Origin of the sequence: Guptibacillus spartinae (assembly GCF_028610625.1) — a bacterium.
Taxonomy (GTDB): domain Bacteria; phylum Bacillota; class Bacilli; order Bacillales; family Guptibacillaceae; genus Guptibacillus; species Guptibacillus spartinae.
This window is the reverse complement of the sequence record NZ_JAQQWU010000013.1, coordinates 57672-113316: the sequence shown is the minus strand read 5'-3', so window position 1 is coordinate 113316 and position 55645 is coordinate 57672. Positions and strand designations below refer to the sequence as shown.

Below are 55645 nucleotides of genomic sequence, written 5' to 3'. Positions count from 1 at the left end.
TTAAGAAGATGAGCTCTCTATTTCTAGTAATCTCACATTAAAAGAGTATTTTAAAAAATAGGGTAGGTATTCTATTGTTAAATTTTTCTGTTTCTCCCTTTACGTATACTTGGAGCTACAATGAAGAATCCACATAAAAAGCCTCCAATGGAAGAGCCAGTTAAAACACTCCATTTTGGAAGGTCACCACCTAATAATAAAATCATTAAAATCCATACAATCGGATAGATTAATAAACCTACCAATCCCCATAGCATCCGGTTTTTCACATTCAACACTCCAGTTTTTCTTTTTACATACTAGTAGCCTTCTTGATAACAGATTAAACAAAGCGTAGAGTTAATCTTTTCTATACAAGGATGATTTTTAAAGAAAGGTGGAATTTTATTGACGTACAAAGAGGATTGTCCATTTTGTAACCCGGGAAGAGACGAGAAACAAAAGATTCTATTTGAAAATGAATTTTGCTATTTCTTACAACATGATGATCATCAAGACGTCTTAGAAGGCTGTGGCGTCATTGTTCCAAAAAAGCATCACGCAAACGCATTTGAATTATCGAAAGAAGAGTGGAACGATACATATGAACTTTTACAGCGTGCAAAGACATACCTTGATGAAGAGTTTACTCCAGATGGCTATACCCTTGGATGGAATGTGGGAGAAGTCTCCAATCAATTCATTTTTCATAGTCATTTGCATGTTGTACCAAGATATGATGACGAACCTTTGGCTGGAAAGGGATTGCGTTACTGGTTGAAGCAGGCTGAAAATAAAAGAGAAAAGCACATCTAATCAAAGAGCGGTGATGAAATATAAAGGAAATCCCATTCGAACGGGATTTCCTTTTTTGCTGGTAACCTTTTTATAAAAAACTGAAACTTTTTGCCTTCACGTTCACTCTAATGGCAAAAGGAGGTTAATCATGAATGAAGTTAAGCTTGTAAAGAAAGCGAAAAGGGGAAACAAAGAGTCGTTTGAACAACTTCTTGTTTTACATAAAGATCAATTATATCGGACGGCATTTCTGTATATGCGAAATCGCGAGGATGCATTGGATGTTGTTCAAGAAACGGCGTTTCGAAGCTATTTAGCCATCAGGACGTTACAAGAAGAAAAGTTCTTTGTGACATGGCTAACCAAGATCCTCATTCGCTGTGCTTATGATGCCTTAAGGAAAAGAAAAAATGATGTTCCATTAGAAAAAGTAACGACAATTTTATCGAAGTTGGATAAACGTTCAGACGTTGTAATGGATTTGGCCGATGCTACAAATAAGCTAGATCAAAAATACCGTGATGTGATTGTCCTGTTTCATTATCATGATCTGTCGATAAAAGAAGTGGCTCACGTTCTGGAGCTACCTGAAAATACGGTGAAGACCTATCTACAAAGAGGGCGAAAGCAGTTAAGGACAATTTTAGAGGGGGGTCATTTTTATGAAGGAAAATTTATATAAGGATCAGTATGAAAAAATCGATGTGCCTGAGAATGAATTATTACGTTCGATTCAATCTGGTATTGATCAAGCGGACGGGAAACGGTCATTTAAACGTCAGCGAAACATAAAACGCTCCCTTGTTTCAACGGCAGCAGCGGTCGTTCTGTCAGCAACATTCCTTTCATCCAACGTCTCGAATGCGCTAGCAGAGGTTCCGGTTATTGGCGAAGCTTATCATGTCTTTAATGATATGGTCGGCCGGAACTTAACATCTCAACAATTAGTGACCGAACTTGATGAGAAATCGAGTAGTAAAGGGCTTGATGTGATGATGACGAGTGCGTATTACGATGGAGCCGTTATCGGTGTATCGTTTAAAGTGGTAGGTGATGTGAAAGAAGATGAGCTAGATGAAGTGAGTGGCTTCTATGAAATTTATGGAGGCAATGAAGCCATTAGCGATAGTAAAGAAATCGTTGCATTGGAGAAAAGTGGTGATGGCTACATTGGACAAATTCAGTTAGCATATCCAGGCGAAGAACTACCGGCCAACACCTCCTTCCCACTAGAATTTAAACGAATTGGAGAAAAAGAAGGCTCATGGAAATTCGATGTGCCGGTTGAGCAACTTCCATATGAGGAAATGAGCGTAGATCAAGAGAGTAAGAATGAGCAAGCAGAAGTTGCTGTTCAATTTGACTCCATCATAGAAGGTCAGGCGTCAACGGCTATCAATTATACTGGTACATTTCCGCTTGAAGGAAAGCATGATCAAGTTCGTCTTGATGTAGTGGATGAAAACGGCGAACCGGTAAACGTATCAGTGGATGGGATTGATCTAGAAACGAGTCAAGAAAATGATCAAATCGTTGTCAAAGGAAGAAGTATTATCCCTGAGAATCTAAAGGAGAGAACGGATTATATAGAGATCTATCCAAAAGTAGCACTTAGTGGAGGAGAAGATCAATTCATTCATCTTTCTGATAAACTCCCTATAAGCGTTCAATCAACTAGACAGGATCACGTGATTTCAGTCAACAATATGAAGGTTAACGGGGGGGAAGTAACACTTGACTTCCAAATTAATAATGGGAAAAACGATAAATATTTTGAGTTCTATAAAGATATGGCTCGAAATGAAGTTTTGCTAGTTAAAGAAAGCCGGAAAGACATTTATGAAGAACCACTTAAACATTCGGTGAAAGTGCTCGATAAAGAGAAGCTTTCTTTTAGAAGTACGTTTGATGTTAGCAACTTGAAAGATTTCAATGAAAAAAACTACGTCGTTAGAGTGAGTTTAGGGATGCTAAGTGGCAATTTGCCTGTCGAACTGGACCCGATTAAAGTGGAATTAAATTAAACTTTCTAATAGGATTGCTTTTTTTCAGGCAATCCTTTTTTTATGTGATCATCACAAGTTTTTGTCACTCAATTTCTACTTGAGTTCATAACACCAGTCTCTTCAAGAAAGAATTGATAGGATAAAGGCGAAGGGCAAGTTACACTTAAAACAACATGACGAAAGAGGTGGTAAGGTTGTTTGATATGCATAAGGTCGGGAAAAGAATAGCGCAATTGAGGAAGGAAAAAAACATCACACAGATGGCACTCGCAGATCTTTTAGGCGTCAGTTTTCAAGCAGTTAGCAACTGGGAACGCGGTCAAACGATGCCGGATATCTCCAAACTCCCTGATCTCGCTCAACAGTTTGATGTAAGCATTGATGACATTTTAGATGAAAGTAAAGGAACAAGAGTGGTGACTCAATTAGTAGAAAAAGGGTCATTAGAAAGTACAGAATTGATAGAGAAGGAAGAACTGATTCAAGCGGCACCCATTATTACAACAGAGCAGGTCGAAATGGCATACCAAAAGATCGATGGTGAATTAACTTCTGAAGAGATCCCCATTCTTTTACCCTACCTTCATCAAGAAACTATCGATGGATTGGCAAAAAAAGAATTTACGAAGAGAGGAATAAGCGGACTCTCTACATTTGCTTCTTTTGTTAGTCAGGAAGTGATGGACGCATGTGCAAAAGAAGAGTTCACGCGAAGTAGACTGCAACACTTTTCAATGGTGGCACCCTTTATTAGCCAAAACCTCATCGATGCTTGTGCGCTAGAAGAATGTCAATTGAATGGTGTGGAAGGATTATTACCGATCGCGCCATTTATAAGCGAAGAGGCTCTTAACGACTGCATTGAGGTTGAATATGAGATAAACGGATTAAAAGGCTTATCTTCGATTGCTCCATTTATAGAGGAAGAGACGTTAAATTATTTTGTTAAAGATAGCTCCCATGTAAATGGCATTTCCTCTATCGTTTCACTAGCTCCGTTTGTAGAGGAAGAGATTTTAAATGAACTCGCATTAGAAGCCATTTCGAAAGAAGGCATAAGTGGAATAACCTCGATCTTGCCTTATATTGATGATAATCTTTTATCAAAAAAGTAGCTACTTCATTATCTCCTTTATTCGAAAGATTTCTTTTCTTCGGCTATTCTCTTTTGGTCAGGATTACGATTGCTTTTGGTTATGAGATTGTTTTGACAGTAATTGATAACAGAACCATTAAAAAGAAAATGTGAGAAAAAGGCTTGCTAATGGATATTGTTATTAGCACTCCTTTTATTTATAGGATGAATCAGGAGAACCGTCCCGCCGATTCTGTAGTATCGACCATCATCTGGATAACGGTATCGCGAGAATTAGGAAAAACGTCAGACCGGACGAATGTACCTAAACTCGTTACGTTAATGTCAGCCGGTACGTTGTCAACTATCGTACTGACCATTTCGCTTTTTCAAGATATTCGGTTATAGAAAATGCTAAACAGCATTTCAAATGACGCAACTAGCAAGAGAAAGGAAGAGGGCAATGGCTAACTGTACAAATTGCCATCATAAATGGGGAGTTAAGGATCTGTGGTCACTAGGTTTCTCTAAAAGTGGAAAGAATTGTCCCAATTGCGGTGAGAAACAGTACCTATCAGCTGAAACGAAAAACACGTTTACGTTAGGCTATTTAAGTGTGTTATTTATATTTATTTTTCCTTTTTATATTAAGTTAAGCGACAAAGATGAACCATTATGGTGATGCTAATTTTAAATGAACCATTCGTCTGGAGGAATTCATTTGCGGCTATTTAAATCGATGAGCACTAGACAGTTAACGAATTGGAAAAGTGGAGCTATTGTTGGCTTTTATACTTATTTGATTTTATTGTTTGCGAACTATACTCATCATCTCCTTTATTCGGATGACTTCTTTTCTTCCGCTGTACTCTTTTGGTCGGGGTTATTGGCTGCAGTTGGTTATGAGCTTGTTTTAAATTTAAAGGATAAAAGAACCATTAAAAAGAAAATGTGAGAAAAAGGAGTGCTAATGGATATTGTTATTAGCACCCTTATTATTTATAGGATGAATCAGGAGAACCGTCCCGCCGATTCCGCCGATTCCAAAATCTGCCCATCACTCATCGTCACAATACGATCCGCATAAACCAACATTTCTTCATCATGAGTAACCGTAAGGGTGGTCATACCTAGCGATTTTGTGACGCCCTGAAGCAACGCCATCGTGTCTTTTGATCTTTTGGAATCAAGGCTTGCGGTTGGCTCATCCGCAAATAGAACTTTTGGATTGTGAATGATAGCTCGTGCGACGGCGACTCGCTGTTTCTCCCCACCTGATAAGGAGGGGGGGTAAGCTTTTAGTCGGTGGGTCATGCCAACCTGTTCTAAAATATTCTTAATCTGCGTTTCTTTCTCATGCTTACTGACCTTCATTCCCGCAATGTCCATCATCATTGCAAGTTGTTCTTCAACTGTTAAAAATGGGACGAGATGGGAGGATTGAAATACAAAGCCGAAATGGCGGGCGCGAATCTTTCGTACTTGTTCAGGACGGAGCTCAGCTAAGTTCTGATTTTCAAAGAGCACTTTTCCGCTCGTGAGCGGCTGAAGGCCGGCAGCGATTGTAAGCAACGTGCTTTTTCCTGAACCGGAAGCACCGATTAGCGCGGTTACTTCGCCTTTCTCCAGTGATAGATTGACTCCTTTTAATACTTCTTCTTCGCTTTCTCCATTTAGGAACGATTTTCTTATTTGTTCTAATTGTAGCTGTGCCATATTAAGCCTCTCCTTGCTGAATCGCCTGCAAAGGGTCGATTTTTTTAATTTGAAAGCCTGATAGCGTCGATCCGATGAATCCAACCACTGCAAAGACGAGGGAAAGCTGCAGGGTGGTGGTCAGGGTTAAATGGTATGGCATGCTTTCTGGAGCGACATATTGAAATACCTGACTAATCGCTGTCGAGATCAAAAGAGCAATAATCGTTATCAGAGCCATCTGGCTCCACATCATCTTGAACAAGACACTTGTCTTTATTCCGAGTGCTTTCAGAATGCCGTACATCCCGACTTTCTGGACATTCATCATATAAAAGAAAATGCCAAACAGCATGCCGCTAATCACAACGAGAAACCATACAATCATATTCAGCGTCATTTGCTCTGCCTGGTAACTTGGGATGGTAGAGAGAAATTCTTTTTTAGAATAGGATTGCAGGCCGCTGATGGTTTCCGTTGTATCTGGAAGATAGAGCAGCTGCCATTCATCCGTTCGGAACATCTCTTCAAATGTTTCCTGACTAATCAATGCAGCAGGTGAATGGTTGAACGTTTGGTTATCAACAAAATCGATCACCTTAAACGTTCCATCAAAGAGAGGGCTCGATAGTTCGTCACCAACCTCGATACCTTCTGCTTTTAAGCCTGAATCGAGAATCACTTCCCCTTCGTTTACTTGTTTCAGTAACGGTGTATCGGTAGAAGTGAGGAAGGCGACGCTTTGCTGGTTGTCTGCTTCGTTTTTGAGTGAACCCATTTGAATTGAAAATGCAAAGGCGTCATGCTTGCTGTTAAGAATTTGTTGTTTACTAGCGTTTATATGGGACTGGGAAAACGATTCATTTGCATCTTCACTCATGTAAAAGGTGCCATCGGGCATGTTCTTGATTAATGAGACGTTATCCTGAGATAATCCATTAGCTAGACCTGAAATGATAAACGTGACCAGGCTAATGAGTAGTACGATGGAGCCAACAATAAGATACCTTGATTTATTCTTCTTCATTTCTTTCCAGGCGATTTTCATTGATCCTCATTCCTTTCTAAAAAAACCTTTTATTCCTTACACCGATTACTTTAAATCAGCTAAGTGAACAAAAGGTTAATATACGATTACAAATGAGGAAGAATGACGGTAAAGGTGGTGCCTTTTCCTAATTGACTTTCAACGACAATTTCCCCGTGATGGAGTTCAATGATTTCTTTCACAATGGATAAGCCGAGTCCGGTACCCTGATTTGTTTTTGTACGCGCGAGGTCAGCGCGATAAAAGCGATCGAAAATTTGATCTATTTCGTTCGGCGCCAGGCCGATGCCTGTATCAGAGACAGTGATGTTAATAGCATCATCAACCTGATCTAGTGCGACCTCAATCGAACCGCCTGGCTTATTGTACTTGATGGCGTTTGTTAAAAGGTTTTCCCAGACGGTATACAATAGCTCTGGATTTCCTTTATAGGTAACTTCATCAACAGAATACGTTAACGAAAGGTCCTTTTCATCGATAAGCCAATAATAGCGATGCAAAAGGCTTTTTAATTGAGCGGATAAGTCGAATGTTTGCCTTGAGTAATCTTCCTTTTTTGATTCAAGAGAGGATAGGGTTAACAGCTGTTTGGATAAAATAGACATTCGTTCTGCTTCCTCTTGAATCACTCGTAAGTAAGTCTTCCGGTCTTCCTCAGAAAGGGCATCGTTTTCTAATAAACGACTGTACCCCTGAATGTTTAATAAAGGCGTCTGTATATCGTGGGAAACATTCGAGACAAAGGATTTTCGAAGCTTATCTAATTTCCCGAGTCTTGCGATCATCTCCTTGAAATTCTGTGCTAGCTGGCCAATCTCATCTTTTCGATGAATGGCTAAGTGAACATCAAAGCCTTCTTCTCGCACTTTGTTCGTTGCGTGAGAGAGCTTTCGAATCGGACGAATCAGCATCGCAGACCAAACGAGTTCAGCAAGTAAGCTTAAGATAAAAATCACCAACACCATCCACCCTAAAAGAAGATGGATTTCATTAAATAAGAGCTTAATATCTGGCCGCAAAAATAGGGCATACTGCTTACCATCATAAGTTAACGGCACACCGACTGAATTTTTAAGCTCGTTGGCAAAGAACCCCGTCACAAATGTTTTCTTCGGAAATGCCTTCATGCCATGATACGGCTCTCCATCTAAGACATCATCGATGACTTGTTGCGAGAGGTTTGTTTCTTTAAATGCCCCTCCATAAAAACGTTGTTCCTCTTTCCTTACTAAAAAAAGCTGGTAGCCTGTTGCCGCTGTATGGCTGAGGTACTCGTCTAGATTTGTCTGGTTTTCGGCGAACTCCGCTATGTTTGTCGCGATCTCCATGTTTTTCGCGTCGTTTTCTCGTTTTAAGTTGTTTTGATAGTAAGCATTCGCAAATAAAAAGCCAATAATGGAGCTGACGAGCATAATGACTAAAGTTGTTAAGATGAATTTTGAATAGAGGGATTTCATGACAATACCTCTAGCTTATAGCCTACGCCGCGAACGGTCACAATTTTCATGGTAGAGGTAAAGGCTCCGAGTCGTTCACGAATCCTCTTAATGTGAACATTGACTGTTCTTTCATCTCCTTCGAAATCGTAGCCCCAGATCTTTTCGATCAGATCATCTCGCTGAAAAACCTGGTTTGGTCGAGAAGCCAATAGCGCTAGTAACTCAAACTCTTTCAATGGCATTAGTAGGTGCTGTTTTCCAATGTGCACCTCATAATTTTTTCGATCGATTTTAACGTCCTTCAGCTGAATCACATGTTGACTCGGCTGATCATAACGCCTTAATACAGCCTGGACACGAAAAATCAGTTCCTTCGGTTCAAATGGTTTGACGATATAATCATCTGTTCCTGCGGTGAAGCCCTGTTCTTTGTCATGCAGCTCGCCCTTGGCCGTTAATAAAATAACGGGTATATCGTACAACTCTCTTATTCTCCGAGTCAGGGTGTACCCATCCATGCCTGGCATCATGACATCCACAATCGCAAGGTCAATTGTTTTATCTTCTAGTAAAGCTAACGCTTCAGCCCCATTCGTTGATTTGTATGTATGATAACCTGCCTCTTTTAGCGTTACTTCAACAAGGTTTAAAATGTGCGGATCATCATCAATCGTTAAGATGGAAATCACTTGTTTCATCCTTTCCTATGAATTCTCTCCTACTATCTTACAACGTAAAGGTGAACAGGAGATGAACGGAGAGAATATTATGGTTCATTTTTCCTGCCAATTGATCCCACACGATTCGTGTACTGTCCTTTTTCATTCTTTCTCAACTTCGCTTCTTTCAAGCGACCATTAAGAGCTTTTTTTATAACATGAAAAATAAAAGCGTCTAAATGACAAATATATATTGCAAAAAGACGTCAATATTATATAATGGAAAAAGAAGGATAAGTTGATTGAGAAAATGAGGGGGATGAAGATGAGTATCGAAATGCACCAGCTTTCAAAAATGTTTAATAAGCATGAATTTGCGCTTTCTGACGTTGATTTTATGCTACGAAAAGGAGAGGTTGTTGGGCTCGTTGGACCAAATGGAGCTGGGAAAACAACGTTAATGAAAATCATTTCTGGGATTATCGTACAGTATGATGGAGAGCTTACGTTTCAAGGAGAAGGTCGTTCCGTTGGAAGTTTAATTGAAAAGCCGAAGTTCTTTCCAAATAAGAGCGGACGCTACAATATCAATTATTTCCATTCGTTGTTCGGTGGAGACGATCAGCATTTCGATGAAATCATTGAGTCTTTAGGGATAGAGACCTACTTAAAGAAAAAGGTGAAGAACTATTCGCTTGGAATGAAGCAGCGTCTTGGCATAGCACTTGCGCTCATTTCAAATCCTGATTATCTTGTGTTAGACGAACCAACAAATGGCATGGATCCGGATGGGATCCGTCACATTTTAGGATACTTGAAGAGACTGGCAAAAGAAAAAGGCATTGGCATTCTCATTTCTAGTCACATTTTAGAAGATATCGAGAGTATGAGTGATCGCGTTTATGTGATTAAAGAAGGACGGATGATCAATGAATATGCTGGGAACCAGCACGATCGAGAAGTGTTAGAGCTTACATTTTCAGAAGGCGATCTTCATCAGGCTTTGCATGTGTTAGAAGCATACGAGGGAGTAACCCGAAATGGTCAAATTCTATCCGTTCCGTTTGCGGGGAATATGAAACAGGTCTTGAAGCACTTAAGTCAAAACGATCTTTTCCCGGTTGATGTAAACCGGAAAAAGGACACGCTTGAAGATTTCTATTTTCAAAATATGGAGAGTGAAGCGAAGTGAATATAAGCCAATTTTTTAAGCTTGAGATCAAACGAAACCTTAACCTGGCACTGTTTCTTTCCATTGGATTTGCTTTTTTATTTGGAGGTGGAATCGTGTATGCGATTTACCAGATGGACGGTCCATTTCAGCCTCAAAATGTTTCTGGATTATATTCCGGGGTTGCAACGGTAGCGCTTGGCGTTTTTTGTGCAAAAGTGGTGATCGCCGATCTGCATCATGGAACGATTTACCTTTTATTCACGGCAGCTCGTAATCGGATCATCTTTTTGATTTCGCGTGTATTGGTGATCTCCGTTGTCTCGTTCCTGTTCGGGCTTGGATGCGCAGCGCTTCTTTATGTCAATCATGCCTTAAACGGGCAGGCTTTTTCAGCAGGGGATGTTGGGCAGGCTGTGCTGCAGTATGTGTTGTTCGGAGTCTTTTTCACCTTACTGTTTCAAGTGATTTCGATGTTCTATCAAAAGGTGATGCAGCTGCTAATTCTTTCCCTTGTGACAATCTTGGTGCTTCCTGGGCTACTTGGCATCGTGTTTCAAGTAGAGGCCATTCCTGAATTTGTGAAGGATCTCGTCGCGTATGCGCCCGTATACAGCCTGCCAAATCAGTTACCATTTCTTGCGCTAGATGGAGTAGAAATGGGTGTTGCAGCGATTGTTAGTTTACTATTGTTTGTGTTTGCATATGAGCGGTTACCAAAGGTTGATTACTAAGTTTTAGGAGGAAGAGGAACAATGAGATTTGGTTTTAAGAAAAGACAACACGATGAACGGGTGACCAATCTGCAAAATAAGATTTACCGGGAAGTGTATATTTTAGTTTTAATCATTTGTGGGTTATCGATTGTATACAAACAATTTTTCGTTGATGGGGGAACACAACAAATATGGACGGAAGTGATTATTGTGGTTGTGAGTTCCGTGTTCTATGTTGGGAGATCAGCGATGCTTGGGATCTTTTCAGATGAAGTTGAGATGCGTGAGTCGAGTAAGTTGAGTTTTAATAAACGGAATTTCTTTATCAGTCTTTTCTTTGGAGTGGGGTTTTCCCTGCTTCTTGCGATTAGAAACTCTCTAAAGTATGCAGAAGGCACTCAGGAAACGGTTTATTTTTTCCTCAGTATTTTATTCGGGTGCTTGATGATTTACATTCCTGTATTATTTGCCATAATGGTGTTACCCTTAGCGATAGCGAAGCGTAAAAGTGATCAAGTGAATGAGCAAGAGTTAGAAGAGATGGATGATGAAGATGTGCGGTGATCAATGGTGAAGAATGTACGACTAAAAATGGCGCGAGTCGAGCACGACCTCTCGCAGCAGGAGCTAGCCAAAAAGGTGGGGGTGTCCAGACAAACGATTGGATTGATTGAGCTCGGAAAATATAACCCAACGCTCCAGCTTTGTTTGTCGATTTGTTGGGCATTGGATAAGTCACTGGATGAATTGTTTTGGATGGATCCGGAATAGAAGAGAAAGCTGCGACACTTGATTATGGAGTGACGCAGCTTTTTTAGTTCGCTTTTTTTCCGAAGTTATGGGCAATTGATAGGATGCCTACGATGAAACATGGAAAGCTGACGAGGATGGTTTCAAACCACGTATTTCCGATTGCCCGATATAATAATATGACTAAAATTGTAGCGATAAAGTAGGTCGGTATAAATTTTTTTGATAGTAGTAAGGTGTTCATGTGTTTGCAACTCCCGTTGGTTTCTAAGTAACGATTTAGCTGTTTATGTAAACTAATTCTATCATAATCCAATGAACCATCATCGTGAAGGTCATGTTGGAAGCTGTTTTTGGGAAAGATGAGGCTATTGGAATGAAAGAGGTGCTCATCATGGAAATCACAATGGATGCCTTAAAGGTCATTTTTCGGGTTCTCACCATTCTCCCCTTTATGCTGGCGATCGGAATTTATATGGGAAAGCGTTCAATGGGGGAACTTCCTGTTTTTGATTTTTTGGTCGTGCTTGTCTTTGGTTCGGTTGTAGGGGCGGATATTGCGGATCCGAAAATTGAACACATACATACGGTTGTGGCGATGATTGCAATTGCACTTTTACAAAAAGTGATTGTTAAAATCAAGCTGAAGAATCAGAAGGTAGGAAAGCTTTTGTCCATTGAACCGACGGTGGTGATTTATCAGGGGAATTTTCTCAGAAAAAATATGGAGCGAATTCAGTACTCTCTTGATAATATTCTCCAAATGCTCCGGGAAAAAGATGTGTTTTATACGAAAGATGTGGAGCTTGCCATTGTCGAAGCGAATGGAAGGCTTAGTGTAAAGTTGTATGCAGGTAAGGAAGGTGTCGTGCGAGAAGATATTGGGGTTTACAAGAAAAGCGATCCATTTGAAATTCCTGTTATTCTGGATGGACGCGTGCAGTACGAATTGTTAAAGCATATTAGACGAACAGAAGCTTGGTTAATGGCTGAGCTTGAGAAAGCAGGTGAGCCCAAGATTGAGGGGATTTTTTATTGTGGAGTGGATCAAGAAGGCTCACTTGTAATATCAAGGAAGGAACAAACTTTAGCGGATGTTCCCCCTATCATACATTGAGGTAAAGTAGTCAGAGTAAACCTGACTACTTTTTCTTGTTGAAAATTTATTTCAACATATGATAGGCTATACGTTGTGTTGATTTGAACATAAAACCAATTATTTCTATCGGGTTTCGAAATGAATAGGAAGAGGATGTAAAATAGAAAATGTTCCATTTGCAAAGTATACGTAAGGAATACACTTTTTATGAAAGCCTTATCAGTATCTGGATAAAATATTTCTATCATTCATTTATTTGAATAAATATTTTTTCTTGAAAACCATTGTATTAAAAATAAATTCATGTATAATCAAATTTACAGAATAATTATTTCATAACGATATTCCAAATAAGGGGGAATGAATAGGGAACCTGTTCCAGCAAAGCGTTGAAATTGCTGTTTTTTTTACAGGTCATGTGAAAGCGGTTACTGTATTTTTATGAATTTAAATGACACTGGGGTCTAGTGAAAATGGTCTACCATGAATTGGCGACCGAGGGGTTAACAAAAATAAACTACATAAAGGGGAATGAGTATTTTGAAAAAATTAGCAATGGTACTATCTACTATTCTATTAATTGCAATGCTTGCAGCTTGTGGGAATAGTAACGAAAAAGCAAGTAGTAATGGTGGAAATGAAAGCGCTTCAGGCGATGCGAAAGTGATTAAAGCTGGTATTGGTTTAAATGAAGATCACCCACAGTATAAAGGATTGTTAAAATTTAAAGAAATCGTTGAAGAGAAAACAGACGGTGCGATTAAGGTTGAAACTTACCATAGTGGTCAACTAGGCGATGACCGTTCGATGACGGAAGCACTTCAGCTTGGTACGCAAGAAGTAACGATTCCATCAACAGCTCCACTTGCAAACTTTGTTCCAGATTTCAGCGTATACGATATTCCGTTCCTATTCCCGAATGAAGAAGTGGCAGATACTGTTCTTGATAGTGACGTTGGACAAGACCTACTTAAAAAGCTAGAAAGCCAAAACCTTGTTGGTCTATCGTATTGGGAGAACGGTTTCCGTGATCTAACAAATAGTGAACATCCTGTAGCGACAATGGATGATTTCGATGGTCTTAAAATACGTACAATGGAAAATGATCTTCACCTTGATGCCTTTAGCGCACTAGGAGCAAACCCGACACCGATGGCATTTACTGAGCTTTTCACTGCCTTGCAACAGGGGACAGTGGACGGCCAGGAGAATCCTTACGCAACTATCTATCTTCAAAAGTTCTATGAAGTTCAAGATTATGTATCAAACACGCATCACATCTATAGTCCGTTTGTATTCTTGATGAGCAAATCATTCTATGATGGTTTATCAGAAGATCAGCAGAAAATTGTCAAAGACGCGGCTGTTGAAGCAGGTAAATACGAGCGTAAATTGAATCGTGAAGCGAATGAAAAATATCTTCAATCTCTTCAAGATGAAGGCATGGAATATACAGAAATTACTCCTGAAGCCCGTGAAGAAATGGTGAAAGCGGTTGCTCCAGTCATTGATGAGTATAAGAGCCAAATTGGCGAAGAAACCGTTGATAAAGTCTACAAAGCGATTGAAGACGCGCAAAAATAATCCAATCGTGATGGGATGTACGCTGTGGAAACGATCTGCAGCGTATATTCTTTCTATCTTATTTACTTACTAATACGAGAATCAGTTGAGGTGAAGGCATGAAGATCATTCGAGCGATAGATCGTAGACTGGAAGAATTCCTGCTCGTAGTCTTTTCAACGTTGATGGTGAGTGTTATTTTCCTGCAGGTTGTGATGCGGGTGACGGGAAACTCCCTATCATGGTCAGAAGAGCTCGGGCGATACAGTTTCATCTGGTTAGTGTACATAGGCATTAGCTACGGAGTAAAGAAGCAGCGGCATATTAAAGTAGAAGTCATGCTTCTCTTGCTGAAGGAAAAAGGAAAGTTAATTGTTGCAATGATTGCGAACTTATTATTCTTGCTCTTTTGTCTTTATGTCATTGTTTACGGTTATGACATTGCAAGCCAATTATTAAGCTTTGGTCAAAAGTCGCCAGCCTTACATATTCCGATGGGGGCCGTTTATATGGCAACGCCAATTGGATTTGGGTTGTCAGCGATTCGCTTGCTACAAAATCTCTATAGTCAGTTCAAGATGCTGACAGGGAAACAGGAAGTTAACGTCGAGGACGAACGTGATCGTATTATGAAACAGGAAGGAGACGATGAGTCATGACAACATTGATACTATTTGGTTCATTTGCACTTCTCCTGTTTTTAAGTGTACCCATTGGAATTGCGCTTGGCCTTTCGACACTCGCAACTATTTTGTATACAGGAGCGATCCCGATCCCTTTTCTAATGAAGGAACTGGTTACTTCTGTTGATTCGTTTCCATTAATGGCTGTTCCGTTTTTCATCCTAGCTGGTGAAATTATGGGGAAAGGCGGCATTTCGGAAAGACTCTTTAACTTTGCGAATGCGCTTGTTGGAAACAAAACAGGTGGCTTTGCGATGGCGACCATCGTCACGTGTATGTTCTTCGCCGCTATCTCTGGATCAGGTCCAGCAACAGTTGCTGCGATCGGTGGGATCATGATTCCAGCCATGGTGAAGCAAGGGTATGATAAAAAGTTTGCGACAGCTACTGTTGCAGCAGCAGGTTCGATTGGCGTTATCATTCCCCCAAGTATTCCAATGGTGATCTATGGTGTCGTTGGTGGGGCTTCTATTGGTGACATGTTTATCGCAGGAATCATTCCAGGACTTCTAGTGGGGCTATCCCTTATGGTTTGGGCCTACATGTATTCAAAGAAAAACAATTACCGCGGGTCAGATCAAAAGACAACGCTCGCAAACATTTGGAAAACGTTTTGGGAAGCAAAATGGGCGCTTGTTATTCCAGTGATCATTCTAGGTGGGATTTACGGTGGTATTTTCACACCAACCGAGGCAGCTGTTATTGCCGTCGTTTACGGAATTATTGCTGGACTGTTCCTATACGGCGAATTGGCGTTGAAAGACTTGCCGAAGCTATTAGCAGATGCGGCTTTAACAACCGCAACCGTTTTAATTATCGTTGGCTCTGCGACAGCATTCGGACGTTTGCTAACCATTGAACAAATTCCAACGCAAGTTGCGAACTTCTTACTATCGATCTCTGATAGCGAGATCGTGATTATTCTATTAATTACGGTTCTCCTTCTTTTAGTAGGTTGTTTCATGGATACGCTGGCAGCGATCATCATTTTAACTCCTATTCTACTACCAATTGCCGTGAACATTGGGTTTGATCCGATTCATTTCGGTATCATTATGGTCGTTAACTTAGCGATTGGCTTTATTACTCCGCCACTAGGCGTGAATCTCTTTGTTGGGTCGGGAATCTCGGGATTATCGATCGAGCAGTTATCAAAAGCCATTATTCCATATTTCTTTGCAATGGTGTTCTCGCTCTTAATGATTACATTCATACCAGAATTATCACTCTGGTTAATCAGTTTTGGAAAATAGGGAGGCAGCGTTCTCCTGGTTTCATAGATCCCTTGCTTTTCGGCAAGGGGTTTTTATTACATAGTAACGTTTTAAATTCATGAAGAGAGTGGGGATTGATGTGAACTCACCCGATGTTGTGACCTTAGGTGAAACAATGGTGTTATTTAGTACAGCTGATCAAATCTCGCTTGAATATGCCCATCATGTGGAAAAACAATTCGCAGGAGCGGAATCTAACGTAGCGATCGCCCTGTCTCGTTTAGGCGTACAATCAGGTTGGATGAGCAAACTGGGAGATGATCCTTTTGGTCGTTATCTTCATAAGTCCATTCGCGGAGAAGGGGTAGACACAAGTGAGGTAACCTTTACCGACGAGGCTCCGACTTCTATCTTTTTTAAAGAAAAGGTTTCGGCTCAGAATGTGAATGTCTATTATTATCGGAAAAATTCAGCGGCAAGTCTACTCAGACCGTCTGATGTAAGCGAAGCGTATGTCACGTCCGCCCGTTTCTTACACGTAACGGGGATTACTCCAGCACTTAGTGAATCGTGTAAAGAAACGGTTTTTCATGCCATTCGTCTGGCGAGGTCAAATGGGGTGAAAGTGGTGTTTGATCCAAATATTCGCTTTAAGCTTTGGAAGAATCATGAGGAAGCTAGAGAAGTTTTATTGAAAATTGCTTCTTTATCGGACTACCTTTTGCCTGGAGTTGACGAGGCAGCCTTTCTAACGGGTGAGTCCGACTACGAGAAGGCGGCTAACGCTCTTCTTACAAGAGACGATCAAACGGTTATTATGAAACTTGGAGCAGAGGGGGCTTACTATTCTGCCAAAAACGAATCAGGTAAAGTTTCGGGTTATCCGGTTAAACAAGTCGTGGATCCAATAGGAGCCGGCGATGGTTTTGCAGCGGGGGTTATTAGTAGTTTAGTAGAAGGTTGTTCGATTCCAGAAGCAGTTGAAAGAGGAAACGCCGTGGGATCATTTGTCGTTCAAATGAATGGTGATGTGGAGGGACTTCCAACGAGGAAGCAGCTTGAACAATTGATGAATTCTGAGAAACGTTCTACCGATGTGGAACGATAGGAAAGGTGGCATGAATGTTGGAAAAAGCTAAGAAACTGATGCAGATCCACTCTTCTGGCGTAGTTGCGGTCATCAGAAGACAGCGTCCGGAAGATGTTGTGCCTTTAGCTGAAGCACTTGTTAAGGGCGGGGTAACCACATTAGAAATAACAGTGGATAGTGAGCAATCTTATCATTTAATTGGAGAAGTGAAGAAACGCCTTGGATCAAGTGCTCTCGTTGGAGCGGGAACAGTTCTAGATGCTGAAACAGCGCGTACTGCGATTCATTCAGGGGCAGATTTCATTTTCTCTCCAACCTATAGCAAAAGCTTGATTGAAATGGCAAAGCGATATGGTGTGATTTCGATGCCGGGCGTGTTAACCCCAAGTGAAATGGTTGAAGCTTATCAAGCGGGTGCTGATATTGTTAAGGTTTTTCCGGCCTCAGCTTTTGGGCCTTCTTATATTAAGGATCTACAGGGACCTCTTGGGCACATATCGATGATTCCGACGGGCGGGGTCACTGTTGAAAATATAGGAACTTATATTGCAAATGGGGCCGTAGCTGCTGGCGTAGGCGGCTCATTAGTGAAACAAAAGTACATTGATAGTCAGGATTTTGAAAGCATCACAACGCTTGCTGAACAATTTACCGAAGCTGTTAAACAAGCGAGAACGGGGAGTGTATCATGAAAATTAATTCTATCGAAACCTTTGTCGTGCCACCAAGATGGTTGTTCCTAAAGATTACAACAGACGAAGGTATTGTCGGATGGGGAGAGCCAGTGATTGAGGGACGCGCGGCAACGGTTGAAGCAGCAGTGCATGAGTTGAAAGATTATTTGATCGGCAAAGATCCCCTTCCGATTGAAGATCATTGGAATGTGATGTATCGTGCAGGCTTCTACCGAGGTGGACCAATACATATGAGCGCTATTGCTGGGATTGACCAGGCGCTCTGGGACATAAAAGGTAAATTCTACAATGCGCCGGTTTCAGAGTTGATGGGTGGAAAGTGTCGAGATGCAATTGATGTGTATTCTTGGATTGGTGGAGATCGACCTTCAGACGTAGGCCAAGCGGCGCAAGAGGCAGCTGAGAAAGGGTTTCGTGCAATTAAGATGAATGGTACGGAAGAGCTTCAATACATCGATTCTTATAAAAAGGTTGATGAAACGCTTGAGCGGGTGGATGCGGTAAGAAAAGCTGTTGGGAAAGATTTTGGAATTGGTATCGATTTTCATGGTCGTGTTCATAAGCCGATGGCGAAAATTCTTGCGAAGGAGCTTGAAGCGTATCGTCCAATGTTTATCGAAGAACCCGTTTTACCAGAAAATAATGAAGCGTTGAAGGAAATTGCTTCCCACACGTCAATTCCGATTGCGACGGGAGAGCGGATGTATTCACGCTGGGATTTCAAGAAGGTGCTTGCTGATGGGTATGTTGACATTATTCAACCGGATTTGTCCCACGCTGGCGGAATTACGGAGTGTAAAAAGATCGCTACAATGGCAGAGGCTTATGATGTAGGCCTGGCACCGCATTGTCCGCTTGGACCGATTGCCTTAGCCGCTTGCTTGCAAGTCGATGCCACGTGTCATAACGCATTTATTCAGGAGCAAAGCCTAGGGATTCATTACAATCAAGGGAGTGACCTTCTGGATTACATCACAGATTCGTCTGTTTTTTCTTATGAGAATGGTATGGTTTCCATGCTGACTGGACCAGGTCTTGGCATTGAAATTAATGAAGAGAAAGTCATTGAGATGGCTCGAGAAGGTCATCGCTGGCGCAATCCTGTCTGGAGACATTCAGATGGCAGCGTTGCCGAGTGGTAAACGGCAATGACAGTATTCATTCAGGTCGTTTTGCCTGTTCTTCTTGTATTTGGTGCAGGCTATTTACTTCAAAAATTAGCTAAGTTAGATCTGAAATCAGTATCAACGGTTGCGCTGTACATCATGCTTCCTTGTCTCGTATTTAAAACGTTTTATAACGCCGATTTAAACGGCGAGTATGTGATGATGCTTTTGTTTTCGGCTCTTCTACTCGTAAGTATTTTAGTGATTAATAAAGTTGTAGCGAAAGTAAAGGGCTATGATCCTTCAATGGAAAGTGGCTTGATTTTATCAACGGCATTTATGAATTCTGGTAATTATGGCGCCCCAATCATTCTTTTTGCTTTTGGGGAAGCCGGATTTGTCTACTCTGTATCCTTTCTCGTTCTGCAAGCGATCATCATGAATTTCTTTGGGGTGTATTATGCGGCAAGAGGAAAAGCAGGGCTCCGTATGGCGATTGTATCCGTCTTGAAGATGCCGCCAACTTATGCGGTACTTGCTGCTTTGATTATGAACCTGGGTTCCATAAAAATGCCCGGAAATCTCATGTCGAGCGTAGAATTGCTTGCCAATGCATCGATTCCAATGGTGATGGTTGTCCTCGGTATGCAGTTAGCGGGAATTTCAATTAAAAACATGGACTGGTCGAAGGTTTCTTATGCTTCAATCGTTCGGTTAATTGCATCACCGGCCATCGCTTTCGTGTTAACGCTCTTCTTGCCGATGAGTGATCTTATGGCAAGTGTGTTAGTCGTCTCTGCTGCTATGCCTTCTGCTGCAACGACAACGATTTATGCCGTTCAGTTTGACTCAAAGCCAGAGCTTGTCTCGAGTATTACCTTGATGACGACGTTGTTAAGTGTCATCACAATTCCGATTCTTTTAATGATGTATATGTAGGAAAGCGTATGAGTTACTGACAAAAACATATATGAAAGGGTGACGTAACATGGTGAACAAAGTAGAAAGAAAGATTCCTGTCTACATGAAAGAATCACAAACCATTATTGAATTGAACCAAATAATTCAAAAATACGATGCAGAAATTTTGCTGAAGAAAAATGTGAATGGAAGCTTAATCGAAGCGAACTTAAAAAGCTTTCTTGGTTTAATCAACCTTCGTCTGCATGACGGGGATGAGATCCTGGTGGAGTGTATTGGAGAAGACGCAGCGGAAGCGTTGAATGAAGTGGAATTGTTTCTGAGTAAGGGATGAAGAGCAGTTGGGGTGGGGGGTCAGGCTCGAACCTGACCCCCGGCGGTTTTGACCCCCGGCAGTTTAACGCTTTACTTCATGTGCGAACTAATTTAAAAGGGAAGTAGGGGATGGAAAATGAATTTATTTGACTTAAGCGGCAAGGTGGCAGCCATTTCTGGAGCTACAAGAGGAATAGGAAAGTCGATGGCTCTTGCTTTAGCGGAGGCAGGAGCTAATATCGCACTGCTTCAACGAAATACAGAACAAACAGATGTAAAAGAAGAAATCGAGAAATTGGGAAGAACGTGTGCGATTATTCCATGTGATCTCGAACAGACCGATCAGGTAAAGGCAGCTATTCCGAATGTGGTTTCTCGATTTGGAACGATCGATATTCTTGTGAATAATGCAGGTATCCAAAGAAGATCGCCATCCGTCGATTTTCCAGAATCGGATTGGGATGATGTCCTTGATCTCAATTTGAAAACAGTATGGTTACTATGCCAGGAAGCTGGTCGCCACATGGTGCCAAAAGGTGAGGGCAAAATCATAAATGTGGCTTCGTTACTTTCCTTCCAGGGAGGCATTAACGTACCTGCCTATGCAGCTGCCAAAGGTGGCGTTGCCCAATTAACCAAAGCCTTATCGAATGAATGGGCGAAGCATCATGTGAATGTGAATGCGATCGTACCAGGTTATATTGCGACAGATATGAACACAGCCATACTTGAGGATGATGAGCGGAACGCACAAATTCTTGACCGTATTCCAGCAGATCGATGGGGGAACCCTGATGATTTCAAAGGAACAGCCGTCTATTTAGCTTCATCTGCTTCTAATTATGTTCATGGCCATCTTGTTGCAGTTGATGGTGGTTGGTTGGGTCGATAGGCAACAGGCAGTTGATGCAAGACTGGATATTCGATTTGGTAGTACTTGAACAAGAAAGAGGCTGACAGTCGTTGTCAGCCTCTTTCTTGTTCAAGTACGATGACATGAGATTCACGACAAATCATGACAAAAACCGGGTGGTGCCAGGCACTCGAAATAAAGAAACCGGTTTACGAATTTTAAGAATATTGTTGCTTTTTAAATGATATAATCTTATAATCAGTAATTGAAAGCGCTTTATTTTATGTTGAGTCGTCTATTTTTTTGTTCTGTTAGGAAACCGGTTTCCAAAAGCTTTTAAAAATGCATGAGGGGGAAGTAATGGTGAAAAACAAAAGCAAAACGAAGTGGCTGGGGTTAGGACTTGCGTCGATGCTTGTATTTTCTTTAGGAGCTTGTAGTGGAGATGATGAAGCCTCTGGCGGCAGTGATGGAGAAGTAACATTGGATTTCTGGGCATTTGGGGCAACGAATTATGAAGAGCTTGCGAAGGAATACGAAAAAGAACATCCTAACGTGACGATTAAAGTGAGGTCTGCGGAAACAGCAGAACATCATGATGCGCTATTTACTGCTTTATCTGCAGGTAGCGGGGCACCTGATATTGCGGCTTTGGAAGTGGATCAATTGGACCGATTTAAAGAAGCACAGGGACGATTTGAGAATTTATATGATCTCGGGGCAAAGGAGGTACAAGATCAGTACTTAGACTGGAAATGGGAAGCTGGCGCGAATCAAGAAGGAGATTTTCTAATAGGTCTTCCGACAGACATCGGACCGAAAGCATTATATTACCGCACGGATCTTTTTGAAGAAGCTGGACTTCCAACCGAGCCAGATAAAGTCGAAGCACTGATTGACTCTCCTGAAGCATTTAAAGAAGCGGGCATGAAAGTGAAAGAAGAAACAGGGAAACCGTTCGTTGATAGTATTGAAATGGCGTATCGTGCCTATTTAGATGCTTCTGAGAAAACCTATTTGAATCCTGACGGTGAACTCTTGTTAGGTAAAGAAGGAAATGACGTGAAGAAGGCCTATGATTATGCGGTTGAATTAAATAAGGCTGGCATTGTTGGTAAGCTTGAAATGTGGTCACCTGAATGGGCAAACGCCGTGAACAAAGGTGAATTCGCAGCTGAACTTGGAGCTGGTTGGTTGAAAGGATGGATGGAAGGGAATGCCCCTGACGCAGTAGGGAAATGGCGCGTGGCAACACTTCCAACCGAATTCGCAGCGAACTGGGGTGGCTCGTACATTTCCATTCCAAGTGAAACCGAACATCCACAGGAAGCTTATGACTTTGTCGAGTGGCTCGTTTCGCCTGATAATCAGTTAAAATCATTTGAAAGCAAAGGATTGTTCCCATCAGCAACTTCTGTCTATGACATGGAGGAGTTTAAGACGAACGAAGATAAGTTCTTTGGTGGTCAGGTAACTTCAACTGTTTTTGCTGAAGCAGCGCAAGATATTGATGGTGCGGTGTTCAAAGGTGTCAAGTATTTCCCTGTTCATCAAGAAGTCTTAAATGCGCTCCACAATGTGCAGGAGGGTGGCGATCCGGAGAAAGAATGGAAAGCTGCGATTAAACGAGCTGAAGATTTAATCGACCGATAATAACAGCCTTGACAGTTGTGATGGGATACGGTGGGCGTTCTCGCCGTATCCTACTTAATCACCGGAAGTGAGGATATAACGTGGTTTCTATGAGTGGAGAGGAAAGAGGGGTTAAGAAGAAACGCTACCGATCTGAGAAGAAAAAAGATATGATTTCAGGGTATTTGTACGTCGCGCCTTTTTTCATTATCTTTGGCGTCATTGGTCTTTATCCGGCAGCTTTTAGTATCTATCTTGCGTTTCAGAAGTGGAATGGATTAAGTCCGATGAGCTTCGTAGGACTTGATAATTTTCGAATCGTCTTAGAGGATCCTCTTTTTTGGAAGTCGGTTTACAATACGATCATTATGGGGTTAATGGGAACGGCGCCACAGATCATCGTCGGTATTGTCCTGGCGTTTCTATTAAACCTGACATTTCTTCGATTTAAAAATTTCTTTCGAATTACGATATTTATGCCGTATATCACCTCGATGGTTGCGGTTGCCCTTATATTCAGTGTGTTATTTAGCAATCACGAGTCATCACTTGCAAACTATCTGTTAGGTGTCTTTGGATTTGATCCGGTGAACTGGTCAACATCTGAATGGGGTACGAAAATCGCCATTTCGATTATGGTGTTCTGGCGATGGGTGGGATACAATACGATCATTTATCTAGCAGGTATCCAAAGCATCTCAAATGATTTATATGAGGCCGCCACGATTGATGGTGCGAATAAGTTTCAGCAGCTCCTTTTTATTACGATGCCTTTGCTGAAGCCGTTTATCATTTTAACGGTATTCTTCTCAACCGTAGGGGCACTTCAGCTCTTCTCTGAGCCGACGATTTTCTTAGGGGCTGGGGCATTTACGCGAGATGAAGCACTTACAGTCGTCATGTACCTATACAGAGATGCCTTTAAACTTCAATCCTTTGGTACGGCTTCTGCGACAGCGATTATCCTGCTTGTGATTATTCTTTTCTTTGCGACAATCAATACGCTGATCACTTCAGGCACTGGCCGTAAGAAAAAGGGGGTAAGGTAATGGCGAAACGGAAGGAACGTAAGAAAGTATCTTTAAGTAAAGTGCTGATTTATGTATTTCTAGGAATTGCTTCCCTATTATCTTTATTTCCGTTCTACTGGATGTTTGTGATGGCGACACGTCCAAGTGCAGCTTATAACTCCATCCCGCCTACCATGACACCTGGTGGAATGCTTGTCGAGAACTTCCAGAAGGTCTTGAATCAAATTGAATTTTTTCAAGCGATGTGGAACTCCTTTCTCGTTTGTTCGATCGTGACACTCGTGGTGCTTTTTATAAGTTCTTTGGCGGGCTTTGCGTTCGCAAAATTTCAATTTCCGGGCAAGAACGGATTGTTTATTGCCATTTTATTAACAATGATCATTCCACCTCAGCTAGGCTTAATCCCACAATATTTTCTCGTATCAAAAGCGGGACTTCTTGATTCACTTGCTGGAGTGATGGTGGTGTTCTTTCTAAATCCCCTGGGGATCTTTCTCATGAGGCAATACGTTAGTGAATCTGTGCCTGATGAGCTGATTGAGGCAGCGAAGCTTGATGGCTGTTCAAATTTTAAAATTTATCGAAGCATTGTTGTCCCGATTATTCTTCCAGCTTTCGCAACGCTCGGAATTATCGTGTTTACAGCAGTTTGGGGAGAATTCTTATGGCAGTTCACTGTCCTAAGAGATCCCGAGAATTATACCATTCAGGTTGCGTTAGCCTCGCTAAGTAACACATTTAATGTTGATTTCGGAATGATTCTCTCAGGTGTGTTCTGGGCTACGGTTCCATTGCTTATTATTTTCTTACTGTTTAACCGCCTATTTATTTCGAGTATTACAGAAGGATCTGTGAAATAGAGGCTCAGCTTATATAGAAATTGCTTCACTTAGTATTTCTTAGTAAGCTATCAATATATATATAGTCTATTATGATGTTAGAAGGGATAGCGATGAGCCTAACGATTAAAGATATTGCCCAAATGGCAGGAGTTTCAAGAGCAACCGTTTCTAAAATCATTAACAATTACGGTGGCATTAGTGAAGGAACAAAGAAGAAAGTTCTTAAAATCATCGAAGAAACCGGTTTTCAGCCAAGCTTTTCTGCAAAAGCGTTAGCTACCAAAAAGTCGAATCTCATAGGGCTGATCTATGCCGGTCGTGTGAATGTGGATTTTACCCACCCCTTCTTTATGGAAGTGGTGACAACTTTTAAGAAAACAATCGGGCTGCTTGGTTATGACATTTTAATGTTCTCTAATGAACAGTTCTACCAGGATAACGGTAGCTACCTCGCAAGATGCAGGCATTTTCATGTTGATGGCTGTTTAATTATTACGGGTGAGGAAATCGAGGATGCCATTTATGAGCTTGTAGAGAGCGATATTCCTTGTATGGGCATTGATCTCGAATTAGATGGTCCACGTTCGAGTTACGTCATGACGGATAATATTAATTTATCAACGAAAGTGATTCAGCATCTGTATCTCCATTCGGTAAAAGATATTGCTTTTATCGGTGGAGGGGCAGATTCTGCGATTTCCAATTTGCGAGAAAAAGGGTTTTTACAAGCGATGAATCAATTTGGTCTAGGCGTAAGAAAAGAATGGATTCAGTACGGTGATTTTCATGAAGAAAGCGGATACGAAGCGATGAACCGTATTCTTCAAAGCGGTGCGTTACCTGAAGCGATCTTTGCGGCTTCCGATATGATGGCTTTTGGCGCGTTAAAAGCGATTAAAAAGGCTGGACTTCGTGTCCCGGAAGATATTCGCCTTGTAGGGTGTGATGATATCGATGCGTGCCGCTACAGTGACCCAATGCTGACGACAGTGAGACAGAATAAAGAGCTTCTTGGAAAACTAGCTGCTCATATGCTCCATGATTTAACAAATGGAAAAACTGGACTGAAACCAGTCTTTATTGATTCGGAATTGATCGTGAGAGAATCTTGTGGAAGTAAGGAAGTGAATATGACGCAAACATAAAGCATGACTGGATGAAGTGAACATAACTGGAGGGAAGGTTAATGCCAATTATACAATTTCCACATGAGATGAAGTGGGGCGCAGCAACCGCTGCCTATCAAATTGAAGGGGCCGCTCATGAAGATGGTCGCGGTCAATCAATTTGGGACACATTTTCCCACACACCTGGTCATGTGAAAAATGGCGATAACGGGGATGTGGCTTGTGATAGCTATCATCGGTATGAAGAAGATATTGAAATGATGAAAGATCTCGGCATTGAGATGTATCGTTTTTCCGTCTCATGGCCGCGTATTTTTCCAGATGGAACAGGGGAAATCAACGAAGAAGGGCTTCAGTTTTACCATCGTTTTGTTGACGCGTTACTTGCTCAAGGGATTGAACCAATGTGTACCCTTTACCATTGGGACCTTCCGCAGGCGCTTCAGGATAAGGGCGGTTGGGCAAGTCGAGAAACGACGGATGCTTTTGCTGATTATGCGGAGCTTATGTTTCAAGAATTCAACGGGAAAATAAAGCATTGGATCACAATCAATGAACCGTGGTGCGTGTCCTTTTTATCAAACTTTATTGGGGTGCACGCACCAGGAAATCAAGATCTCCAGCTTGCGACAACCATTTCTCATCATCTCTTATTAGCCCATGGTAAAGCGGTTACGAGATTTAGAGAGCTAGAGAGTACTGGTGAGATTGGATATGCGCCAAACCTTGAATGGAATGAGCCTTTTAGCGATAAGCAGGAGGACATTGACGCATGTAATCGCGGGATGGGCTGGTTTATTGAATGGTTCTTTGATCCTGTATTTAAAGGAAGTTACCCGGAATTTATGCTGAATTGGTTCGAGAAAAAGGGGGTATCCCTTACGCTCGAGGAAGGCGATCTTAAACTGATTAGTCAGCCCATTGACTTTATTGGGATCAACTACTACACAGGTAGCGTGGGAAGATATAAGGAAAACGAAGAATTATTTGATTTAGAGAAAATTGATATCGGCTACAATAAGACAGATATCGGTTGGAACGTCTACCCGGAAGGCTTCTATAAAGTTCTCTGTAAAGTAAAGGATCAATATGGCGATATACCAATTTACATTACCGAAAACGGTGCTTGCTATAATGATGGCGTCGAGTATGGCGAGGTGCACGATCAGCGCAGGATTGAGTATTTAAAGCAGCATCTAACCTCCTTGAGTCGGAGTATGGAAGCAGGAGTAAATATTAAAGGGTATTTAACGTGGTCCCTGCTTGATAACTTTGAGTGGGCAGAAGGGTATGAGAAACGATTCGGACTTGTACACGTTAATTTCAGAACATTAGAACGCACGAAAAAAGATAGCTATTACTGGTATAAACAAACAATCGCTAACGGTTGGTTGGAAATGAAATAAGTGAACGCCCTTATCATATGCTGGTGGGGGCTATTATAATTGATAAATGAATGGTTCTCGATAGGAGGGAGACGTTCGGCTAGGCGGCAATTCACATGATCATTAATGGGGAGACGCTGGCTAGTTAGAAGAGGGAAGGCGTGTCAGCGATGACACGCCTTTTTCGTATCATTTTTGGGAATCAAGATTCTGTTATTCTGCAATTCGGAAGGTCCTTTAGGAACCGTGTAAGAGGAAGAGATACACTTGGAAAGATTTATTGTTTTCGATCCTTACGGTAAGGAGCTTCTTCTTTCGTTTCAAGCATTCCGTCGTCCCCATTCATCGCTTGTTCATTTTGGTCAATTCCAAGGTCAACTTCGTTTACGTAGGATTTTTTTGTGGCCGTGGGCTGGTTTTGATATTTTTTCTTGTTTAATTTCATCAGAATCACCTCTATCGGTTAGGATGGCTCAAAGGATGAGGGATATACATGTTGTACGCCGAATCGGCGACATAATGTGACATAAACCGGGTGGTGACAGGCACTCTTAGCAAGGTTTCATCCGGAAGCGATCGGGTATTCATTAATGGTATAACTTTCCATAGGTGGTGCTGTTATGGCTAGAAAGATTGGATTGATCGTTCTATTCATCATAGCCACAGTTGTGATTCTGTGGATGGGTATTTCAGATTATCAAGAGGATGGGACCTATTATCGCTTAATTAAAGGTGTCATTGCGATTGCAGTGATTGGGATAGCCCTTAGTCAAGTACCAACCGATCATAAGAATAGCTCTGGGTAAGCTTCCTTTTTGTAGGATTATGAGGAGTTAAAACAGGATCCTTACCTTCTAAAATCGAAGAAGAAGAGAGTAGAAGGGGGATATTAACGTGAATTACGCTGTGTCAGTGACCGATACGAAGAAAGTAGAAGATATTGAACGAAGTGGACGTGAGTTATTAACGTATCTTAAAGAATACGAGGTGTCCCTGAACGACTTTACGTCGATTGAAGACCCGCCAAGAGGGATTGTTTTTCATGATTTAAAGTCAGCGACGAAGCTATATTCAACGATTCCTCTACCAGCTTATACATCGAGAGATTTGATTCATCTCACACCATTATTGGACACATGGAAAGAGATTTACTTAACAACGACGAATGGTGTGAAAGAAGCAGAGAATTATTACCGGAATCTTGAGATGGTGGATATCGCTGAGATTGTTGCTCATGAATTAACACACCATGCGGATTTTTTTCATTCTGAATTTGAAGACTGGGAAGAAGAGAATGCGAGTGACATGTGGTTTGAGGAAGGCATCTGTTTTTATTTACCACGAAAGCTCTTAATGTCTTCAGAGCGGTTTGAGAGAGTGATGGAGGTAGAGCGACTTTTGATTGAAGCGCATAAAGAGGAATATGGAGAGTATTCGTTAGATGCCTTCGGCGAAGCGGGATATCGAGGTGGAGAAAACTTCGATTACTCGGCTGCGTTTTATGATTACTGGAGAAGTACAAGAACTGTTGCAAAATTAATCGATGAGTATTGCGAAGGTAATGTGCAGAGGCTGATCGCCTGCTATCGAGAGTGGGTTGACGGTGGGGAGAAGGGCCGACTTCAAGATTTCTTTGTACAACGTTTCAAGTTATCGACAGAAGAGGCCGAAGCGTTTTGGTTACATACTCAAGTGAAGATGTAAAAGAGAGGTGAAACGTTATTTATTTCTCGACAAAACCTAACAAAAAGCGGGCGGTGCCAGGCACCCCCGCTTTTTTATAGTGCTTCTCGGATCACTTTTTTGTAGTAGACGACGGATAAGCCACCGAAGATGGAGTAGAGCAACGTATAGATTCCCATGACCATCAGCATTGGTGTATACAGTTCGGTGCCGAAGAAGAACCAGCCGGATCGTACGGCAAAGTAACCGTGGAGTAGTCCGACAACAAGTGGGATACCGAAGTTCACCAACTGCTTACCGCGAATCCCTCGAGAAAGATCTGTTTGAGTGAAACCAAGCTTTCTAAGAACGGTGTAATTCGGACGTTCTTCTTCACCTTCATTCATCTGTTTAAAGTAGAGAATGCACCCAGAAGTAATTAGGAACGTAAGACCGAGAAAGCCGACAATGAACATGATGAGTCCCATGTTTTCTTTTTGTTGAACGAAGGCTTCGTATTGTGAGTTTTTCCCCTGGTCATCCTCGAAGGCAAGTGACTGGAATAAGTCGGTTGCTTCAGGTAGCTTTGCGTCATTTTGAAGATTAAACCCGATATAGGTGAGAGGCTCATCCTGGATCTCCTCATCCCTATCCTTTTGAAGAGCCGCAAAGGTTGTTTGATCCACCACAACCGTAGGCAGCCCGCCATCTGAGTATGTGTAAGGAAGAATATAGTCTTGCTTCATACCTAAATAATTCTGCGCGGTCACGTCTTCTTTTCCTTTTAATTGAATGATTCCGCCGTTTTCAAAGCTTATAACGGTATCAAGGATTTTACTAAAGCCTGTAAAAACCGCTTCTTTCGGTGAAACATCAATATCCGTTATGTTCTCATCACTAATGACTGGTAGAATCATTTCACTGGCATCAAATGCTGTGCTGGACGGCTGCTTCTCAAGAATATCTTTTGTTAACACGGTGACTTGAAGAATGTCCAGCTCCTTTGTCGTGAATTCATAACCTTTTGCCTTTAACTCCGCTTCAAACAGAGTGGCATTCTGTTCTTTCGAAAGTGAAAAGTGGTCTGGGATGTTTTGTTTTGCTGTTTTTTCTGCCGAGTAATAAGAAATATAGCTCAGCGACGAAAGGGCAATGGCTAATGCGGACACCGTTGTAATGATTGTTAAGAGTAGCGAATTTGATTTCATTCGAAACATGATTGACGAGAGGGAGAGAACATCGTTAATGTTCAAATAGCCTTCTTTTCGTTTTCGAAGCAGGTTAGCGACAAAACGGATCGACCCTTTGTAGAAAAGGTACGTACCAACAATGACACTACCTAAAATGAACACCATGACGATCAGAAGTTCAGTCATCTCTGAAAAATCGCCATCAAACATTTTGCTGGATACATAATAGCCTGTAATGATCAGAACGAGTCCAAGCACGCCCATAATAATTTCCCGAATGGTTATCCCTTTTATTCGATCTTCCGTTTTTGATGTGACGCGGAAAAGGGCGAGAATGCTTTGAGCTTTAATAAAGATCCAATTTGTTAGCATAATCACACCGAAAATGGCGAAGAAAACGATAACGGTCTGCACGAAAGCTTCACTGGAAAAGTTAAGACTTGCGACGCCATCAATCCCCGTCGCTTTAAAGAGAACCATTTGAATCAATTTGGAAAAGGAAAAGCCGACGAAAATGCCAATGATCATCGATCCAATATAAATCAGCAAATTTTCTATCGTTAAGATGCGAAAGATGCGTCCTTTTGTCATGCCGATTAATTGAAACAGTCCAATTTCTTTGCCCCGCCGCTTGATGAAAATGCTGTTAGCATAAACGAGAAAAACGGTTACGATCACCACAAGCATAACCGAAGCAGCTTTGATAGCGGCTGTCATTTTAGCGGAGGTTTCCATGTTGTCGACACCAGGGTCATACTGAAGCGTCACAAACGAGAAATAAAGTCCAACACTAAAGATTAAGGCGAAGACGTACAAGTAATAGTTCTTTAGATTCTTCTTTAAGTTCTTAAGGATCATGTGATTAATGCTCATAATGCACTCCACCAAGGACACCCTGTGTTTTCATAATGTCTTTTAAAAACGACTGGCGTGATTCAGTTCCTTTATTCAGCTGGGTGTATATCCGACCATCTCGGATAAAAATGACGCGACTGCTGTAGCTCGCTGCGACAGGATCGTGCGTTACCATCGCAATTGTTGCTTCTCTTGTCTGATTTAAATCGCTCAGTTTATTCAAAAGGTCCGATGCCGACTTTGAGTCGAGAGCGCCGGTTGGCTCGTCTGCAAAGATGATGCTTGGATTGTGGACGAAAGCTCGAGCGGCTGAAGTACGCTGCTTTTGCCCACCTGAAATTTCATTAGGGTATTTGTCCTGGATGTCACGAATACCAAGCTCATCGGCAAGAGCGTCAAATGCTGCCGTTGCCTCTTCCTTAGAAACTTTTGCGATCGAAAGGGGAAGCAGCACATTCTCTTTCACCGTTAACGTATCAAGAAGATTGTACTCTTGAAAAATGAACCCAAGGTGTCGTTTTCGAAATTCCGCGAGCTGCTTTTCTTTTTGCTTCGTCATTTCCTGCCCTTCAATCTTTATCGATCCGCCACTGACGCGATCGATAGATGAAAGCACGTTCAATAGCGTTGTTTTTCCAGAGCCTGACGCGCCCATAATGCTAATGAATTCGCCACGTGCAATCGAAACGTCGATTCCCATTAGCACGTCCTGCTTCATAAACTTATTGCCATAGCTTTTTTGAATTTTGCTTGCTTCAAGTACGTTTGTCATTACATTCCCTCCAATAAATGGCTGATACGTTTAGTATAAAGAGGGGCATTCCGCTTTTCCTTCGATTTGCCGAACAATAAGAGGAGGCGTGTGACATTGTTGTCACATGCCTCGAATTTGGTCAAAATCATTTCGTTCTGGAAAGGAGAGGGTAAAAGCAGATCCGTTTCCTGGTTCTGAAGTAACCTCGATGGATACTTTTAAATGCGCTGCGATTTTTTTGGTGAGATAAAGTCCCATTCCTGTAGCGGCTGAGTCCTGATGGTTCGCCGTTGACGTAAAGCCTTTCTCAAAAATCCGAGGTAGATCACGTGGCATAATTCCACGTCCATGATCCTTGATAAGAAGGACAGGCTGATTGCCATGCATACTGCTTTCGATCGTGATGTCACTGTTTTCGCTGTATTTTACAGCGTTTGTTAGCAATTGCCGAAGGATAAAGGCGAGCCACTTGGCATCACTTAGTAGCTCTGTTACGGTCAAATCAAGCTCAAAACCAACGCCCCGCTGTTTGCACCAGGTACGTAAGGGAGTGATTTCATCGACGAGAATTTTTTCAAGATTGACTTTTTCAATATACAGGTCATTTTCAATCGCTGGCATACGTTTTTGGTGAAGCTGCTGATCGAGTAAAAAGTGGATCCGAAGCCACTCGTAGGTAAGGTGCTCGTTTAGCTCTCGGTCCTGTACGCGATCAATAAGCAAATGAAGCGCCGTAAGCGGCGTTTTTACTTCATGGATCCACGTGATGAAATCGTCCTTTTCGACTTCAAGTTGGTGTTTCATCTGACTTGATTCTTCCTTAAGCTGTTCAATTTGTTCCGAGGTGACGCGTTCAACCACTTTTTCAAATGGACTTGTGCCCTGCGGAATGCTGGTGACATCAAAGTTCGTTTCGCGTTCTTCTAGTTCTTTATAGAACGTTGCTTCTTTTCCGAATCGTACGAGTAGAAAAAGAAGGAAGAAGAGAAGCGTTAGAAAAACGGCATACAGAACAGATGTGAGTGGAATGGTCTCATCAACATATGTAATCAGAAGAAAGCACGCTTCTATGAATAAGACGAACAGGATCCAGCTCCGCCGTTCTCGCAAAAAACGCCACATCATTGGACTTCCAGAGCCATATAGCCCTGACCTACCTTCGTTTGGATCGCATCCCCTAGTTCAATTTCCGCTAATTTTTTTCGAAGGCGATTGACGTTAACGGTGAGCGTATTGTCGCTTACAAAGCGCTGGTCGTCCCAGAGTCGGTTGATTAGTTCATCCCGTGTGACAATTTTGTTCTTTCTCTCGATGAGCATCAGAAGAATGATCATTTCATTTTTCGTTAAGTCGAGAGCATGGTCATCCATTGTGACACGGTTTCGCTCAGCATCAATCGTGGTGCCGTGCCAGGTTTTGAGCGTATTCGTATCCGTGTTGTAATTATATACGCGTCTTAAAATCGCCTGAATTTTGGCGACAAGCACCTCAAAGTGGAAGGGCTTTTGGATAAAATCATCTGCGCCAAGGTTCATCGACATCACCATATCAGTCGGATGATCACGTGAAGAGAGAAAGATAATCGGAACGTTCGAATGATCCCGAATCATTCGACACCAGTGAAAGCCGTCAAACTTCGGTAGTTGAATATCAATAATGGTAAGGTCAGGTTTAACGGTAGAGAATTCCTGCATCACCTGACTAAAATCATGAATGCCATAAACTTCATACGACCACTGCTCCAATCGCTCCTTCATTTCCTGAAATAATGATGTATCATCTTCAATTAGTAATAGTTTAAACAATCTGTCCACCACACTTTGCTTCGTTATCTATGTTGATTATAGCAAAAAAATGGAAAGCGGAAAGAAACAGGAATAGATGTTATAATCCAGTCGACAAATTCTAACAAAAACCGGGTGGTGACAGGCACTCGCGGCTAGCGTATCCTTAAATAGGATGAAATTAGGAATTGGGGGAGTCTGATGAGTTGGTTTAATCGAAATAAGAATGACATCAAGTGGGCGGAGCTTGATGAAGAAACGCGTGAAGAGATGTTAGTGTTTACGGGGAAGCGTGATGAGGTTTATGAAAAGAAGTGGGAAAAGCTATCCTCAAAGAAGTCGCCTATTTCGTGGAACTGGGCAGCTTTTTTCCTAAGTTTGTTTTGGTTTACATACCGAAAGATGAACGTCTATGCTTATGTGTTCTTAAGTATCATCGTTATTGTAGATGTGTTATCTGTCCTTATTTTTAAGAAAGCATTACCGGGTTCCACGATTGGACCTGCTTATATTGTGCTAGCTTTGTTTGCGAATAAACTGTATTTTGATTTTGCGTTAAACAAAGTAAAGAAGCTAAAGAATCTTTATCCTGACCGTGATGATCGTTTTGAAGCGTTAAGAAAGCGTGGAGGTGTCAGTTGGCTATTTGCGCTACTGTTTGTTTTGGTCATGATGGTCTATGGTTTTGGGATCACGTATTTAGAAGAGGAAGTTTACTATTCTTATATGGAACCGAAATTTACTGAAGCTGCTGAATTACAGGACTCAGGGAAACTAGATGAAGCGATGGACATTTACAAGGATATCGAAAATGATAATGTAGCTGTGCCATCCATTCATTTTAACAAGGCGCTTATTTATGAGGAGGAAGGGGAATATGTTCAGGCGTTACGTGAGATAAATACATATCTTAATCTAGAGGCGGATGATCAGGAAGCGAAAACGATTAAAGAAGAGCTTAAGGCGAAAATAGATTAACTGTAAGGGGGTCAGGTTCGTACCTGACCCCCTCAGCTACAGCTATTTGAATCATCTGGTAAACTAGTAAGGTTGAAAGAAGATTTGGAGGGAAGAAAGTGAATGTCTATCAAAATCAAGATGACCTCGTTTTTTCTTACTTACGATTAAAATCCCATCGCTTCATCCGTTGGAGCACAGTAGCGATCACGCTAGTCTTTTTAGATCTCTTTGGTTTCATTCCATTATTAAATAATGATGGCTCACTGATCGTGATGTTAACGTTGTTCAGTATTGTGGGCATCCTGAACTTCTGGGCGTTTCAGTTGTTTTTAGACCCATATGAATATGAGTCTGGCTATTATTTGTACCTTGGTGTTTTCGGGGTGCTCACAACCATTCTTTTTGTTCTAGTTGATGAACAGGTTGTTTCTCATTACGTTTCGGGAGAGGAACGGACTTACCTCTTGATGGCCAATGGACTATTGCTTCTCATTCTGACGGGATGTTTTCATTTATTGAATCGGAATCTTTTGTATGGAGAAGCGTATGATCAGACCAAAAATACAAGGGTGAATCGCAAGTTAAAAATTGTGATTGGTGGGCTAGCGGCTTTATACATACTGGGGCATGTTGGATTTCTTATTGTAGAAGAGGCCCCGATTCGTCATTTTATTGTTCTAACGTTGTTAACCTTGTTCACTGTGGTGACATCCTATCTGACCACCTTTTTTCATCGGTATCGCTTTCTTAGAAAGCACGTATCGGTTCTTGAAAAGCGAGATGCCTGTTTTGGACTGCCAAAACGTCTTCGGATTCCTGAGTATGAAGGTGATGCTTTTACGGTGATCATTTTTAATGATGTTGATATGGATGAGGAGCGTTTTATTGAGCTTGCGGGAAGTTTTACGGAAACGGCTGCTGAAGAAGTCCAGCTAATTGAAATGGACGAAGAAGGAAGACGTAAGCTAGAAGAACGTTTTCCACAACAGGAGATTCAGCAAGAGGGATTTGCTGTGATTAAAGTAAATCGCGAGCGTGTACTCCGAAATTTGAGAGAGCTAAAGAAAAGAACGATGCTGAAAAGTCTTTATCGCAACATTCCTCATCAGGTGTATGAAGAAGCGAAACATGAAGCGTTGTTTCATTTGGATGATGCGGTGTTTTATTCAACGAAGGAAGAAGAAGTGGTTGCGTTCTTAAAGAATGATGGGGGTCAGGTTCGTACCTGACCCCGATCATGGACATTTGTCTTTATTTACATAATTCTCCTATTTTGATCAATAATAAGAGAAAGTCGATCGAAGTAAGGAGTTGATCCTATGAACGAGATAAACCAGCATGTATTACGAGAAGCGCATCAGGCATGTGGAGAAATTGAAGCCATTCGTCAGCAGCTGCTCGATGCAAGGCAGCGAGGCGATCTGGCGTTAGCTCAGCGGTTTGAGCAGGAATTAATGCGAGCAGAGCAAGTTGCGAAAGAGTGCCAACGTCAGCTTCAACAAACGACAGCAGGTAGTCTTGAGGGAGAGCAGATTCTTCAGCAGATCACTCATGACTTACATTCGTGCGGTCAGGCGTTGCGTCAGAAATAGCTCCACCAAAAAAAGCTGACATGACGTCAGCTTTTTGAATTTATGTGGATGTGTATTTTCGCTGCTCCAAATCTTTTGCCGTTTGGCTCATCTGCACATCTTTTTCCTTTTTTAACGTACCGAATAGGACATCAACAAATGGTGTGGAAACCCCGTACCAATAGTTTTCATTTTTATAATGATGCAGGATATGCGTTTTTTTCAGCCACTGTCCGAACTTTGTTCTCGGTTTGAAGGGGCGATGAGCAATATAGTGTTTCCATTCATAGAAAAAGAACATAGCGAGCAGTCCTGTACTAAATGCTAGAGTGAGAAGAAGAGATCCGGAAACCCAGTAGAATATCAAGCATAAGAGAAACAAATTCGGAAAGCTATACCAAATCGGCAGAAATAAAAGTTTTAAATCATTCGGTACTTTGTGATGATCATAATGCAGTCGTTTAATCAACTTTAAAAGATAGGGGTTTTGAGGTGTTTTAATGTGAAATAAAAAGCGGTGGGTAAGGTATTCACTAAACATGTAGGTCACTATCCCAATAAGAATAAAGAGGAGGACAATGGGAGAGAGCGTCATCGTCAGTAGAAAGCCAACAACGATCAGAAACACACCAAACATGAGTAAGAGATCCGGATGGAAGAAGAAGTCACGGTACAATTGTTTCATACTACACGCCCCCGTTCATTTTTATTTTCCAAAGCTCTAAACTGGTTACCATCATCTGTTTCGTTAGCGTTTCAGCGCGATGGAGATCTCCTTTTAACGTCGCTTCAAGGAACTGTTCATAGTACTTTTTTGATGCTTTTCGATGAGAGGGTTCTAGAAAGTATTTCTCCGCCATTTTGCCATAGATGTTTTCGAAACTATTTAAGATGAGAATAAAAACCGGGTTAGGGGAGAGCTCGGCAACGCTTTTCTGTAGCTTCCAGTCAAACTCAGCATATGATTTCGGATCGTCTGTTAGCTCTTGAAGTGGGATGAAAAGTGAAATCATTTGAAGTCTGTGATGAAGGAGAGCATCACGGACGTAAGCAGGTGTTAACGTAATCCGAAGCTCAAGCATGTAAACGATAAACTCATCAGGAATCTCATCATGGTGCTGAAGAATGTTCACGATCGTCATTAAATTCCCATACTTCCAATAATCATTCACAACAGCTGGCGCTCCTTTTCGAATCGTAATCCACCCATCTCGCTCCAGGCGCTGCAGGGCTTCGCGAATGGTAGGTCTGCCGACTTGGTAGTGAGTAGCGAGTTCTCGTTCAGGAGGGAGCGGGTCATTTGTGCGCCATTCTTTTTCTAAAATCGATCGAATCAGCTTTTTTGTGATCTTTTCGGAGGATCGTTCGATCATAATATAGGATCACCTCTGTTCTGGTAATACCAAAGTTTTTATTGGTAATACCATTATAAGGTATGGGAGCGGGGAATGGCGAATTTTTGTTTGAAAATTCTTTCTTTTTACTGTGTTATGAATAGAAAATGGAATTTGAGAATGATTAGTGAAGAGAGGACATCATTAGTCATATAAAAAATCCCGCCAACTATTGATTATTGGAGGGAAATGATTGCTATTAGACTTCTTTTAAGACCTCTTGAAACTTTTCTTCTTCTTCATTTCGAAATCCTTCAAAAATAACGTGTGCAATGTTTTCGTGATTGAAAAGATAAGTATGTTCTTGATCGATAAACCCTTCAGGATAAGGAACACCTATGTAATCGTACATGTCAAGATCCTGCTCGTTCTCCACTTTTTCTTCATCCAGATGGAGTTGTTTTCGACCGTAGATCATGAGTTTCTTGTTGCCACCTTCTAGTAGAACAATGGTACCGTTTGGGAGTAGAGGCTTCATTATTTGTAGACAACTCCTTTATTTTCGTATGCTTTCCTTTTTTTCTTATCCGATGGTTTTTGAATAATAAGAAGATGATTGTTTACTTTCATAAACATATATTTATGAATATATTTAGTAGATATATAAGAGAAAAGAATCGTTAATCCAATACATGCAATAAGAAATAAAGTATGCATAAATAATTCGTTTTTTTTCGTGGCAAAAAATAATATGTAACCTATACCCGGGCCAACTGTAATCAAGGATAGAAAATTTTTGTTATTATACCATTTTTTGCTTTCATCGAGAGAATCATTAATTGATGAAAATTTTTTAATTTGAAAGTTTATCGCTATCGAAATAACTGTGAAATAGACAAGACTTAATACTAGGAAATACCAAATGCTTGTAATACCAAAAAACAAATAAGATACTTTCATACTGGTAATAAGGTAGCTTATAGCGCCTATAAAAGAGGTAACTCCAAGAAAAAGGATTGTTTCCATTTGAGTTGTGTATGGATTTTTAACCAATAATCTAATAGCCCATAAATTAATGAATAATAAGAAGGGAATAGTTGCAATATTAATTATAGTATTAATGGGTGTTAGTAGTGGTATTAAACAAAAATCGAGTAATATAAAACAATATCCAATCACCACTACTTTTGTGTTTTGAGGTGAAATTAATAACAAGTGTACTTTCATATAATCAGGCAAATGCCTGAACTTTTTATTTTCTGGAATTTTAAGCATTAAGTTCCTCCTGGTTACTATGTTTCTAATCAGAAAATTTATCGAAAAGCCAACTAGCAGCAGTAGCAACACCAGATTTAATATGCGTACCAATCGTTTTATCGTTTATTTTGATTCCATCAAAGATATACGCTCCAACAACTGAGCCTATTACTACTCCTGCAGCTCCAGCTATAACGGGTAGACCTACAGTACCAACTATCGCTGCAGCTATAACACCACCTGTAGCTATAATTCCAGCTCCAATTGTTAAGTCACCTACTGCATCTCCTATAATTTTTGAAGTGCTTTCATTATTTTTTATGTTTGTTCTAATATTATAAGCAGTTCCTAACCCTACACCAACCCAACCTACCCTACTTCTTAAGGCACTAACTGAGCCAGCTTTAATATTTACATTTTTGGCATAAGGAACATTATTTCCATTCCCTCTAGCAACCTGTGACTGTATATAGTTCTCGTGTAGAATTTTGTAATTTCTACCATTTTTTGGAGGTGTATTGAATTTTGCACTCTTAGGTGGTGTTATCCTATATTTTTTTCCGGCTGCATCAGTATCCATTTTAATTTCAAACCCATTTTTAACATCTTTAGCATCCGTATAAAAAGAATAAGCATCGGAAGATCTAGCAACTACTGCCCCAAAGTTGTTGATAATTGCTTTTGAATCAAACCCAAATTTTAATTCCTCATCCTTAGACTTCTTCGCCTGCACAGCCTTACCAACTGTACTCGTCCCAATCGAATCAGAAGACAAGTTACTCATAACCGTCTTATAAGCTGGAATAGCACTCATCGTTCCTACCTTATAGCCACTAACTGAAATGTCCCCGCTTTGAAACTTGGTGGATACTTCTCTTATGTAATTCATGAGCGTTTGACATTCTTGAAGGACAGTATCTAAGTTGTTCGCCTGGTTTTTGTCTAATGAGTGGAGATCTTCAAGAACTTCTGTTGTTTTCTCCTGTCCTCGGTGAATAGTAGAGTTAAAGTCGTTTTGTTGTAGTTCAGGTATGTAGATAATATCATTGACACTTCTGATGATTGCGTTACTTTCACTGGTCAATTGTTCAGTGATGTCTTGCGATTTTTGTAATCCATTGCTTACATCATTTGTAAGAAAATCCTCACGTATAAAACCGGATTCTTGAGGTTCAAAAGATTTAAGGGAAGAAGTCAAATTGACTAGTTTCTCTTCAAAGTGTGTGATGACATTTTCCATATAGGATAGGAAGGGGAGATGACACTCTTGGTAGAATGAACGAACTGCTTTTCCCCCTTGGCCATTAAAAGAAGCTTCCGATGAAATGAAATTTTCAATCGATAGGCGTAGATCGTTCGTTTGTGATCGAATTCCCTTAACAGCAGCGCTTGTATGCTCTACTCCCTGGTGAAGTGTTTCCGCATCTAACGTCTTCATTATAGCATTTCCCCTCCTAACGTATCTGCATAGACGAAGAGAGCTCCTGGTCCGCATTCTCCAGTTGCTGCACGGATTCCCTTACGGTTTGGTTATTCAAGGTAAGGATTTCTTTGTAGGCGTTTCCGACTTCCGTTAACATATGATTAATCTCATTTAATCGATTGACGACATCGAGCGTATTTCCTTCTCCGGTGTTCTTTGGTAGCTCGGCGTTAAAAGCGCTTAGACTTTTCTCGATTTGGCTGATCGATTGTTCGACGTCACTAAACTTTACATGCATTTCGTTACTCACTTCGCATTTCTCCTTTCTCTCGCTTCCTCTTCTAGTCGATGAATTTCCTGAGTGATATTAAATTCAAGCGTTTGGATTTCACGACGTAGGTCAGCTGCTTTATTTTCCATTGTATTGAGTGCTGAATTTACTTGGTTAATCGATAGATCCTGATAAGACGCCTTCATATCTTCCCGTATATTCTGGAAGGAGTTTGCTAATTCGCCAGCCCAAGTAGTAGGCGTTAGCTCAGGTTGATCGACAAGCTGTTTATTTTGAATGAATTCTCCTTGTAAGCCATCTAATTTTACTAAGCTAGATTGTAAGCGGACAAGCTGAGCTCGCTTTTCAGCTATTTCTGATTGTAGATAGGATAAATAGGACATTTGCGCTATCCCCTTTGTAGTAGTCATTAGAAAAATCATACTCAAGCAGTAGTATATGGTACCAAATGGAAGAGGTCTGGTAAATAGGTTGTTCTACCTGTTCGTGAGACTGACGTACGGGGTATTTATACCTATACCCGGGTTTTAAGTGATTTTAACCATATTATTGTAAAAATGGTAATGGTTTAGACTGTTGATTTTAAAAGGCATTGAGTTACGGATAGGTGAATGCTGTATAAATAGATTTTTGTTTATCATTTGATTTGTCTCTTTGTAGGTGTATTAATGTCAACTAGTCTACGATTCAATTTAATAAAAAAATATTTATGTGTGAACTTCGCTGCAAAGTAAGCGAGAAAACAGGTAAAGAAGATTGATATGCATAAAAAAAGGCTATGCATGGCTGTTTCGCTATCTTTTGTGGTTTGAAAAAGAACATACCCTAATCCAGAGCCTGAGGTTAACAAGGATAAGAGGCTTCCTCTGTTGTACCATTTTTCCGATTCATTTCTCTTATAGTCTATTTTGGAATACTTTTCGACTTGGTATTGAATTAAATATAAACTAATAATGATGTGCACAACTGACAATACAACGTAATACCAAGCGTTCGTAATGCCAATAAATACAAAGGATACTTTAAGACTTGTTATAAAGTAACAAATCGCTCCTACGGTAGAGAAAACACTCATAAAAAGGATTGTTTCCATTTGAGTGAACCGTGGGTTTTTGATTAGTAAACGAATCATCCATAAGTGAATAAACACTAATAGAGGAATGGTGATTATATAAATTAAATCATTCCTCGGATAGAGTAAAGGCAAAACGCACATATCGAGTAACACTAAGCAAAACAAACTAATTGCTGAGCGAGTACTACTAGTTGGAATGAAAGTAAGGTGTTCTTTCATATAGTCTGGTAAATTTCGATATTTTTTCTTTTCAGGGACTTTAAGCATTTTTGCCTCCAGATAAACGCTTATTTTGTTTTGTTAATCACCTCCCAATAATAGGGGTGACAGAAGTATTCATTTTTACTCCTATTTCTCTGTGGAGTTATATGCCGAGACTAGTCTACGATTCAATTTAATAAAAAAATATTTATGTGTGAACTTCGCAGACATATAAGCCAGGATCAAGGTGAATACGATCGTGACACATAAAAATAGGCAGTGCATGGCAGTTTCGCTATCTTTAGTCGTTTGAAAGATGATATACCCTACTCCTGGTGCGGATATAACTAACGGTATCCATCTTCCGCTGTTGTACCATTTTTCTGACTCGTTTCTTTTATAATCTAATTTGGAATATTTTTCGATTTGATACTGAATTAAAATAACGATAATGAAAAGGTCTATCCCGGTTAACGTTATGTAATACCATACATTTGTTATCCCGATAAATACATAGGATACTTTAAAGCTTGTTATAAAATAACAAATGGTACTGATAATAGAGAACACACTCAGAAAAAGCGTCGTTTCCACACGCGTCGAGCGAGGATCTTTGATTAATAATCTGATTGCCCATAGATGAATAAATAATAAGAGAGGGATGGTGATAATATAAATAAGGTTAATCCTTGGATAAAGTAATGGTAATACGCACATATCCAACAAGATAAAGCAAAACATACTAACTGTCGCTCGAGTGCTATCAGGTGGAAGCATAGAGAGATGTTCTTTCATATAATCTGGTATGTTTCGGTACTTTTTGTTGTCAGGGATTTTAAGCATGGTAGCCTCCGTGGGTAAAACGAATTAATCATGTTTTTCGAATTTCTTTCTTCTGTTTTTACATAGGGATGAACTAAATCTTCTAATAGAAACTACGGATTTTCTTAAGAAAGGTTTCATTCTACTAAAAGGTAATATGATTATAATCGTCCTAATCGGGAACGTAATAAATAAGCGCAGTACCTTTTTTAAACGAATGTTCATACTTTTGCCATAACAAAAACGAGATTGGCGCTGTTATAATTAGGATAGAAGTCATGAATCAGTTCACCTAGAAAAGGAAAGAAGGAAAAATGATGAGCACAGAATCGGAATCTAAACTATTGTTTTCATTAAGCATTGTGCAGTTTATCCTATCTGCGTTAATATTGTTACTTCCAGTTATGTATCTGATTACTCCTGAAGAGGAGAATTTACTACTATATGGCATTATGGGATTTGGCGTGATTAATCTACTTGCTGGTATATCAAATCGAATTAAAGGCCAGCAGCGTTCAGGCATGTTCTATTCGATTGCGGGGGTTGTGCTCTTTGCGATTGGGATTAGTTTACTATTCTTTTAATTTTAACAGACCTATTCTCTTGTGAGAGTAGGTCTGTTTTGATTTTCGATTATATTTCCTCACTGAGCGTATAATTGACGCGTGCCATGAGATTGAGCGTTTCTTTGCGTACTTGAAAGTAAAGTTGTTCAAATTCTGCTCGATTTGCTTTAGGGTTTTCAAACTGGCCAAGTTGTCCCCACATTCCCTGGACAGCCTGCATGTTTTCAAAAAGCTGAAGGTCCATGGCTGTTTGCGGGGCTGGTGGAAGCAGTGTTGGAGAACCAAGACTTTCTAATTCTTCTAAAAGGATAGGGAGTGCTTCATGATCATAGGCCTGATTTTGGACGATATAATCGAGATCATTGAGCGTTGGGGCGATCAGGTACGTCATCTTTGTAATGCCTCTTTCTAAATTCGTCGCTTCTTCATAAGAGCGGTAATCGAGCTCTTGCCCCTGTAGTTGTGCTGGAGTGGCGCTAAGAATTAACTGGTACGCTTCCTCAATCTGCTTCTGATCGGTAAGCTCGTAGGCTTCCTCTTCTACGATTCCGATAAACGCATCACCATAATTTGTAATGTTGCGCATGTTTTCATTTTCTCCACTGACAATGGTTCGAATCGGTTTCTCATCTAACGCGAAGTAAATGCGTCCATCTTCATCCATGTATTCTTCGACTATTTCTTTTTGAGTGTGCTCGTATTCCATATTTCCATCTTCTCCATAAGGTGTTTCAATTGAAACGGTAGGGATTCTAAGAAGCTCTTTCTCTGTATCAGTTAAATTGTTCTTCTGTGAGGTAGTATCCGTGGTGGGAATTTCTGAATTGGTTTCGGCAGGTTTAGAATCTTTCTGCGGCTCATCTTGTAGACTGTCTTCTTTTGTTGCTTTTTCTTTCTCTTTGGGATCACTGTCATTCACATTGCTAGAAGTGGCAGTTGCATTGTTTTCTGAACTAGCCGCTTCTGCGCCTTCATTTTGGCTCGCATTTCCATTCCCGCTACAGGCCGCTAATAATCCGCATACCATTACGATCAATAGGTATTTTCTCATTCGACTAACCTCACATTCTCTTTTATTGTCTTTTCCTTTTATACCCATAAAAGCCAATGCTAAACAGGTAGATACGCCGAGAGAAGGTGATTCGACAGGATGTTACATAAACCGGGGAGTGACAGGCACTACTGGGTATTATCTACTAAAAAAGTATTTGAATATTTCGGAACATTCATTATAATCAAGATGAAGGGTGGAAATATTTAGAAGATGTCGGTTGAGGAAAGGTGGTGATGAAGAAAGTGAATGGCATACATAAAAGCCCCAGAATGTTTCGTCGTGGTGGACGCATTCTGGGGCAGTTGTTGGCGTGCAAACCAACAATATTCTTAGTATACCCTGTAATCGAGCGCAGGGGAACCGAAATGGAGAAGACGATGGAATCTTATACCCGAAAGTGGGATGGAAGGGAAAAGCGGTCATGGTTAATGATGAAACGATAATGAATGACTATGAAATTAGTAAAATGACTCGGGCGATTGTAGTGGCGAAGGAAATTGGTTTCAGTTCAAGGATTTATGACCGAACGGGTACCTATTTATCGAAGACGACCCCAGTAGATCTCATTCGCCAGGCGTGTCTTGAAGCAGGTGTGACGTATGAAGGGCGACGAAAAGCAGTGATCTATCATTTGAAATATGAGCAGCAAACGCCGATTATTGTTTCTACGTGGAATGGCATTTCGGTGTTTCCAACCGAGTCACCTGAGAGCCTTGAATGCTGCTGGGTCTTCTATCAGCACGTAAGGGACGCGTATGCTATGACAAAGAATTCGACAAAGATATTGTTTCAGGATGGCTTTGAATTAATCGTACCGGTTTCGAAAGGAAGACTTCAAAAACAAATGGAGCGCACGGGGCGCTGGGTGAGTCACTATTCGAATAATCCGGTTTATTGTTAGAGAGTAGAAGGGGTCAGGCACGTGCCTGACCCCTTTTTCTGTTAAACTATAGAATAATAGGTTTTTATTGGAAGGTGGAGGGCGGATGGCCAAACAAGAAATAGCTGATAAAGAGATGTTAGCGTATTTACGATTTAGAACACCGGAAGAAAATCAGGTTACTATCTTTTTTATGGTTTTCATTTTAATTGATTTTATAGGTTTCTTTCCCTACCTCATAGGACCGTTTTCTATCACATTCTTTGTAGCTGCGCTTGTGCCCGCGATCGTAATGAATGTGTGGATGATTGCTTATGTATTCGCGCCTTATAAATTGGAAGCGGGAACTGATCTCTTAGTTGGCGCTATTTCAATTGTGAGTGCTTATCACTATTGGCTAGGTAGTGAAAAATTATTGTATATTAATATGGGCATTCAAGGAAATTCTGCTTTTATTCTCGGACTGCTTCTTCTCCTACTTTTCATCACGTTTTTTTATTACTATACACGTTATCAAATTCGTATTGGTAAATATAAACGAAAAAGACAACATCCTCACCATCAAAGCGGTATCAGTATGTTGGGCTCGTTAGCAATAATTATAGCAATCACTCAGGTAGAGAATTTGATTGCTACTACGGAAGTGATGGAGATTTTTTTTATGATAGGACTCCTTTGTTTAATTTCGATCTTTACGTTGTTTTTAATAGGGAACTATCATCATTATCGCTTTACAAAAACCAACCACGACATCGTTCGTAAGGTTTACCCAGACTTTGGTAAGCGTAAAAAAGAACGAAAGATCCATCATCACTATAGTTTTGCTGTTATCAAAAATGACAAATTAACAGATGAAGAGATGATCACTATAACTGATGAATTAGGAGAATTTATTAATGTTTTTCCGGTGAAAAAAGAGACAATGGAGGATTTCGATGAAGAGGGTTTGCTCGATGTATTTCCTGGAGAAGTTAGTGAATCTCTATGTATCGTAGTAATGCGTGGAAATCAAGAGAACCTTGCCGAAGAAGTGAAAAAAATGGTCAGAACAAAGCGTTGGAAGTATTTCTTTAAAGGCATCCCTGAGAAAGAGTATGAAAAAGTAGAGGATCGTGTTCTCTTTGATCCGAGAAACGCTGTTTTTCAATCAGGCGATTTATCGGAAGTGAGAGGGTTTTTATTGAGCAAAATAGGATAGGAGATTAGAGCTGGGAGCAGGTAGGTGCCTGGCCCCTCTTACCTTCTTTCCAATAAATTGAAGGTTTAAAAGGGAGCATACTAGAAGTAGTTAAAATACGAGTATCTGACTGGAGGTGGATCGATGGAAGATGCCGCTTTCTGGATCACAACCGTTGGTGGTTTGTTGTCCCTCATTGCCTGGGGCTGGTACTATGCGTCTTTAGGAAAACGAATCGCAAAGGAAGAAGAAAAGGCCGGACGAGACTTAACCTATGAAATAAATCCGTTTACTGGCAGCTCCCAAAGTGCTGAGACCAAAAAAGATCGTAAATAAGTGAGACGTTTAAGACTGCGTTGAGGCGCAGTTTTTCTGTTAAATCGGAAAGGATGACAACCTATTTTGAATTTGAAGCTTGAATTAGAACAAATCGATCTAAACCATTCTTCAGTTAATTTAGATGCTTTAATAGAAGAAATGACTCTTCAAATTGGAAGTACAGATCCCGTGTTACGGGATGAACTTATTTATACAACCTTTGGAAAGCTTGTTATGGAAAATCATTTATCAGAAAGTCAGCTTACCAGACTGCTATCAACTTGCCTCAATGAAAACCATCTGTTCTATCATATTGGTGAAAAAGGAACAGACGCGGTGTTTACACGATCTTTCTCTGTACTTGTTATCGCTCTTCTTTTGGAAAAAGATCGAGAAACACATTTTCTGCAAGACGAGCAAGTAAACGACACAATAAACGCCTGTTTCCGTTATATAAGAGAAGAGAAAGATACGCGTGGATTTGTTGAAGGAAAGGGATGGGCCCACAGCATGGCGCATGGTGCTGACGCACTAACTGAAGCCGTGAAACATCCAGTCTTTCGTATGGAGAGCATGGCGGAATGTCTGGATGTGCTAGAAGCCTGTCTGTTTAAAGAAGCTGATTATGTTGATGATGAGGATGAACGTCTTTTGTTTGTAATAGAGGCGCTTTTGAATAAGGGGATGAAGGAGGAGCGGTTGAGCCAATGGCTAAACGAACTTCATCAAAGACTTGCCTCCCTTTTTGAAGAGAATGGTTATTGTGTGGGAAGCTTTCATAAGAAGAGGAATGTGCTTGTTTTTTTAAAAAGTTGTTATTTTCGGTTACTTATTACGAATGAATGTGCAGAGGCGAGAGGTATCATAGAAGAGATTGTCGAGCGCTGGACGAGAAAAATTTATATAGGAGAGTAAGCTTTAACCTTGGTTGATGACAAATAAAAAGATGGAGTGGTAGGTCGTGGAGTGTAATAGAGAGAATGACGGAACGGAAGAGCAGGAACTCTATTTGAAAAAACTTTCAACAACTGACGGATTAGAAGTCTATGAAATGTTGCAGGAAATTGAAGGTCATGACAATGGGTTTCGAAATGAGGTTTCTTTGCTTACCTATCAAGAATTCAAAAACTGGCTGGAACGGAACGAGAATTTTTCGAAAGGAAGAGAACTTGAATCTTGGATGGTGCCACAGACGACATTCTGGTTATATAGAGCCGATACACCAATAGGCTACGGAAGAATCCGGCATGCTTTAAATGAAAATCTGTCTAAAAATAGCGGTCACATTGGGTATGCATTGGGAAAATCCCATCGAGGAAAAGGTTATGGTCACACATTTTTGAAGCTGCTTCTTAAGGAATGTTTGTCAATGAGCATTCATCCTATTCAAATAGGGGTGGGGATTGAAAATATCCGTTCTAATCAATTAGTCGTAGCGAACGGTGGAAGGCTTTTATCTGTTACGAAAAATAAAAAAATTTATCAAATCTTTAAGGAAGATATGCATTTTCACTAGGATGAAAGAAGTCGTTTTCGTGCCATTATCATTACCAGCATTGATCGAATGATTCCGCTTAGCTCAAGCATTTTGGCTGGTCAGTTTCTGGTTGTCTTTATTTCTTTTTTATCTGTGCCTTTGGTGGGTGAATGAATAATTCTTAAAACGACGAAGTCATCGCACGTTCTTTCTTCTCAACCTTTCTCCTCGTTACCTCATCCCAAATAAAGAAAAGGGCAGAGCAAATGCTTGCGCCAAGAAATAAGCCCTGGGCAATGAAGAAGGTTGCGAAGCCGAATCCGAGATGAATGATAGCAGAGACGACGACACGAAAACGGTTCGTTTTCTCAGAAAGATAGTCTGCTAAGATTGAAACAGGGAGGCCAATTACGAGATTTCCAAGCAGGCTATAAAGCAAGACAACTAGGAAAGAAATGAATGTCAAAAATGAGAAGGCTTCTGCGCCAACCATGGGAAGTGAAGAGAATAGTAATCCAATTGAAAATGTGGTTGATGTAAGCAAAGCGACTCGAACTTTTCTCATCTTATGCTTAAGCACTTTATCGCGAAAATCAGGAAATAAGAAGGCGATGGCTAATAGTGACAGAAGCACTTGAACAAGAGGAGGTATGTCAGATAGAAAAATGAGAAAGATGAGCATGAGAATGGAAAAGACAAGAACCAAGCTATTTCCTTTAAACATAAGATCCCTCGTTTCTTTTAGTGAGCAATAAGTGTTTCAATTTATTCTTATATTCCTTTTTTATTGGAATTTTAAGCGCTTCTGAAGAGTGTTTTTAGAGATGAAGTTATTTTAACACATTTATCCAATTAGTGATGTTTAGCACAAATCATGTAGCTGTTCTTTTGAATTTTGGTGTAGTGGGTCCCTACACGAAAGCAATAAAAACCACTTATCCGAATCTCGAATAAGTGGTCTGTACTTAGATAAGCTTACTTCGAATCATCTTCCTCATCCATTTTCCACGAATAGCCTGATTTGCCCATATAATAAAGAAAACCAGCTGATGATAGGATCGTAAGCATCGCGATGAAAAGTCCCATTTTCTAACCCTCCTTCTTGTAGTATCACAGGAAGTACTCATTCACACCCTACTGTCTCTGTTGAATGATCGAATTCGCTATTTCCACCATATCTTCTTTCGTAAATGCGGCTTCTTCTCCCGATGGTGAAAACCCAACTAGTTTATAAAGGGCATTTTCATTTTGACTGATCCACATTAAGGTTAACATGTGCCCATCTTCCGCTTCTGAGAACATGCCTTTAACCTCGTGATCGAGCTCCTGATTGGTTTCCTCGAGTGTAGCATTCATTTCCTTTTGATCTTTCACCAACACGTTCAAACGGTTTTCATCTTCTGCATAATAAACATCAAATCCGTTCGGTTCAAATTTCGTATCAGCTGCCGCCTCGACAGAGCTCACAGAGAGTGGAATCGTCTCCATATCTGGAACGGTTATTTCCCCTCTAAAGCCATCTGATAACTTTTCAAGCTCCGTCTGCACTTCTGGATAATCCTCTGTTAAAGCGTCTAACTGATTTTCTTTAGGCGATTCCGCTTGCCCGCTACACGCGGCAAGCATCAAAATCAAACTAACTATTCCGATCACTCGTATTTTCATATAAAACAACTCCTCTCCTATGTACTACGAGAGAATTGTTCATAAGTTTCAGTTTCGCTACCATTTGTTAGTGTACTTCATATTAGAATGTAAAAAGTTTTTGACGTTTTTATTCCGTTCCCTTATAATGGAAAAGTAAAAGGTTTTTTACATATGAAGAGGGGTTGCGAATGAAAAATACGATTCGCTCGATGAGAAAAGAACTTCGTTTCTCTCAAGAAGAACTTGCGAAAAGGTGTGGGGTCACGCGGCAAACGATTAATGCGATCGAAAATGATAAATACGATCCAACGTTAGCGCTCGCCTTTAAATTGGCTAAGAACTTACAAACGAGTGTAGATCAATTATTTATCTTTGAGGGGGATATCAATGAGAAAAGCTGATGAAATGGAAAAGGATCATAACCTAAAATCTGCGCGAAATGCCTTTGTGTTTTATACCGCTGCTTTATTAATATGGGCAGTCATACACCTTATTCAAACAGGTGAGACAGGTTTTCCCATGACGATTCTATTAATAGGGACGGCTGTGTTCTGGATCTCGAGATCCGTATTATATAAGAAAACGCAGTAAGTGATGATAATAGAGAGGGGAAGCCATAATGCAATCAAGGAACCTGATTCAACTCATTGTTCTTTTTGTCACAATGATTCTGATTGGAGTGACGGTCTATCGCTGGATTCAGTTTGATCGAATTGATGGAGGTTCGATCTTTTTTAGTTTTCTAGCATTATCGTATTTTTTCAATACGTTAACATGGGGAAATCCGGAGGGGAATGAAGCAAAGGATGAGCGAGAGGAGCACATTACTCTGAAAAGTGCTAAGGTGAGCTATTTTGTTCTTATGATTGGTTCAGGACTTATCCTATTTATCTCTGAAGGAGTAGGCAATTTAAATGATATTGAAAATTTCCCGCTACTTCTTGTCGTTTGTCTGACCTTTGTTACGCTGCCGATTACGGAGTTTCTCTACGCGAAAAAATATCGATAGTAGAAAAAACAGCGACAGTCGATTAAGACGGTCGCTGATGCTCTTCCTAAGCTAATTCGCGTTCGTAAACCACTTCTTTTGTTTCGATATCAATGGCGTCTACTTTCATTTTGAGCACCTGGTTATCATCATTCTTTTTCGCGCCCCAGAGACGAATGTAGTTCTCTGTTTTATGATCAAGAAAGTTCACTTGAACGGTTCTCACTTCGCCGATTTCCGCTTCTTTATCCTCAATCCAGCATTCCTGGAATACCATCGTTTCTCTCGGTTGGCTTAACAAATAGTCTTGCATAATTTTTTCGTATTCAGGAAAATTCAGCTCTCCGTTTTCGAGACATACCTCATTAAAATCATTGAAGTTCGTAATATGGTAGCTTGCTTTCGGTTCGTTATTCATCGTATTTCCTCCTACAGGGCAAGTTTGATAAAGTACTCTTTCCCTAAATTGACTTGTTAAAAACACAACATATTTTATGGATCCATCATTCTATAAAAAGAAGGATTGTTTTACAGGTAACGTCCCACTTCTTGCTTTACAAGGGCTGTCTCAATTTATCCGTATTGACTCACTTGTTTCAAAAGGTCCGGTAAGACCCACCGGCATCTTTCATTATAGAAGTAATTGCAAAGTTGAAACTTTCTGAGGCCGGGAAACGTATAAGATAAAAAAGGGGGAGAGGAACATGGAAGCATTGTTAGTCATTTTCTTAGTCATCGTCTTTATTGCTCTCGGCATGACCAATTCAAATTCATCCAATCGTCGATCAGGCGGAGCAACGGATCATTCAAGCTACTACAGTGGAGGACACCATAGTTCAGATTTCGGCGGTGGCGATGGTGGCAGCTGTGGAGGGGGAGAATAGGCTGGTAAAGGAATCGCTTCAACGATAGAAGTTCCAACCGTTACAGCGACAAAAAAGAAATCGGAACTTTTGGTACAGAAGTGGTAAAATGAAGAGAGGTTCCATTACATATTAGTCTTGCTAAGTTGAAAGGAGCACCATGTGAAAACAGAGATCGTACAGTTAACGAAACCAACTGCTCAATTTGTTGACGTCTTGAACCGTTGGGAAAATGATCGGGAATTGATCCCGCTTATTCGCCCAAATAAAAATCAGGAAGAGTTCGAACAACGTGAAACCATCACACTTGATCGAGTAAGAGAACGATTGGAGTATCAGGAGATTTTTCAAATTCTTGTCAATGAAGAAATCATAGGGGAAATGAATTACATGGTGGACCCTCCTCATCTCTTTAAGCAAGAACCTGGAACGGCGTGGATTGGGATTACAATCGGTGAACCTGAAGGCCGGGGCAAGGGGATTGGCTTTGAAGCGATTCAATATTTAGAAGAACATATCTACCAGCAGGGCTTTAACCGCATTGAGCTCGGCGTATTTGAATTTAATACGAAAGCCTATAAACTTTACCAAAAGCTTGGCTATGAAGAGATTGGGAGATTGGAAGATTTCACATACTGGCAAGGTAGATTTTGGGCGGATATTCGAATGGAAAAATATTTATAGATGGAAATAAGGGGTGTGTAACCGTCTTTCGGTTAAACAGCCCTTTTTATGTTCAGGGAAGAAGCGAGAGGGAGCTGGAAAGAAGATAGATGCGCTCTTTTTCTACTGAGAGAAAAGCGGCTTGTTGGTTTTCATTTTGTGGATAATAGCCGAGAGTTTGCACGATTTTATTCTCGATTAAAAAGTGTATTTTGTAAGAAGGAAGAGCAAGATCGACATTTTCAGTACTCTCAGCATCTGTTTTTGCGAGAGCGTTACGTATGTGATCGATTTTTTTCTGAGAGGTGATTTCTTTTATAATTTTTCCTTCCCTTTCATATTGGTTGAGGGAAGGGGAGCGATCACTCACTTGGATGACGTTAATCTGCGTAACTTGATCATTCACCTGAAAATGTTGATTTTGGCAGCTTAAGAGTAAAAACAAAAGTAAAAGGGTGAGGGGTTTACGCAAATGGAGCACCTCGCTTGATTAGTGGTAAGAAGATTATAGCATATGGGGGTCAGGCACGTGCCTGCCCCCCACCTACTTAAGACCTATAAAAGGATAACACCAATCAGTATCACCGCAATGGAGAAAATTTTCCTTCTTGTCGCTTTTTCATTGAATAAGAGGATGCCAGCAAGCGTAGTGCCGGCAATGGAGCCTCCGGACCAAATGGCGTAGGCAAGGCCGATTTCAATTGATTGGACAGATAGAGTGAGAAAATAGATACATAGACCGAAAAGAAAAAAGGCAGTTATGCCTGGTATTTTCTTTGTAAAACCAGCTGAACGTTTAACCGAGACACTTCCTATAATAGAAAACACTAGAGCGAGGGTAAGGTAAATCATGAGACATTTTCTCCTTTTTTCATATTGCGAGACTTAGTATTTAAACCAACGATCCCAAGGACAATTAGCGTAATGGCTAGTAGTTTTATAAATGAAGTAGATTCGTGAAAGAGGAGAATGCCAGCAACGGCAATGATCACCGTACCGCCTCCTGACCAGAGAGCGTTAATAATTCCTAGATCATGATCTTTCGTGAGCAAAATATAAAAGACGATGGCAAGGACATAACTGAAGATTACAATAAGGGTTGGCCCCAAATGGCTAAATCCTTCCGTGTATTTCATGAACGTCGCTCCGATCACTTCAAATAGAATAGCAATGCCGAGCCATAAATAAACGTTTTTCATCGTATGCCTCCTGTTCTTGCTTGTTTCTGTATTGTTAGCATAACGCGTGAGGAAGAAGGGGTGGTAATATCAAAAAATGATCAATCTATAACTTCAGGTTATACTATAAAAAGAATGAAAAGATGGAGGAGGTTCGATCGAATGCTTCAACCATTAACATACTTTATTAAAATCGCAGATGAGCGCAGCTTCACTCGGGCCGCAAAAGCACTCTATGTTTCACAGCCAGCGCTAAGCAAACAAATGAAGAAACTTGAAGAAGAGCTCGGTTTTTCCTTGTTTAATCGATCTGTTAGAGGGGTCGAATTAACGATGAAAGGAAAAGCGTTTTACGAAGATGTGAAGCCTCTTTTTTCGCAAATTAATCAAACGGTTGACCGTTATAAAAAATATGAGCAGATCCGGTTTGGGTCGACACCAATCTTAAGTACATACTTTTTGCCAAGCTTTTACAAACAGCTTCACTATTCGAATGTCCATGTGACGGCGATTCGCGAAGATAGCCTTGACTTGGTGCCGCTGTTAACCTCACATGAAATTGACGCTGCGATTGTTCAAAATACACCTGTGATCGAAGGGATGTATTCTACTTTTTTGTTTTCAGAACCATTTGTGGCTGCGGTTCCTATCTCGCTTGCACTAGCAGAAAAGAAAGAATTAACTTTAGAAGAATGCTTTCGTTATACACAAATACTCCCTCCTACCGGCTATCTTTCTGAGCAGGTAAGAGGGATATTGACCGAGCGTATGGTTGAAAGTGATGTGTTGGAAACCCATTATCTCGGGATGGGAGGACTTGTAGCGCTTGGTATTGGCATTGCTTATCTCCCCAAAATGATGGCGGATGCGATTGAACAGAAGGGAGTCACCTTTCTTCCGTTAAAAGGAGAGCCGTTACAGAGAGAGATGTACCTCCATGCAAATCGTTCTGATCTTCTTCAGTTATTATCTGAATCCTTTAAACGGAGTTAACGATCAAGAGGTAGGGTGATCGTTACGACAGTTCCTTCACCGACTGTGCTATTAAAATGAATGGTGCCGTGATGTTCATGAATAATTTTATAACAAACGACAAGGCCAAGTCCGGTTCCTGTATCTTTATTCGAGAAAAATGGTTCACCGAGCCTCTCCAATCGTTCTTCTGGAATGCCGACTCCTTTATCTGCGATCTCGATAAAAAGATGAGTATTCGAGTGGCACGTTGTGATGGATAGAGGCCCACCGTCTGGCATCGCTTCAATCCCATTTTTGATGACGTTCATAAGCACCTGAGTAATCTGATTTTTTTCACAGTCCATCATAAGCGAAGGGATATGAAAAGCGGTTTGAACTTCAATTTTATTTAATAACAGTTCTGGATTCATGAGTGAAACGACATTCCGAGTTAAGGCCATAATATCGATTTTTTGATAGGTGACCGCTTGTGGTCTTGCAAGCGATAAAAATTCATTAATAATCGATTCGATGCGATCCATTTCAGAGAGCATGAGTTCAAGAATTTCATCATTAATCCGGTCTTTGTAGAGCTGAATGAACCCTTTTACAGAGGTTAGTGGGTTACGAACTTCATGCGCAACAGCAGCTGCAAGCTGACCGATCGCGGAAAGTTTTTCTGAACGTAGAAGAAGCTCTTCCGTTTTCTTGCGATCACGGATATCTCTTGTGATTGCGGACATAGCGGTCACATTGCCTGCGTGATCTTTAATGGGAGAATAGGTAACGCTTACGTCAATCAATGTGCCGTCCTTTTTCTTTCTGACCGTTTCAAAATCAACGACACCCTCACCGTTCAGAACAGATTGAATGATTAGACTCGATTCGTTTTCGTTCTGGTCTGGATAGATGGCATGTAAATGGGTAATCGTCTCTTCTTCCGTGTAGCCATAAAGCTCTTTAAAAGCTGGATTGACTTGAATGATTTCTTTTTCCAGGTTAGTGACGGAAATTGCATCAGCATTCGTAGTAAAAATAGATTCGATGAGCTCCTGCGTTTCAATAAGCTCCTTTTCTACTTTCCGACGCTCTGAAATATCACGACCAATCGCAATAAGGTATTTTCGCTGTCCACTGGGGTGAAAGGTAGGGAATTTAATGATTTCAAATGTCCCTAATTCGCCACATACCAGTTCGAGTTCATACTCATATTCAACTTTCCTTTTTTCTTCCCACGCCACGGTATCCGTTCTGGCATTGTTTTTTAGGAGATAGGAAGCATCCATACTACTGCAATTTAACTCTTCGCATGTTTTCCCTTTGTATTTTCCTTCCTCAATACCGAATATCCGTTTCGCGTAAGCATTCATTTCGATAATTCTAGAATTCTCATCTTTAAAAATAATAAATTCAGGAATGGAGTCAATGAGCGAGCGTAATTGCTCGGCTTGATCAATGGCATCAATTTGAGCGTTTTTAAATTCAGTAACGTCTTTTACAATTTTATAAGCACCGCGAAAATGTCCATTTGTATGAATGGGAATGGTTTTAATAAGAAGGTGAACCTTCTTACCTCGAACGTCACATGCTTCAATTTCGTAGGGACGCTGGTCACCATGGAGAGCTAATTCAAAGTGTCTTCCAATCGTTTGAATCGCCTGTTCGTCAATGGCTTGTGTAGGGGTGTTGCGTAAGTCATCAAGAGAGTAACCGAGTATCTGATAAAGTGATTGATTAACGAGCTTTAAGTGTAAGCGTTCATTGATAAAAGCGATTCCGTCTGGATTCTCGTCAATTAACGAATGAAT

General features: G+C 40.7%; 71 protein-coding genes (1 of these 71 running past the window's edge). 43 read left to right on the top strand and 28 right to left on the bottom strand.

Going from position 1 to position 55645, the window contains the following annotated elements; genetic code table 11:
- Positions 1-77 precede the first annotated feature (77 nt).
- Positions 78-269 carry a hypothetical protein gene (locus PQ511_RS19055; RefSeq protein WP_273853525.1) on the bottom strand — a complete coding sequence of 64 codons (192 nt, stop codon included), beginning with the start codon at positions 267-269 and terminating at the stop codon, positions 78-80.
- Positions 270-387: 118 nt separating this feature from the next.
- On the opposite strand from PQ511_RS19055, the gene PQ511_RS19050 reads away from it, so the two are divergent.
- The 7 genes from PQ511_RS19050 (at position 388) to PQ511_RS19020 (ending at position 4813) form a co-directional block, all read left to right on the top strand.
- The gene (locus PQ511_RS19050) at positions 388-795 is read left to right on the top strand and encodes an HIT family protein (protein ID WP_273853523.1); all 408 of its coding nucleotides are present in this window, start codon (positions 388-390) and stop codon (positions 793-795) included.
- A 130-nt stretch (positions 796-925) separates the two neighbouring features.
- Complete coding sequence (locus PQ511_RS19045) at positions 926-1459, top strand: sigma-70 family RNA polymerase sigma factor (protein ID WP_273853521.1); 534 nt, start codon at positions 926-928, stop codon at positions 1457-1459.
- A complete protein-coding gene (locus PQ511_RS19040) occupies positions 1440-2801 on the top strand; it encodes a DUF4179 domain-containing protein (RefSeq protein WP_273853520.1) in 1362 nt (453 codons plus the stop codon). The genes PQ511_RS19045 and PQ511_RS19040 overlap by 20 nt, the downstream gene beginning before the upstream one ends.
- A 185-nt stretch (positions 2802-2986) precedes the next feature.
- Positions 2987-3898 carry a helix-turn-helix domain-containing protein gene (locus PQ511_RS19035; protein ID WP_273853553.1) on the top strand — a complete coding sequence of 304 codons (912 nt, stop codon included), beginning with the start codon at positions 2987-2989 and terminating at the stop codon, positions 3896-3898.
- 185 nt (positions 3899-4083) lie between these two features.
- Positions 4084-4266, top strand: a complete 183-nt coding sequence (locus PQ511_RS23775; protein ID WP_273853552.1) for a hypothetical protein — start codon at positions 4084-4086, stop codon at positions 4264-4266.
- Positions 4267-4321: 55 nt separating this feature from the next.
- Positions 4322-4540 carry a hypothetical protein gene (locus PQ511_RS19025; RefSeq protein ID WP_273853519.1) on the top strand — a complete coding sequence of 73 codons (219 nt, stop codon included), beginning with the start codon at positions 4322-4324 and terminating at the stop codon, positions 4538-4540.
- 39 nt (positions 4541-4579) lie between these two features.
- Complete coding sequence (locus PQ511_RS19020) at positions 4580-4813, top strand: hypothetical protein (protein ID WP_273853518.1); 234 nt, start codon at positions 4580-4582, stop codon at positions 4811-4813.
- Positions 4814-4869: 56 nt separating this feature from the next.
- Here the strand turns inward: PQ511_RS19020 and PQ511_RS19015 are convergent, their stop codons facing one another.
- The 4 genes from PQ511_RS19015 to PQ511_RS19000 all read right to left on the bottom strand — a co-directional run bounded on the left by PQ511_RS19015 (position 4870) and on the right by PQ511_RS19000 (position 8729).
- Positions 4870-5574, bottom strand: coding sequence for an ABC transporter ATP-binding protein (locus PQ511_RS19015; RefSeq protein ID WP_273853517.1), 705 nt, complete (start codon positions 5572-5574; stop codon positions 4870-4872).
- A gap of 1 nt (position 5575) precedes the next feature.
- Complete coding sequence (locus PQ511_RS19010) at positions 5576-6601, bottom strand: ABC transporter permease (RefSeq protein ID WP_273853516.1); 1026 nt, start codon at positions 6599-6601, stop codon at positions 5576-5578.
- 86 nt (positions 6602-6687) lie between these two features.
- On the bottom strand, positions 6688-8058 hold the full coding sequence (locus tag PQ511_RS19005) for a sensor histidine kinase (RefSeq protein WP_273853515.1): 1371 nt from the start codon (positions 8056-8058) through the stop codon (positions 6688-6690).
- Positions 8055-8729: a response regulator transcription factor gene (locus PQ511_RS19000; protein WP_273853514.1), complete on the bottom strand. Its 675-nt coding sequence runs from the start codon at positions 8727-8729 to the stop codon at positions 8055-8057. The genes PQ511_RS19005 and PQ511_RS19000 overlap by 4 nt, the downstream gene beginning before the upstream one ends.
- Before the next feature lie 295 nt (positions 8730-9024).
- Here PQ511_RS19000 and PQ511_RS18995 point away from each other — a divergent pair, with 295 nt between their 5' ends.
- From PQ511_RS18995 to PQ511_RS18980, 4 genes are read left to right on the top strand one after another with little or no spacing between them, the layout of a single operon-like run.
- Positions 9025-9891, top strand: coding sequence for an ATP-binding cassette domain-containing protein (locus tag PQ511_RS18995; RefSeq protein ID WP_273853513.1), 867 nt, complete (start codon positions 9025-9027; stop codon positions 9889-9891).
- A complete protein-coding gene (locus PQ511_RS18990; RefSeq protein ID WP_273853512.1) occupies positions 9888-10604 on the top strand; it encodes a hypothetical protein in 717 nt (238 codons plus the stop codon). Before PQ511_RS18995 ends, PQ511_RS18990 begins: the two co-directional genes overlap by 4 nt.
- A gap of 21 nt (positions 10605-10625) precedes the next feature.
- Positions 10626-11150 (top strand): DUF6773 family protein, encoded by a 525-nt coding sequence (locus PQ511_RS18985; protein WP_273853511.1) that lies wholly within the window; start codon positions 10626-10628, stop codon positions 11148-11150.
- Positions 11151-11156: 6 nt separating this feature from the next.
- The gene (locus tag PQ511_RS18980) at positions 11157-11357 is read left to right on the top strand and encodes a helix-turn-helix transcriptional regulator (RefSeq protein WP_226658870.1); all 201 of its coding nucleotides are present in this window, start codon (positions 11157-11159) and stop codon (positions 11355-11357) included.
- A 43-nt stretch (positions 11358-11400) separates the two neighbouring features.
- Here the strand turns inward: PQ511_RS18980 and PQ511_RS18975 are convergent, their stop codons facing one another.
- Positions 11401-11580 carry a hypothetical protein gene (locus PQ511_RS18975; RefSeq protein ID WP_273853510.1) on the bottom strand — a complete coding sequence of 60 codons (180 nt, stop codon included), beginning with the start codon at positions 11578-11580 and terminating at the stop codon, positions 11401-11403.
- Positions 11581-11730: 150 nt separating this feature from the next.
- Here PQ511_RS18975 and PQ511_RS18970 point away from each other — a divergent pair, with 150 nt between their 5' ends.
- From PQ511_RS18970 to PQ511_RS18900, 15 genes are all read left to right on the top strand, one after another.
- Positions 11731-12453 (top strand): DUF421 domain-containing protein, encoded by a 723-nt coding sequence (locus tag PQ511_RS18970; protein ID WP_273853509.1) that lies wholly within the window; start codon positions 11731-11733, stop codon positions 12451-12453.
- Between the two features lie 522 nt (positions 12454-12975).
- Positions 12976-14019, top strand: a complete 1044-nt coding sequence (locus PQ511_RS18965; RefSeq protein WP_273853508.1) for a TRAP transporter substrate-binding protein — start codon at positions 12976-12978, stop codon at positions 14017-14019.
- Positions 14020-14117: 98 nt separating this feature from the next.
- Positions 14118-14657, top strand: a complete 540-nt coding sequence (locus PQ511_RS18960) for a TRAP transporter small permease (protein WP_273853507.1) — start codon at positions 14118-14120, stop codon at positions 14655-14657.
- Entirely contained in the window at positions 14654-15934 is a 1281-nt protein-coding gene (locus PQ511_RS18955; protein WP_273853506.1) for a TRAP transporter large permease, read from the top strand. The genes PQ511_RS18960 and PQ511_RS18955 overlap by 4 nt, the downstream gene beginning before the upstream one ends.
- Before the next feature lie 100 nt (positions 15935-16034).
- Positions 16035-17003, top strand: a complete 969-nt coding sequence (locus PQ511_RS18950; RefSeq protein ID WP_273853505.1) for a sugar kinase — start codon at positions 16035-16037, stop codon at positions 17001-17003.
- A 17-nt stretch (positions 17004-17020) separates the two neighbouring features.
- Positions 17021-17677, top strand: a complete 657-nt coding sequence (locus PQ511_RS18945; RefSeq protein WP_273853504.1) for a bifunctional 4-hydroxy-2-oxoglutarate aldolase/2-dehydro-3-deoxy-phosphogluconate aldolase — start codon at positions 17021-17023, stop codon at positions 17675-17677.
- Positions 17674-18822 carry a galactonate dehydratase gene (dgoD, locus tag PQ511_RS18940; protein WP_273853503.1) on the top strand — a complete coding sequence of 383 codons (1149 nt, stop codon included), beginning with the start codon at positions 17674-17676 and terminating at the stop codon, positions 18820-18822. The genes PQ511_RS18945 and dgoD overlap by 4 nt, the downstream gene beginning before the upstream one ends.
- 6 nt (positions 18823-18828) lie before the next feature.
- Positions 18829-19725: an AEC family transporter gene (locus PQ511_RS18935; protein WP_273853502.1), complete on the top strand. Its 897-nt coding sequence runs from the start codon at positions 18829-18831 to the stop codon at positions 19723-19725.
- A gap of 49 nt (positions 19726-19774) precedes the next feature.
- Complete coding sequence (locus tag PQ511_RS18930; RefSeq protein WP_273853501.1) at positions 19775-20041, top strand: HPr family phosphocarrier protein; 267 nt, start codon at positions 19775-19777, stop codon at positions 20039-20041.
- A 117-nt stretch (positions 20042-20158) separates the two neighbouring features.
- A complete protein-coding gene (locus PQ511_RS18925) occupies positions 20159-20914 on the top strand; it encodes an SDR family oxidoreductase (protein ID WP_273853500.1) in 756 nt (251 codons plus the stop codon).
- 321 nt (positions 20915-21235) lie between these two features.
- Positions 21236-22528, top strand: a complete 1293-nt coding sequence (locus PQ511_RS18920; protein ID WP_420541738.1) for an ABC transporter substrate-binding protein — start codon at positions 21236-21238, stop codon at positions 22526-22528.
- An 89-nt stretch (positions 22529-22617) separates the two neighbouring features.
- On the top strand, positions 22618-23556 hold the full coding sequence (locus tag PQ511_RS18915; RefSeq protein ID WP_273853550.1) for a carbohydrate ABC transporter permease: 939 nt from the start codon (positions 22618-22620) through the stop codon (positions 23554-23556).
- Positions 23556-24398, top strand: coding sequence for a carbohydrate ABC transporter permease (locus PQ511_RS18910; RefSeq protein WP_273853499.1), 843 nt, complete (start codon positions 23556-23558; stop codon positions 24396-24398). Before PQ511_RS18915 ends, PQ511_RS18910 begins: the two co-directional genes overlap by 1 nt.
- A 92-nt stretch (positions 24399-24490) precedes the next feature.
- Positions 24491-25525, top strand: coding sequence for a LacI family DNA-binding transcriptional regulator (locus tag PQ511_RS18905; RefSeq protein WP_273853498.1), 1035 nt, complete (start codon positions 24491-24493; stop codon positions 25523-25525).
- A gap of 41 nt (positions 25526-25566) precedes the next feature.
- Positions 25567-26913 (top strand): GH1 family beta-glucosidase, encoded by a 1347-nt coding sequence (locus PQ511_RS18900; RefSeq protein WP_273853497.1) that lies wholly within the window; start codon positions 25567-25569, stop codon positions 26911-26913.
- Between the two features lie 256 nt (positions 26914-27169).
- Here PQ511_RS18900 and PQ511_RS18895 read toward each other — a convergent pair whose 3' ends face one another.
- Positions 27170-27337, bottom strand: a complete 168-nt coding sequence (locus PQ511_RS18895; RefSeq protein ID WP_273853496.1) for a hypothetical protein — start codon at positions 27335-27337, stop codon at positions 27170-27172.
- 175 nt (positions 27338-27512) lie between these two features.
- Between PQ511_RS18895 and PQ511_RS18890 the strand changes: the two genes are divergently transcribed.
- Both PQ511_RS18890 and PQ511_RS18885 read left to right on the top strand, forming a co-directional pair.
- Entirely contained in the window at positions 27513-27698 is a 186-nt protein-coding gene (locus PQ511_RS18890) for a hypothetical protein (RefSeq protein ID WP_273853495.1), read from the top strand.
- An 88-nt stretch (positions 27699-27786) separates the two neighbouring features.
- Positions 27787-28596, top strand: a complete 810-nt coding sequence (locus PQ511_RS18885; protein ID WP_273853494.1) for a hypothetical protein — start codon at positions 27787-27789, stop codon at positions 28594-28596.
- A 74-nt stretch (positions 28597-28670) separates the two neighbouring features.
- Here PQ511_RS18885 and PQ511_RS18880 read toward each other — a convergent pair whose 3' ends face one another.
- The 4 genes from PQ511_RS18880 to PQ511_RS18865 form a co-directional block, all read right to left on the bottom strand.
- Positions 28671-30617, bottom strand: a complete 1947-nt coding sequence (locus tag PQ511_RS18880) for an ABC transporter permease (RefSeq protein WP_273853493.1) — start codon at positions 30615-30617, stop codon at positions 28671-28673.
- Positions 30607-31371, bottom strand: coding sequence for an ABC transporter ATP-binding protein (locus tag PQ511_RS18875; RefSeq protein ID WP_273853492.1), 765 nt, complete (start codon positions 31369-31371; stop codon positions 30607-30609). Before PQ511_RS18875 ends, PQ511_RS18880 begins: the two co-directional genes overlap by 11 nt.
- A gap of 102 nt (positions 31372-31473) precedes the next feature.
- Complete coding sequence (locus PQ511_RS18870) at positions 31474-32475, bottom strand: sensor histidine kinase (protein WP_337957783.1); 1002 nt, start codon at positions 32473-32475, stop codon at positions 31474-31476.
- Positions 32475-33158, bottom strand: a complete 684-nt coding sequence (locus PQ511_RS18865; protein ID WP_273853490.1) for a response regulator transcription factor — start codon at positions 33156-33158, stop codon at positions 32475-32477. Before PQ511_RS18865 ends, PQ511_RS18870 begins: the two co-directional genes overlap by 1 nt.
- Positions 33159-33338: 180 nt before the next feature.
- Here PQ511_RS18865 and PQ511_RS18860 point away from each other — a divergent pair, with 180 nt between their 5' ends.
- From PQ511_RS18860 to PQ511_RS18850, 3 genes are all read left to right on the top strand, one after another.
- Positions 33339-34115, top strand: a complete 777-nt coding sequence (locus PQ511_RS18860; RefSeq protein ID WP_273853489.1) for a DUF2628 domain-containing protein — start codon at positions 33339-33341, stop codon at positions 34113-34115.
- Positions 34116-34213: 98 nt separating this feature from the next.
- On the top strand, positions 34214-35326 hold the full coding sequence (locus PQ511_RS18855; RefSeq protein WP_273853488.1) for a hypothetical protein: 1113 nt from the start codon (positions 34214-34216) through the stop codon (positions 35324-35326).
- A gap of 90 nt (positions 35327-35416) precedes the next feature.
- Positions 35417-35689, top strand: a complete 273-nt coding sequence (locus tag PQ511_RS18850; RefSeq protein WP_273853487.1) for a hypothetical protein — start codon at positions 35417-35419, stop codon at positions 35687-35689.
- Positions 35690-35729: 40 nt separating this feature from the next.
- Here the strand turns inward: PQ511_RS18850 and PQ511_RS18845 are convergent, their stop codons facing one another.
- The 9 genes from PQ511_RS18845 to PQ511_RS18805 form a co-directional block, all read right to left on the bottom strand.
- A complete protein-coding gene (locus tag PQ511_RS18845) occupies positions 35730-36353 on the bottom strand; it encodes a sterol desaturase family protein (RefSeq protein ID WP_273853486.1) in 624 nt (207 codons plus the stop codon).
- 1 nt (position 36354) lies between these two features.
- Complete coding sequence (locus PQ511_RS18840) at positions 36355-37041, bottom strand: GntR family transcriptional regulator (protein ID WP_273853485.1); 687 nt, start codon at positions 37039-37041, stop codon at positions 36355-36357.
- A gap of 220 nt (positions 37042-37261) precedes the next feature.
- Entirely contained in the window at positions 37262-37540 is a 279-nt protein-coding gene (locus tag PQ511_RS18835; protein WP_273853484.1) for a DUF4176 domain-containing protein, read from the bottom strand.
- On the bottom strand, positions 37540-38277 hold the full coding sequence (locus tag PQ511_RS18830) for a hypothetical protein (RefSeq protein WP_273853483.1): 738 nt from the start codon (positions 38275-38277) through the stop codon (positions 37540-37542). Before PQ511_RS18830 ends, PQ511_RS18835 begins: the two co-directional genes overlap by 1 nt.
- A 25-nt stretch (positions 38278-38302) precedes the next feature.
- On the bottom strand, positions 38303-39697 hold the full coding sequence (locus tag PQ511_RS18825; RefSeq protein WP_273853482.1) for an LXG domain-containing protein: 1395 nt from the start codon (positions 39695-39697) through the stop codon (positions 38303-38305).
- Between the two features lie 16 nt (positions 39698-39713).
- Positions 39714-39992, bottom strand: a complete 279-nt coding sequence (locus tag PQ511_RS18820; RefSeq protein WP_273853481.1) for a DUF5344 family protein — start codon at positions 39990-39992, stop codon at positions 39714-39716.
- Complete coding sequence (locus PQ511_RS18815) at positions 39989-40357, bottom strand: YwqH-like family protein (RefSeq protein WP_273853480.1); 369 nt, start codon at positions 40355-40357, stop codon at positions 39989-39991. The genes PQ511_RS18820 and PQ511_RS18815 overlap by 4 nt, the downstream gene beginning before the upstream one ends.
- 254 nt (positions 40358-40611) lie before the next feature.
- The gene (locus PQ511_RS18810) at positions 40612-41316 is read right to left on the bottom strand and encodes a hypothetical protein (RefSeq protein WP_273853479.1); all 705 of its coding nucleotides are present in this window, start codon (positions 41314-41316) and stop codon (positions 40612-40614) included.
- Between the two features lie 81 nt (positions 41317-41397).
- Positions 41398-42093, bottom strand: coding sequence for a hypothetical protein (locus tag PQ511_RS18805; RefSeq protein WP_273853478.1), 696 nt, complete (start codon positions 42091-42093; stop codon positions 41398-41400).
- Between the two features lie 296 nt (positions 42094-42389).
- On the opposite strand from PQ511_RS18805, the gene PQ511_RS18800 reads away from it, so the two are divergent.
- Positions 42390-42656 (top strand): hypothetical protein, encoded by a 267-nt coding sequence (locus PQ511_RS18800; protein WP_273853477.1) that lies wholly within the window; start codon positions 42390-42392, stop codon positions 42654-42656.
- Positions 42657-42705: 49 nt separating this feature from the next.
- On the opposite strand, the gene PQ511_RS18795 is transcribed toward PQ511_RS18800, so the two are convergent.
- On the bottom strand, positions 42706-43689 hold the full coding sequence (locus PQ511_RS18795; protein WP_273853476.1) for a hypothetical protein: 984 nt from the start codon (positions 43687-43689) through the stop codon (positions 42706-42708).
- A 313-nt stretch (positions 43690-44002) separates the two neighbouring features.
- Here PQ511_RS18795 and PQ511_RS18790 point away from each other — a divergent pair, with 313 nt between their 5' ends.
- The 5 genes from PQ511_RS18790 to PQ511_RS18770 all read left to right on the top strand — a co-directional run bounded on the left by PQ511_RS18790 (position 44003) and on the right by PQ511_RS18770 (position 47583).
- Complete coding sequence (locus PQ511_RS18790) at positions 44003-44593, top strand: competence protein ComK (protein WP_273853475.1); 591 nt, start codon at positions 44003-44005, stop codon at positions 44591-44593.
- 85 nt (positions 44594-44678) lie between these two features.
- Entirely contained in the window at positions 44679-45770 is a 1092-nt protein-coding gene (locus PQ511_RS18785; RefSeq protein ID WP_273853474.1) for a hypothetical protein, read from the top strand.
- A 123-nt stretch (positions 45771-45893) separates the two neighbouring features.
- Positions 45894-46085 carry a hypothetical protein gene (locus PQ511_RS18780; protein WP_273853473.1) on the top strand — a complete coding sequence of 64 codons (192 nt, stop codon included), beginning with the start codon at positions 45894-45896 and terminating at the stop codon, positions 46083-46085.
- A 66-nt stretch (positions 46086-46151) separates the two neighbouring features.
- Positions 46152-46982: a DUF2785 domain-containing protein gene (locus PQ511_RS18775; protein WP_273853472.1), complete on the top strand. Its 831-nt coding sequence runs from the start codon at positions 46152-46154 to the stop codon at positions 46980-46982.
- A gap of 46 nt (positions 46983-47028) precedes the next feature.
- The gene (locus PQ511_RS18770; protein ID WP_273853471.1) at positions 47029-47583 is read left to right on the top strand and encodes a GNAT family N-acetyltransferase; all 555 of its coding nucleotides are present in this window, start codon (positions 47029-47031) and stop codon (positions 47581-47583) included.
- A 142-nt stretch (positions 47584-47725) separates the two neighbouring features.
- Here the strand turns inward: PQ511_RS18770 and PQ511_RS18765 are convergent, their stop codons facing one another.
- Entirely contained in the window at positions 47726-48268 is a 543-nt protein-coding gene (locus tag PQ511_RS18765) for a hypothetical protein (protein WP_273853470.1), read from the bottom strand.
- Between the two features lie 410 nt (positions 48269-48678).
- Complete coding sequence (locus PQ511_RS18760) at positions 48679-49209, bottom strand: hypothetical protein (RefSeq protein ID WP_273853469.1); 531 nt, start codon at positions 49207-49209, stop codon at positions 48679-48681.
- A gap of 170 nt (positions 49210-49379) precedes the next feature.
- Between PQ511_RS18760 and PQ511_RS18755 the strand changes: the two genes are divergently transcribed.
- The 3 genes from PQ511_RS18755 to PQ511_RS18745 are packed head-to-tail and all read left to right on the top strand — an operon-like array spanning position 49380 to position 50200.
- Positions 49380-49592 carry a helix-turn-helix transcriptional regulator gene (locus PQ511_RS18755; RefSeq protein WP_273853468.1) on the top strand — a complete coding sequence of 71 codons (213 nt, stop codon included), beginning with the start codon at positions 49380-49382 and terminating at the stop codon, positions 49590-49592.
- The gene (locus PQ511_RS18750; RefSeq protein ID WP_273853467.1) at positions 49579-49782 is read left to right on the top strand and encodes a hypothetical protein; all 204 of its coding nucleotides are present in this window, start codon (positions 49579-49581) and stop codon (positions 49780-49782) included. Before PQ511_RS18755 ends, PQ511_RS18750 begins: the two co-directional genes overlap by 14 nt.
- 28 nt (positions 49783-49810) lie before the next feature.
- Positions 49811-50200, top strand: coding sequence for a DUF2178 domain-containing protein (locus tag PQ511_RS18745; protein WP_273853466.1), 390 nt, complete (start codon positions 49811-49813; stop codon positions 50198-50200).
- A 46-nt stretch (positions 50201-50246) separates the two neighbouring features.
- On the opposite strand, the gene PQ511_RS18740 is transcribed toward PQ511_RS18745, so the two are convergent.
- The gene (locus PQ511_RS18740; protein WP_273853465.1) at positions 50247-50597 is read right to left on the bottom strand and encodes a hypothetical protein; all 351 of its coding nucleotides are present in this window, start codon (positions 50595-50597) and stop codon (positions 50247-50249) included.
- Positions 50598-50883: 286 nt separating this feature from the next.
- On the opposite strand from PQ511_RS18740, the gene PQ511_RS18735 reads away from it, so the two are divergent.
- Both PQ511_RS18735 and PQ511_RS18730 read left to right on the top strand, forming a co-directional pair.
- Entirely contained in the window at positions 50884-51063 is a 180-nt protein-coding gene (locus PQ511_RS18735; RefSeq protein ID WP_273853464.1) for a hypothetical protein, read from the top strand.
- Between the two features lie 141 nt (positions 51064-51204).
- Entirely contained in the window at positions 51205-51726 is a 522-nt protein-coding gene (locus PQ511_RS18730) for a GNAT family N-acetyltransferase (RefSeq protein WP_273853463.1), read from the top strand.
- Positions 51727-51778: 52 nt separating this feature from the next.
- On the opposite strand, the gene PQ511_RS18725 is transcribed toward PQ511_RS18730, so the two are convergent.
- The 3 genes from PQ511_RS18725 to PQ511_RS18715 all read right to left on the bottom strand — a co-directional run bounded on the left by PQ511_RS18725 (position 51779) and on the right by PQ511_RS18715 (position 52904).
- Entirely contained in the window at positions 51779-52177 is a 399-nt protein-coding gene (locus tag PQ511_RS18725; protein ID WP_273853462.1) for a hypothetical protein, read from the bottom strand.
- A gap of 83 nt (positions 52178-52260) precedes the next feature.
- A complete protein-coding gene (locus tag PQ511_RS18720) occupies positions 52261-52557 on the bottom strand; it encodes a DMT family transporter (protein WP_273853461.1) in 297 nt (98 codons plus the stop codon).
- Positions 52554-52904 carry a DMT family transporter gene (locus PQ511_RS18715; RefSeq protein ID WP_273853460.1) on the bottom strand — a complete coding sequence of 117 codons (351 nt, stop codon included), beginning with the start codon at positions 52902-52904 and terminating at the stop codon, positions 52554-52556. The genes PQ511_RS18720 and PQ511_RS18715 overlap by 4 nt, the downstream gene beginning before the upstream one ends.
- Before the next feature lie 141 nt (positions 52905-53045).
- On the opposite strand from PQ511_RS18715, the gene PQ511_RS18710 reads away from it, so the two are divergent.
- Entirely contained in the window at positions 53046-53876 is an 831-nt protein-coding gene (locus tag PQ511_RS18710) for a LysR family transcriptional regulator (RefSeq protein WP_273853459.1), read from the top strand.
- On the opposite strand, the gene PQ511_RS18705 is transcribed toward PQ511_RS18710, so the two are convergent.
- On the bottom strand, positions 53873-55645 hold the 3' portion of the coding sequence (locus PQ511_RS18705) for a PAS domain-containing sensor histidine kinase (RefSeq protein WP_273853458.1). The gene runs 399 nt beyond the window's last position; 1773 of the gene's 2172 nt are visible here — the last part of the coding sequence; its start codon lies off the right edge, out of view; it ends in the stop codon at positions 53873-53875. The two genes, PQ511_RS18710 and PQ511_RS18705, sit on opposite strands and share 4 nt — an antisense overlap.

Coding starts and splice junctions, on each gene's coding strand:
- PQ511_RS18860 (WP_273853489.1), top strand. CDS start 33,339: ATGAGTTGGTTTAATCGAAATAAGAATGACATCAAGTGGGCGGAGCTT.
- PQ511_RS18920 (WP_420541738.1), top strand. CDS start 21,236: ATGGTGAAAAACAAAAGCAAAACGAAGTGGCTGGGGTTAGGACTTGCG.
- PQ511_RS18925 (WP_273853500.1), top strand. CDS start 20,159: ATGAATTTATTTGACTTAAGCGGCAAGGTGGCAGCCATTTCTGGAGCT.
- PQ511_RS18850 (WP_273853487.1), top strand. CDS start 35,417: ATGAACGAGATAAACCAGCATGTATTACGAGAAGCGCATCAGGCATGT.
- PQ511_RS18740 (WP_273853465.1), bottom strand. CDS start 50,597: ATGAATAACGAACCGAAAGCAAGCTACCATATTACGAACTTCAATGAT.
- PQ511_RS18915 (WP_273853550.1), top strand. CDS start 22,618: ATGAGTGGAGAGGAAAGAGGGGTTAAGAAGAAACGCTACCGATCTGAG.
- PQ511_RS18765 (WP_273853470.1), bottom strand. CDS start 48,268: ATGTTTAAAGGAAATAGCTTGGTTCTTGTCTTTTCCATTCTCATGCTC.
- PQ511_RS18960 (WP_273853507.1), top strand. CDS start 14,118: ATGAAGATCATTCGAGCGATAGATCGTAGACTGGAAGAATTCCTGCTC.
- PQ511_RS23775 (WP_273853552.1), top strand. CDS start 4,084: ATGAATCAGGAGAACCGTCCCGCCGATTCTGTAGTATCGACCATCATC.
- PQ511_RS18995 (WP_273853513.1), top strand. CDS start 9,025: ATGAGTATCGAAATGCACCAGCTTTCAAAAATGTTTAATAAGCATGAA.
- PQ511_RS19035 (WP_273853553.1), top strand. CDS start 2,987: ATGCATAAGGTCGGGAAAAGAATAGCGCAATTGAGGAAGGAAAAAAAC.
- PQ511_RS18930 (WP_273853501.1), top strand. CDS start 19,775: ATGGTGAACAAAGTAGAAAGAAAGATTCCTGTCTACATGAAAGAATCA.
- PQ511_RS18895 (WP_273853496.1), bottom strand. CDS start 27,337: ATGAAATTAAACAAGAAAAAATATCAAAACCAGCCCACGGCCACAAAA.
- PQ511_RS18735 (WP_273853464.1), top strand. CDS start 50,884: ATGGAAGCATTGTTAGTCATTTTCTTAGTCATCGTCTTTATTGCTCTC.
- PQ511_RS18975 (WP_273853510.1), bottom strand. CDS start 11,580: ATGAACACCTTACTACTATCAAAAAAATTTATACCGACCTACTTTATC.
- PQ511_RS18815 (WP_273853480.1), bottom strand. CDS start 40,357: ATGTCCTATTTATCCTATCTACAATCAGAAATAGCTGAAAAGCGAGCT.
- PQ511_RS18900 (WP_273853497.1), top strand. CDS start 25,567: ATGCCAATTATACAATTTCCACATGAGATGAAGTGGGGCGCAGCAACC.
- PQ511_RS18985 (WP_273853511.1), top strand. CDS start 10,626: ATGAGATTTGGTTTTAAGAAAAGACAACACGATGAACGGGTGACCAAT.
- PQ511_RS19025 (WP_273853519.1), top strand. CDS start 4,322: ATGGCTAACTGTACAAATTGCCATCATAAATGGGGAGTTAAGGATCTG.
- PQ511_RS18835 (WP_273853484.1), bottom strand. CDS start 37,540: ATGAAGCCTCTACTCCCAAACGGTACCATTGTTCTACTAGAAGGTGGC.
- PQ511_RS18755 (WP_273853468.1), top strand. CDS start 49,380: ATGAAAAATACGATTCGCTCGATGAGAAAAGAACTTCGTTTCTCTCAA.
- PQ511_RS19015 (WP_273853517.1), bottom strand. CDS start 5,574: ATGGCACAGCTACAATTAGAACAAATAAGAAAATCGTTCCTAAATGGA.
- PQ511_RS18910 (WP_273853499.1), top strand. CDS start 23,556: ATGGCGAAACGGAAGGAACGTAAGAAAGTATCTTTAAGTAAAGTGCTG.
- PQ511_RS18905 (WP_273853498.1), top strand. CDS start 24,491: ATGAGCCTAACGATTAAAGATATTGCCCAAATGGCAGGAGTTTCAAGA.
- PQ511_RS18890 (WP_273853495.1), top strand. CDS start 27,513: ATGGCTAGAAAGATTGGATTGATCGTTCTATTCATCATAGCCACAGTT.
- PQ511_RS18880 (WP_273853493.1), bottom strand. CDS start 30,617: ATGAGCATTAATCACATGATCCTTAAGAACTTAAAGAAGAATCTAAAG.
- PQ511_RS18720 (WP_273853461.1), bottom strand. CDS start 52,557: ATGATTTACCTTACCCTCGCTCTAGTGTTTTCTATTATAGGAAGTGTC.
- PQ511_RS18955 (WP_273853506.1), top strand. CDS start 14,654: ATGACAACATTGATACTATTTGGTTCATTTGCACTTCTCCTGTTTTTA.
- PQ511_RS18805 (WP_273853478.1), bottom strand. CDS start 42,093: ATGCTTAAAATCCCTGACAACAAAAAGTACCGAAACATACCAGATTAT.
- PQ511_RS18795 (WP_273853476.1), bottom strand. CDS start 43,689: ATGAGAAAATACCTATTGATCGTAATGGTATGCGGATTATTAGCGGCC.
- PQ511_RS18840 (WP_273853485.1), bottom strand. CDS start 37,041: ATGATCGAACGATCCTCCGAAAAGATCACAAAAAAGCTGATTCGATCG.
- PQ511_RS18825 (WP_273853482.1), bottom strand. CDS start 39,697: ATGAAGACGTTAGATGCGGAAACACTTCACCAGGGAGTAGAGCATACA.
- PQ511_RS18745 (WP_273853466.1), top strand. CDS start 49,811: ATGCAATCAAGGAACCTGATTCAACTCATTGTTCTTTTTGTCACAATG.
- PQ511_RS19045 (WP_273853521.1), top strand. CDS start 926: ATGAATGAAGTTAAGCTTGTAAAGAAAGCGAAAAGGGGAAACAAAGAG.
- PQ511_RS19005 (WP_273853515.1), bottom strand. CDS start 8,058: ATGAAATCCCTCTATTCAAAATTCATCTTAACAACTTTAGTCATTATG.
- PQ511_RS18785 (WP_273853474.1), top strand. CDS start 44,679: ATGGCCAAACAAGAAATAGCTGATAAAGAGATGTTAGCGTATTTACGA.
- PQ511_RS18715 (WP_273853460.1), bottom strand. CDS start 52,904: ATGAAAAACGTTTATTTATGGCTCGGCATTGCTATTCTATTTGAAGTG.
- PQ511_RS18875 (WP_273853492.1), bottom strand. CDS start 31,371: ATGACAAACGTACTTGAAGCAAGCAAAATTCAAAAAAGCTATGGCAAT.
- PQ511_RS19010 (WP_273853516.1), bottom strand. CDS start 6,601: ATGAAAATCGCCTGGAAAGAAATGAAGAAGAATAAATCAAGGTATCTT.
- dgoD (WP_273853503.1), top strand. CDS start 17,674: ATGAAAATTAATTCTATCGAAACCTTTGTCGTGCCACCAAGATGGTTG.
- PQ511_RS18935 (WP_273853502.1), top strand. CDS start 18,829: ATGACAGTATTCATTCAGGTCGTTTTGCCTGTTCTTCTTGTATTTGGT.
- PQ511_RS18870 (WP_337957783.1), bottom strand. CDS start 32,475: ATGTGGCGTTTTTTGCGAGAACGGCGGAGCTGGATCCTGTTCGTCTTA.
- PQ511_RS18780 (WP_273853473.1), top strand. CDS start 45,894: ATGGAAGATGCCGCTTTCTGGATCACAACCGTTGGTGGTTTGTTGTCC.
- PQ511_RS18830 (WP_273853483.1), bottom strand. CDS start 38,277: ATGCTTAAAATTCCAGAAAATAAAAAGTTCAGGCATTTGCCTGATTAT.
- PQ511_RS18710 (WP_273853459.1), top strand. CDS start 53,046: ATGCTTCAACCATTAACATACTTTATTAAAATCGCAGATGAGCGCAGC.
- PQ511_RS19040 (WP_273853520.1), top strand. CDS start 1,440: ATGAAGGAAAATTTATATAAGGATCAGTATGAAAAAATCGATGTGCCT.
- PQ511_RS18800 (WP_273853477.1), top strand. CDS start 42,390: ATGAGCACAGAATCGGAATCTAAACTATTGTTTTCATTAAGCATTGTG.
- PQ511_RS18845 (WP_273853486.1), bottom strand. CDS start 36,353: ATGAAACAATTGTACCGTGACTTCTTCTTCCATCCGGATCTCTTACTC.
- PQ511_RS18750 (WP_273853467.1), top strand. CDS start 49,579: ATGAGAAAAGCTGATGAAATGGAAAAGGATCATAACCTAAAATCTGCG.
- PQ511_RS18970 (WP_273853509.1), top strand. CDS start 11,731: ATGGAAATCACAATGGATGCCTTAAAGGTCATTTTTCGGGTTCTCACC.
- PQ511_RS18810 (WP_273853479.1), bottom strand. CDS start 41,316: ATGCTTAAAGTCCCTGAAAAGAAAAAATATCGAAATTTACCAGACTAT.
- PQ511_RS18760 (WP_273853469.1), bottom strand. CDS start 49,209: ATGAAAATACGAGTGATCGGAATAGTTAGTTTGATTTTGATGCTTGCC.